Origin of the sequence: Salipiger bermudensis (assembly GCF_020171625.1) — a bacterium.
Taxonomy (GTDB): domain Bacteria; phylum Pseudomonadota; class Alphaproteobacteria; order Rhodobacterales; family Rhodobacteraceae; genus Salipiger; species Salipiger bermudensis_B.
In genome coordinates this window covers 113,341-166,700 of the sequence record NZ_JAIUZY010000005.1, presented here as the reverse complement: position 1 = coordinate 166,700, position 53,360 = coordinate 113,341, and the positions used below count along the sequence as shown (strand labels likewise).

General features: G+C 67.4%; 59 protein-coding genes and 2 tRNA genes (2 of these 61 only partly in view). 31 read left to right on the top strand and 30 right to left on the bottom strand.

All coding sequences use genetic code 11. The features are described from left to right. The 3 genes from LCM15_RS10225 to greA all read right to left on the bottom strand — a co-directional run. Positions 1 to 644, bottom strand: partial view of an AzlC family ABC transporter permease gene (locus LCM15_RS10225; RefSeq protein WP_224856036.1) — the 5' portion only. The gene continues 61 nt to the left of window position 1, outside the view; only the first 644 of its 705 coding nucleotides appear in the window; its start codon is at positions 642 to 644; its stop codon lies beyond the left edge, outside the window. Between the two features lie 168 nt (positions 645 to 812). Continuing rightward, on the bottom strand, positions 813 to 1,823 hold the full coding sequence (locus LCM15_RS10220; RefSeq protein WP_224856034.1) for a hypothetical protein: 1,011 nt from the start codon (positions 1,821 to 1,823) through the stop codon (positions 813 to 815). Between the two features lie 12 nt (positions 1,824 to 1,835). Then, complete coding sequence (greA, locus tag LCM15_RS10215; protein ID WP_224856031.1) at positions 1,836 to 2,306, bottom strand: transcription elongation factor GreA; 471 nt, start codon at positions 2,304 to 2,306, stop codon at positions 1,836 to 1,838. Positions 2,307 to 2,598: 292 nt separating this feature from the next. Here greA and LCM15_RS10210 point away from each other — a divergent pair, with 292 nt between their 5' ends. Together LCM15_RS10210 and LCM15_RS10205 are read left to right on the top strand one after the other, a co-directional pair. Continuing rightward, entirely contained in the window at positions 2,599 to 4,245 is a 1,647-nt protein-coding gene (locus LCM15_RS10210) for an electron transfer flavoprotein-ubiquinone oxidoreductase (protein WP_224856029.1), read from the top strand. 111 nt (positions 4,246 to 4,356) lie between these two features. Continuing rightward, a tRNA-Ser gene (locus tag LCM15_RS10205) sits at positions 4,357 to 4,446 on the top strand. A 193-nt stretch (positions 4,447 to 4,639) separates the two neighbouring features. Here the strand turns inward: LCM15_RS10205 and LCM15_RS10200 are convergent. Further along, a complete protein-coding gene (locus LCM15_RS10200) occupies positions 4,640 to 5,101 on the bottom strand; it encodes an Lrp/AsnC family transcriptional regulator (RefSeq protein ID WP_224856027.1) in 462 nt (153 codons plus the stop codon). Between the two features lie 143 nt (positions 5,102 to 5,244). On the opposite strand from LCM15_RS10200, the gene LCM15_RS10195 reads away from it, so the two are divergent. The 11 genes from LCM15_RS10195 to LCM15_RS10145 all read left to right on the top strand — a co-directional run bounded on the left by LCM15_RS10195 (position 5,245) and on the right by LCM15_RS10145 (position 18,322). Then, positions 5,245 to 8,706 carry an indolepyruvate ferredoxin oxidoreductase family protein gene (locus LCM15_RS10195; RefSeq protein ID WP_224856025.1) on the top strand — a complete coding sequence of 1,154 codons (3,462 nt, stop codon included), beginning with the start codon at positions 5,245 to 5,247 and terminating at the stop codon, positions 8,704 to 8,706. Between the two features lie 66 nt (positions 8,707 to 8,772). Continuing rightward, positions 8,773 to 9,669, top strand: coding sequence for a PaaX family transcriptional regulator C-terminal domain-containing protein (locus LCM15_RS10190; RefSeq protein WP_224856023.1), 897 nt, complete (start codon positions 8,773 to 8,775; stop codon positions 9,667 to 9,669). Between the two features lie 140 nt (positions 9,670 to 9,809). Then, a complete protein-coding gene (gene pcaF, locus LCM15_RS10185) occupies positions 9,810 to 11,015 on the top strand; it encodes a 3-oxoadipyl-CoA thiolase (RefSeq protein WP_224856021.1) in 1,206 nt (401 codons plus the stop codon). Positions 11,016 to 11,038: 23 nt separating this feature from the next. Continuing rightward, on the top strand, positions 11,039 to 12,037 hold the full coding sequence (gene paaA, locus LCM15_RS10180) for a 1,2-phenylacetyl-CoA epoxidase subunit PaaA (protein ID WP_224856019.1): 999 nt from the start codon (positions 11,039 to 11,041) through the stop codon (positions 12,035 to 12,037). 25 nt (positions 12,038 to 12,062) lie between these two features. Then, on the top strand, positions 12,063 to 12,350 hold the full coding sequence (paaB, locus tag LCM15_RS10175) for a 1,2-phenylacetyl-CoA epoxidase subunit PaaB (RefSeq protein ID WP_224856017.1): 288 nt from the start codon (positions 12,063 to 12,065) through the stop codon (positions 12,348 to 12,350). Further along, positions 12,350 to 13,204, top strand: a complete 855-nt coding sequence (gene paaC / locus LCM15_RS10170; RefSeq protein WP_224856015.1) for a 1,2-phenylacetyl-CoA epoxidase subunit PaaC — start codon at positions 12,350 to 12,352, stop codon at positions 13,202 to 13,204. Before paaB ends, paaC begins: the two co-directional genes overlap by 1 nt. A gap of 4 nt (positions 13,205 to 13,208) precedes the next feature. After that, on the top strand, positions 13,209 to 13,730 hold the full coding sequence (gene paaD / locus LCM15_RS10165) for a 1,2-phenylacetyl-CoA epoxidase subunit PaaD (RefSeq protein WP_224856013.1): 522 nt from the start codon (positions 13,209 to 13,211) through the stop codon (positions 13,728 to 13,730). Between the two features lie 66 nt (positions 13,731 to 13,796). Then, entirely contained in the window at positions 13,797 to 14,873 is a 1,077-nt protein-coding gene (gene paaE / locus LCM15_RS10160; protein WP_224856011.1) for a 1,2-phenylacetyl-CoA epoxidase subunit PaaE, read from the top strand. Further along, positions 14,863 to 15,615 (top strand): Phenylacetic acid catabolic protein, encoded by a 753-nt coding sequence (locus LCM15_RS10155; RefSeq protein ID WP_224856009.1) that lies wholly within the window; start codon positions 14,863 to 14,865, stop codon positions 15,613 to 15,615. The genes paaE and LCM15_RS10155 overlap by 11 nt, the downstream gene beginning before the upstream one ends. A gap of 17 nt (positions 15,616 to 15,632) precedes the next feature. Continuing rightward, positions 15,633 to 17,702 carry a phenylacetic acid degradation bifunctional protein PaaZ gene (gene paaZ, locus LCM15_RS10150; RefSeq protein WP_224856006.1) on the top strand — a complete coding sequence of 690 codons (2,070 nt, stop codon included), beginning with the start codon at positions 15,633 to 15,635 and terminating at the stop codon, positions 17,700 to 17,702. 2 nt (positions 17,703 to 17,704) lie between these two features. Beyond that, positions 17,705 to 18,322 carry a transferase hexapeptide repeat family protein gene (locus LCM15_RS10145; RefSeq protein WP_224856004.1) on the top strand — a complete coding sequence of 206 codons (618 nt, stop codon included), beginning with the start codon at positions 17,705 to 17,707 and terminating at the stop codon, positions 18,320 to 18,322. Here the strand turns inward: LCM15_RS10145 and LCM15_RS10140 are convergent. The 4 genes from LCM15_RS10140 to paaG form a co-directional block, all read right to left on the bottom strand. Continuing rightward, positions 18,306 to 18,905, bottom strand: coding sequence for a TetR/AcrR family transcriptional regulator (locus LCM15_RS10140; RefSeq protein ID WP_224856002.1), 600 nt, complete (start codon positions 18,903 to 18,905; stop codon positions 18,306 to 18,308). The two genes, LCM15_RS10145 and LCM15_RS10140, sit on opposite strands and share 17 nt — an antisense overlap. A 90-nt stretch (positions 18,906 to 18,995) precedes the next feature. Then, positions 18,996 to 20,303, bottom strand: coding sequence for a phenylacetate--CoA ligase PaaK (gene paaK, locus LCM15_RS10135; protein WP_224856000.1), 1,308 nt, complete (start codon positions 20,301 to 20,303; stop codon positions 18,996 to 18,998). Positions 20,304 to 20,324: 21 nt separating this feature from the next. Then, the gene (gene paaI / locus LCM15_RS10130) at positions 20,325 to 20,765 is read right to left on the bottom strand and encodes a hydroxyphenylacetyl-CoA thioesterase PaaI (RefSeq protein WP_224856663.1); all 441 of its coding nucleotides are present in this window, start codon (positions 20,763 to 20,765) and stop codon (positions 20,325 to 20,327) included. A 21-nt stretch (positions 20,766 to 20,786) separates the two neighbouring features. Further along, complete coding sequence (gene paaG, locus LCM15_RS10125) at positions 20,787 to 21,581, bottom strand: 2-(1,2-epoxy-1,2-dihydrophenyl)acetyl-CoA isomerase PaaG (protein ID WP_224855998.1); 795 nt, start codon at positions 21,579 to 21,581, stop codon at positions 20,787 to 20,789. Positions 21,582 to 21,858: 277 nt separating this feature from the next. Between paaG and LCM15_RS10120 the strand changes: the two genes are divergently transcribed. The 6 genes from LCM15_RS10120 to LCM15_RS10095 all read left to right on the top strand — a co-directional run bounded on the left by LCM15_RS10120 (position 21,859) and on the right by LCM15_RS10095 (position 28,309). After that, the gene (locus LCM15_RS10120; RefSeq protein WP_412103286.1) at positions 21,859 to 23,007 is read left to right on the top strand and encodes an ABC transporter substrate-binding protein; all 1,149 of its coding nucleotides are present in this window, start codon (positions 21,859 to 21,861) and stop codon (positions 23,005 to 23,007) included. 65 nt (positions 23,008 to 23,072) lie between these two features. Further along, the gene (locus tag LCM15_RS10115; protein ID WP_224855994.1) at positions 23,073 to 23,945 is read left to right on the top strand and encodes a branched-chain amino acid ABC transporter permease; all 873 of its coding nucleotides are present in this window, start codon (positions 23,073 to 23,075) and stop codon (positions 23,943 to 23,945) included. Next, a complete protein-coding gene (locus LCM15_RS10110) occupies positions 23,945 to 24,901 on the top strand; it encodes a branched-chain amino acid ABC transporter permease (protein ID WP_224855992.1) in 957 nt (318 codons plus the stop codon). Before LCM15_RS10115 ends, LCM15_RS10110 begins: the two co-directional genes overlap by 1 nt. Next, entirely contained in the window at positions 24,898 to 25,683 is a 786-nt protein-coding gene (locus tag LCM15_RS10105) for an ABC transporter ATP-binding protein (RefSeq protein ID WP_224855990.1), read from the top strand. The genes LCM15_RS10110 and LCM15_RS10105 overlap by 4 nt, the downstream gene beginning before the upstream one ends. Then, positions 25,670 to 26,371, top strand: coding sequence for an ABC transporter ATP-binding protein (locus tag LCM15_RS10100; RefSeq protein ID WP_224855988.1), 702 nt, complete (start codon positions 25,670 to 25,672; stop codon positions 26,369 to 26,371). Before LCM15_RS10105 ends, LCM15_RS10100 begins: the two co-directional genes overlap by 14 nt. Positions 26,372 to 26,374: 3 nt before the next feature. Further along, the gene (locus LCM15_RS10095) at positions 26,375 to 28,309 is read left to right on the top strand and encodes a 3-hydroxyacyl-CoA dehydrogenase NAD-binding domain-containing protein (RefSeq protein WP_224855986.1); all 1,935 of its coding nucleotides are present in this window, start codon (positions 26,375 to 26,377) and stop codon (positions 28,307 to 28,309) included. A 151-nt stretch (positions 28,310 to 28,460) separates the two neighbouring features. On the opposite strand, the gene LCM15_RS10090 is transcribed toward LCM15_RS10095, so the two are convergent. The 5 genes from LCM15_RS10090 to LCM15_RS10070 all read right to left on the bottom strand — a co-directional run bounded on the left by LCM15_RS10090 (position 28,461) and on the right by LCM15_RS10070 (position 33,607). Beyond that, entirely contained in the window at positions 28,461 to 29,261 is an 801-nt protein-coding gene (locus tag LCM15_RS10090; protein ID WP_224855984.1) for a phosphodiesterase, read from the bottom strand. A 127-nt stretch (positions 29,262 to 29,388) separates the two neighbouring features. Beyond that, entirely contained in the window at positions 29,389 to 30,666 is a 1,278-nt protein-coding gene (locus LCM15_RS10085) for an ABC transporter substrate-binding protein (RefSeq protein ID WP_224855982.1), read from the bottom strand. A 45-nt stretch (positions 30,667 to 30,711) separates the two neighbouring features. After that, positions 30,712 to 31,524, bottom strand: coding sequence for a carbohydrate ABC transporter permease (locus LCM15_RS10080; RefSeq protein WP_224855980.1), 813 nt, complete (start codon positions 31,522 to 31,524; stop codon positions 30,712 to 30,714). Continuing rightward, complete coding sequence (locus tag LCM15_RS10075; RefSeq protein ID WP_224855978.1) at positions 31,524 to 32,447, bottom strand: carbohydrate ABC transporter permease; 924 nt, start codon at positions 32,445 to 32,447, stop codon at positions 31,524 to 31,526. The genes LCM15_RS10080 and LCM15_RS10075 overlap by 1 nt, the downstream gene beginning before the upstream one ends. Next, entirely contained in the window at positions 32,444 to 33,607 is a 1,164-nt protein-coding gene (locus tag LCM15_RS10070; protein ID WP_224855976.1) for an ABC transporter ATP-binding protein, read from the bottom strand. The genes LCM15_RS10075 and LCM15_RS10070 overlap by 4 nt, the downstream gene beginning before the upstream one ends. A 302-nt stretch (positions 33,608 to 33,909) precedes the next feature. Here LCM15_RS10070 and LCM15_RS10065 point away from each other — a divergent pair, with 302 nt between their 5' ends. Then, complete coding sequence (locus tag LCM15_RS10065) at positions 33,910 to 34,677, top strand: DeoR/GlpR family DNA-binding transcription regulator (protein WP_224855974.1); 768 nt, start codon at positions 33,910 to 33,912, stop codon at positions 34,675 to 34,677. Positions 34,678 to 34,852: 175 nt separating this feature from the next. Here LCM15_RS10065 and LCM15_RS10060 read toward each other — a convergent pair. Continuing rightward, positions 34,853 to 34,939: transfer RNA gene (locus tag LCM15_RS10060), tRNA-Leu, on the bottom strand. A 152-nt stretch (positions 34,940 to 35,091) separates the two neighbouring features. Between LCM15_RS10060 and LCM15_RS10055 the strand changes: the two genes are divergently transcribed. Beyond that, positions 35,092 to 36,075 carry a complex I NDUFA9 subunit family protein gene (locus tag LCM15_RS10055; RefSeq protein ID WP_224855972.1) on the top strand — a complete coding sequence of 328 codons (984 nt, stop codon included), beginning with the start codon at positions 35,092 to 35,094 and terminating at the stop codon, positions 36,073 to 36,075. A 117-nt stretch (positions 36,076 to 36,192) separates the two neighbouring features. Here the strand turns inward: LCM15_RS10055 and LCM15_RS10050 are convergent, their stop codons facing one another. The 4 genes from LCM15_RS10050 to LCM15_RS10035 form a co-directional block, all read right to left on the bottom strand. Next, positions 36,193 to 36,456, bottom strand: a complete 264-nt coding sequence (locus LCM15_RS10050) for a DUF6455 family protein (protein WP_224855970.1) — start codon at positions 36,454 to 36,456, stop codon at positions 36,193 to 36,195. 4 nt (positions 36,457 to 36,460) lie between these two features. Continuing rightward, positions 36,461 to 36,745, bottom strand: a complete 285-nt coding sequence (locus LCM15_RS10045; RefSeq protein ID WP_224855968.1) for a DUF6455 family protein — start codon at positions 36,743 to 36,745, stop codon at positions 36,461 to 36,463. Positions 36,746 to 36,767: 22 nt separating this feature from the next. Continuing rightward, positions 36,768 to 37,025 (bottom strand): DUF6455 family protein, encoded by a 258-nt coding sequence (locus LCM15_RS10040; RefSeq protein ID WP_224855966.1) that lies wholly within the window; start codon positions 37,023 to 37,025, stop codon positions 36,768 to 36,770. A gap of 95 nt (positions 37,026 to 37,120) precedes the next feature. Beyond that, the gene (locus LCM15_RS10035) at positions 37,121 to 37,822 is read right to left on the bottom strand and encodes a M48 family metallopeptidase (RefSeq protein ID WP_224855964.1); all 702 of its coding nucleotides are present in this window, start codon (positions 37,820 to 37,822) and stop codon (positions 37,121 to 37,123) included. Between the two features lie 136 nt (positions 37,823 to 37,958). Between LCM15_RS10035 and LCM15_RS10030 the strand changes: the two genes are divergently transcribed. Next, positions 37,959 to 38,225 carry a hypothetical protein gene (locus LCM15_RS10030; RefSeq protein WP_224855962.1) on the top strand — a complete coding sequence of 89 codons (267 nt, stop codon included), beginning with the start codon at positions 37,959 to 37,961 and terminating at the stop codon, positions 38,223 to 38,225. A 231-nt stretch (positions 38,226 to 38,456) separates the two neighbouring features. Here LCM15_RS10030 and LCM15_RS10025 read toward each other — a convergent pair whose 3' ends face one another. The 7 genes from LCM15_RS10025 to LCM15_RS09995 are packed head-to-tail and all read right to left on the bottom strand — an operon-like array spanning position 38,457 to position 43,515. Continuing rightward, positions 38,457 to 39,104, bottom strand: a complete 648-nt coding sequence (locus LCM15_RS10025; protein WP_224855960.1) for a transporter substrate-binding domain-containing protein — start codon at positions 39,102 to 39,104, stop codon at positions 38,457 to 38,459. Beyond that, on the bottom strand, positions 39,095 to 39,856 hold the full coding sequence (locus LCM15_RS10020) for an HpcH/HpaI aldolase family protein (protein ID WP_224855958.1): 762 nt from the start codon (positions 39,854 to 39,856) through the stop codon (positions 39,095 to 39,097). Before LCM15_RS10020 ends, LCM15_RS10025 begins: the two co-directional genes overlap by 10 nt. A 10-nt stretch (positions 39,857 to 39,866) precedes the next feature. After that, a complete protein-coding gene (gene hpaH, locus LCM15_RS10015; protein ID WP_224855956.1) occupies positions 39,867 to 40,649 on the bottom strand; it encodes a 2-oxo-hept-4-ene-1,7-dioate hydratase in 783 nt (260 codons plus the stop codon). 7 nt (positions 40,650 to 40,656) lie between these two features. Next, on the bottom strand, positions 40,657 to 41,550 hold the full coding sequence (locus LCM15_RS10010) for a dioxygenase (RefSeq protein WP_224855954.1): 894 nt from the start codon (positions 41,548 to 41,550) through the stop codon (positions 40,657 to 40,659). Further along, entirely contained in the window at positions 41,547 to 41,999 is a 453-nt protein-coding gene (aroQ, locus tag LCM15_RS10005) for a type II 3-dehydroquinate dehydratase (RefSeq protein ID WP_224855952.1), read from the bottom strand. The genes LCM15_RS10010 and aroQ overlap by 4 nt, the downstream gene beginning before the upstream one ends. Next, positions 41,996 to 42,793, bottom strand: a complete 798-nt coding sequence (locus tag LCM15_RS10000) for a sugar phosphate isomerase/epimerase family protein (RefSeq protein ID WP_224855950.1) — start codon at positions 42,791 to 42,793, stop codon at positions 41,996 to 41,998. The genes aroQ and LCM15_RS10000 overlap by 4 nt, the downstream gene beginning before the upstream one ends. Next, entirely contained in the window at positions 42,790 to 43,515 is a 726-nt protein-coding gene (locus LCM15_RS09995) for a GntR family transcriptional regulator (protein ID WP_224855948.1), read from the bottom strand. The genes LCM15_RS10000 and LCM15_RS09995 overlap by 4 nt, the downstream gene beginning before the upstream one ends. A gap of 169 nt (positions 43,516 to 43,684) precedes the next feature. On the opposite strand from LCM15_RS09995, the gene LCM15_RS09990 reads away from it, so the two are divergent. The 4 genes from LCM15_RS09990 to LCM15_RS09975 all read left to right on the top strand — a co-directional run bounded on the left by LCM15_RS09990 (position 43,685) and on the right by LCM15_RS09975 (position 47,512). Beyond that, positions 43,685 to 44,686, top strand: a complete 1,002-nt coding sequence (locus LCM15_RS09990) for a sialic acid TRAP transporter substrate-binding protein SiaP (protein ID WP_224855946.1) — start codon at positions 43,685 to 43,687, stop codon at positions 44,684 to 44,686. Between the two features lie 107 nt (positions 44,687 to 44,793). Next, complete coding sequence (locus LCM15_RS09985; RefSeq protein WP_224855944.1) at positions 44,794 to 45,360, top strand: TRAP transporter small permease; 567 nt, start codon at positions 44,794 to 44,796, stop codon at positions 45,358 to 45,360. After that, positions 45,357 to 46,652 (top strand): TRAP transporter large permease, encoded by a 1,296-nt coding sequence (locus LCM15_RS09980; RefSeq protein WP_224855942.1) that lies wholly within the window; start codon positions 45,357 to 45,359, stop codon positions 46,650 to 46,652. The genes LCM15_RS09985 and LCM15_RS09980 overlap by 4 nt, the downstream gene beginning before the upstream one ends. 26 nt (positions 46,653 to 46,678) lie before the next feature. Further along, on the top strand, positions 46,679 to 47,512 hold the full coding sequence (locus tag LCM15_RS09975; RefSeq protein ID WP_224855940.1) for a shikimate dehydrogenase family protein: 834 nt from the start codon (positions 46,679 to 46,681) through the stop codon (positions 47,510 to 47,512). Positions 47,513 to 47,707: 195 nt separating this feature from the next. On the opposite strand, the gene LCM15_RS09970 is transcribed toward LCM15_RS09975, so the two are convergent. Beyond that, positions 47,708 to 47,965 carry a DUF167 domain-containing protein gene (locus LCM15_RS09970; protein WP_224855938.1) on the bottom strand — a complete coding sequence of 86 codons (258 nt, stop codon included), beginning with the start codon at positions 47,963 to 47,965 and terminating at the stop codon, positions 47,708 to 47,710. 122 nt (positions 47,966 to 48,087) lie between these two features. Between LCM15_RS09970 and LCM15_RS09965 the strand changes: the two genes are divergently transcribed. Together LCM15_RS09965 and LCM15_RS09960 are read left to right on the top strand one after the other, a co-directional pair. After that, positions 48,088 to 48,666, top strand: coding sequence for a nitroreductase (locus LCM15_RS09965; RefSeq protein ID WP_224855937.1), 579 nt, complete (start codon positions 48,088 to 48,090; stop codon positions 48,664 to 48,666). Then, positions 48,663 to 49,367 (top strand): EI24 domain-containing protein, encoded by a 705-nt coding sequence (locus tag LCM15_RS09960; protein WP_224855936.1) that lies wholly within the window; start codon positions 48,663 to 48,665, stop codon positions 49,365 to 49,367. The genes LCM15_RS09965 and LCM15_RS09960 overlap by 4 nt, the downstream gene beginning before the upstream one ends. Positions 49,368 to 49,490: 123 nt before the next feature. Here the strand turns inward: LCM15_RS09960 and LCM15_RS09955 are convergent, their stop codons facing one another. Together LCM15_RS09955 and mce are read right to left on the bottom strand one after the other, a co-directional pair. After that, a complete protein-coding gene (locus LCM15_RS09955; RefSeq protein ID WP_224855935.1) occupies positions 49,491 to 49,778 on the bottom strand; it encodes a DUF1467 family protein in 288 nt (95 codons plus the stop codon). Positions 49,779 to 49,811: 33 nt separating this feature from the next. Beyond that, a complete protein-coding gene (mce, locus tag LCM15_RS09950) occupies positions 49,812 to 50,216 on the bottom strand; it encodes a methylmalonyl-CoA epimerase (RefSeq protein ID WP_224855934.1) in 405 nt (134 codons plus the stop codon). 130 nt (positions 50,217 to 50,346) lie between these two features. Between mce and LCM15_RS09945 the strand changes: the two genes are divergently transcribed. After that, positions 50,347 to 51,063 (top strand): response regulator, encoded by a 717-nt coding sequence (locus tag LCM15_RS09945; protein WP_224855933.1) that lies wholly within the window; start codon positions 50,347 to 50,349, stop codon positions 51,061 to 51,063. Between the two features lie 3 nt (positions 51,064 to 51,066). Here the strand turns inward: LCM15_RS09945 and cbiB are convergent, their stop codons facing one another. Together cbiB and LCM15_RS09935 are read right to left on the bottom strand one after the other, a co-directional pair. Beyond that, on the bottom strand, positions 51,067 to 52,002 hold the full coding sequence (gene cbiB / locus LCM15_RS09940; protein WP_224855932.1) for an adenosylcobinamide-phosphate synthase CbiB: 936 nt from the start codon (positions 52,000 to 52,002) through the stop codon (positions 51,067 to 51,069). Further along, a complete protein-coding gene (locus LCM15_RS09935; protein ID WP_224855930.1) occupies positions 51,999 to 52,589 on the bottom strand; it encodes a histidine phosphatase family protein in 591 nt (196 codons plus the stop codon). The genes cbiB and LCM15_RS09935 overlap by 4 nt, the downstream gene beginning before the upstream one ends. 43 nt (positions 52,590 to 52,632) lie before the next feature. Here LCM15_RS09935 and cobU point away from each other — a divergent pair, with 43 nt between their 5' ends. Both cobU and cobT read left to right on the top strand, forming a co-directional pair. Further along, on the top strand, positions 52,633 to 53,139 hold the full coding sequence (cobU, locus tag LCM15_RS09930) for a bifunctional adenosylcobinamide kinase/adenosylcobinamide-phosphate guanylyltransferase (RefSeq protein ID WP_224855928.1): 507 nt from the start codon (positions 52,633 to 52,635) through the stop codon (positions 53,137 to 53,139). Positions 53,140 to 53,141: 2 nt separating this feature from the next. Then, on the top strand, positions 53,142 to 53,360 hold the start of the coding sequence (cobT, locus tag LCM15_RS09925) for a nicotinate-nucleotide--dimethylbenzimidazole phosphoribosyltransferase (RefSeq protein WP_224856661.1). It continues 792 nt past the right edge of the window; only the first 219 of its 1,011 coding nucleotides appear in the window; its start codon is at positions 53,142 to 53,144; its stop codon lies off the right edge, out of view.

Here is a 53,360-nt window from a genome sequence, read left to right as displayed (position 1 = left end):
ACCAGCAGGCCGAGATTGTAGGGAAGGAAGGCGAAGAGCAGCGCCGAGACCGAGGCCACCAGCGCCGCCGCGCCATGGGCGCCGGTGCGCAGCGCCGGGCCGATCAGCGCGAAGAAGGCGATTGGCATGGCGAAGTCGAGCCCGGTCTCGAGCGAGATCTGCGCCCCCACCACGGCCCCGATCACGGTGAAGCCATACCAAAGCGGACAGATCGGCGTGACCGTCCCCATGAAATAGGCGAAGCGCTCGGCATTGGTCATGTCGGGCTCGCGCTCGTATTTCACGATCCCCAGCGCATAGGCCTGATCGACGAGGAAATACGCCACCACGCCGCGCTTCCACAACGGCAGGTGTCCAAGATAGGGCGTCAGCGAGGCCGAGTACATCGCCATGCGCAGGTTCACCGCCAGCGCCGAGGCCAGCACCACCAGCGTGGGCGCCTGATCCTGCATCAGCTGAAGCGCGGTGAACTGCGCCGCGCCGGCGATCACCGCCACCGAGAAGGCAAGCGCCTCGATCACGTTGAGCCCGGCGCTCTTCGCGAGCACGCCGAACACCATGGCAAAGGGCGCGATGACGAGGATGAACGGCGCCCCGTCGCGCAGACCTTTGAGATAGCTTGACCGAAGGTCGCCCGTGTTCATCGCGGGACTCCGTTTTAGGGGAACACGTCTGACCTAACGAACGGCACGTTGATATGCAATCGCGCTGCCCCGGAGGGCGCGCAGACTCGCTTGTGCACGAATGCAGGATCCGGGTGGTCCGACAGCGGCGCGGCGGGGGCACGCGCGCCCCGCCGCAGCGCCATTGCGTCAGTCGAAGGTGCCCGCGACCCGTCCGAGCAGCATGAAGGCGCGCGAGGAGCGGGTATTGGCCAGCTCGGTGATCTCGGCATCGCTGGCCTCGGGCGCGAAACGGGCCACCCCCTTGTCGAACAGCCGCAGGAAGTGATGCGCCGCGTCGCGGAAGATCGGGTCCTGCTTCATGCGCGCCGTGGTCAGGGTCAGGGAGGACCGGTCGCGCACGCCGCCGATGGCCGCGATCTCGCGGCCGCGGGTGCCCTCGGCAAAGGCGCGCCAGAGCTCGGGGCGGGCAAGGTCGGGGCGCAGGTCGTCCATGTAAATGCCGTCCTGGCTCAGGAGCGTCAGCACGTCCTGCGCCGCCTGGATCAGCTGCGCGGCCTGCCGGTCCTTGAGGGCGCGGCGCAGTGCGGCGAAGCCCTCATCGTCCTCGGCGGTCTCGGGGAAGTTCAGCGCGCGGATGAAATCGGCATTGGCCAGCGGCGGCTGCAGCGCCTCGGCGGGCGTGCCGAGCGACAGCCGGGGCTGGTCGTCGCCAGCCTGCGGCTCGGGCTGCGGCGCCGGGGCCAGCGTCGGCTGGCCGGACCCGCCCTGCGCCACGGCAAAGCGCGCCAGCGTGGTCTCGGTCTTGCGCTGCGCGGCGGCGAGCTCATCGAGCTTCTTGGCGAGCGAGGCGGTCCCGGCGTCTTTCCGTCCGGCCTGCGCCTGCGAGATATAGGCATTGCGGATCGCGTCGATCGCCGACTGCAGCCGGGCGCTTTCCTCGCGCATGATGCGGCTGGCCCGGGCCGCGGTGGCCGCGACCCAGATCATCGCCACCGGCATGAACATCACCATCATCGACAGGAGGAAGCGCAGACCCTCCGTGCCCTCGCCGCCGAACGAGAGGAAGAACACGCCCGACAGCACCAGCCATCCCAGGCTGAGCGCAATCGCCGTGATCTCGATGCCGGTGATGCCGGGGGCTCGGGGCCGGTCGTAGATCCCCAGAGGGGTTGAGCGGCTGTCTTTGCTGTCGGCCATCTGGCGCGGACCTTACTTGTAGTCGATGCTGAGGATCTCGTAGCTTTTCTCGCCACCAGGCGTGCGCACTTCGACGCTGTCGCCCTCCTCCTTGCCGATCAGGGCGCGGGCGATCGGCGATTTGACGTTGAGAAGGCCCTTGTCGATATTGGCCTCGTGCTCGCCGACGATCTGCCAGGTCTTCTCTTCGTCGGTGTCCTCGTCGACGACCTTGACGGTGGCGCCGAACTTGACCGAGCCGCTCAGCTTGGTCGGGTCGATGACCTCGGCGAGGCTCATCACCGCCTCGATCTCCTTGATCCGGCCTTCGATGAAGCCCTGCTTCTCGCGCGCCGAGTGATACTCGGCATTCTCTTTCAGATCGCCGAGTTCGCGCGCCTCCGCGATCGCCTGGATCACGGCGGGGCGCTCCTTGCTCTTGAGCGTCTTCAATTCGGTTTCGAGCGCGGTAAAGCCCGCGCGGGTGATCAGTATCTTTTCCAAGGAGGGGGCTCCTGAACGTACGGTTCGTGCATTCCAGTCTGAGTATGGCACATAACGTGTCTGAGGCCCCCCAAGTCAAGTGGTGAGGCGGCCGACCGGCGGCGCTTTGCGCCTCGTCCGGGCGGATCGGTGCCGTCAGGCGGGGCAGAACAACTGCGACAAACGCCCTGTAGAGCGGCGGCAATCGCGGTTCCGGATTGTCACGACGCGGTGTTTTTATTGACCTTTGCCGGACTGCCGCGCTACCTCGATGCGAAAGAAAATTTCAAATACAGCCAGCGGAGGGTTCGGCATGTCCGAGATCGAGCGCGAGTCTATGGAATACGATGTGGTGATTGTTGGGGCGGGGCCTGCCGGCCTCTCTGCGGCAATCCGCCTGAAGCAGCTTGATGCCGATCTCGAGGTCGTCGTGCTCGAGAAGGGCTCGGAGGTCGGCGCCCATATCCTGTCCGGCGCGGTGCTCGATCCCTGCGGTCTCGACGCGCTGATCCCCGACTGGAAGGAGAAGGGCGCGCCTGTCACCGTCCCGGTTACCGAGGACAAGTTCTACGTGCTGGGCGAGAGCGGCAAGATGGGCATTCCCCACTGGCCGATGCCGCCGTTCATGTCGAACGAGGGCAACTACATCGTCTCGATGGGCAATGTCTGCCGCTGGATGGCGGAGCAGGCCGAGGCGCTCGGGGTCGAGATCTTTCCGGGCATGTCCTGCTCGGAGCTGGTCTATGGCGACGATGGCTCGGTGAAGGGCGTGATGGCCGGCGAGTTCGGCAAGAACCCCGACGGCACCGCCGGACCGGGCTACGAGCCGGGCATGGAGCTGCACGGCAAGTACGTGTTCCTCTCCGAGGGCGTGCGCGGGTCGCTGTCGAAAGAGGTGATCGCCAAGTACAACCTCTCCGACGGCAAGGAGCCGCAGAAGTTCGGCCTCGGGATGAAGGAGATCTGGGAGATCGACCCCGCCAAGCACAAGGAAGGCCGGGTCGAGCACACCATGGGCTGGCCGCTGGGCGGCAACGCCGGCGGCGGCGCCTTCATCTACCACCTCGACAACAACCAGGTGTATGTCGGCTTCGTGGTGCACCTGAACTACAAGAACCCGTACCTGTTCCCCTACATGGAGTTCCAGCGCTTCAAGCATCACCCGCACGTGGCGGCGCTGCTCGAGGGCGGCAAGCGCGTGGCCTACGGTGCGCGGGCGATTTCGGAGGGCGGCTACCAGTCGATGCCGAAGATGGTCGCGCCGGGCGTGGCGCTGCTGGGCTGCTCGGTGGGCATGGTCAACGTCCCGCGCATCAAGGGCAACCACAACGCCATGCTCTCGGGCAAGGCGGCGGCCGAGGCGGCCTACGAGGCGCTGCAGGCGGGCCGTGCCTCGGACGAGCTGAACGACTACGAGACCGAGGTGCGCGAGGGCGCCATCGGCAAGGATCTGTGGAAGGTGCGCAACGTCAAGCCGATGTGGTCGAAGTGGGGCATGACGGCCTCGCTCGCCATGGGCGGTCTCGACATGTGGACCAACCAGTTGGGCTTCTCGCTGTTCGGCACCATGGACCACGGCAAGACCGATGCGGCGGCGACCGAACCGGCCAACCAGCACAAGCCGATCGACTATCCCAAGCCCGACGGCAAGCTGAGCTTCGACCGCCTGACCAACGTGTCGTTCTCGTTCACCAACCACGAGGAAAGCCAGCCCTGCCACCTGCGTCTCAAGGACGAGGATGTGCCGGTGGCGGTGGATTACGCCAGCTATGCCGGCCCGTCACAGCGCTACTGCCCGGCGGGGGTCTACGAGTTCGTCGAGGACGAGGGCAAGCCGCGCTTCGTGATCAACTTCCAGAACTGCGTGCACTGCAAGACCTGCGACATCAAGGACCCGGCCCAGAACATCAAGTGGACGGTCCCGCAGGGCGGCGACGGCCCGAACTATCCCAACATGTGACGGCGCCTACGCCGCGTTGCATATGGCAGAGCCCCGGACGGTGTCCGGGGCTTTGTCTTGTCTGGGTTTTGCCCTTGCAACGGGGTTGCGAGTTCCGCTAAAGGGGTCGACGGAGAGGTGGCCGAGTGGTCGAAGGCGCACGCCTGGAAAGTGTGTAGGCGGGAAACCGTCTCGAGGGTTCGAATCCCTTCCTCTCCGCCACTTACACTTGGCACATACGAAAACAGGTCCCGCGCGGGGCCTTTTTTTATGCCTGGATGAGGTGGGGGCATCCCCCCTTCCGAGGCGGCCCGGTCGATCTGCCGACGCCCACCGCCAAGCATCCCCCATGAGATGAGCCGCCCAAGGCCGATGGGCGCAAGGGCGGCGCTCCGGGAGCGGCGCGCTTCGGGACTCAGACGGGAATGCGGGTGGTGTGCTTGACGCGGCGCAGCACGAACATGGTCGAGGCGGTCGCGACGCAATCCAGCTCGTGGATGCGGGTCATCAGGATGTTCTCGAGATCGGGGATATCCTTCACCACGATATGCAGCAGGTAATCCCAGTCGCCCGAGATCGAGTAGACCTCGACGATCGCGGGCTCGAGGTCCATCGCGCGCTGGAACGCCGAGCGCGCGTCGGCGTCCTGCGCCTTCATCCGCACCTGACAGAAGGCATCCATGCCGCGACCGACCTTGGCCGGATCGACAAGGCGCACCGGCGCGCTGACCACGCCGGCCTCTTCCATCTCGCGCAGGCGGCGCCAGCAGGTGGCGCTCGAACTGTTGGTCTGCCGCGCAAGCTCGCTCATGCTGATCGAGGCGTCGGATTGCAGGATGGCGAGCATTCGCGATTCGAGGATGGATAACTGTGTCATGGCGTTCAGTTTTGTCAGAGTTATGAAATAATCATTTCAGCAATAGGGCAAAACTGATCCTATAAGAGATGCGGTTTCAGCGGCAAGCCTTACTCTTCCCACAAAGGACACGGCCATGCCGTGACGAGCTTTGGGAGGAGCCGATGACCGATCAGACACCCATCCTGCGCGACTACGAGCTGTCGGACCGCTACACCCGCACCGAGGGCAGAGTTTTCCTGACCGGCACGCAGGCCATCCTGCGCATCGCGCTTGATCAGGCCCGCCGCGACAAGGCCGCGGGCCTCGACACGCGCGGGCTCATCTCCGGCTATCGCGGCTCGCCGGTCGGCGGAATCGACCTCGAGGTGTCGCGCAATCGCGCGCTGGTGGAGGCCGAGGGGATCGGCTTCGTGCCCGCCGTCAACGAAGAGCTTGGCGCGACCCAGATCATCGGCACGCAGCAGGTCGAAACCGATTCGGACCGCACCTGCGAGGGGGTCTTCGGCCTCTGGTACGGCAAGGGGCCGGGCGTGGACCGGGCCGGGGATGCGCTCAAGCACGGCAACGCCTACGGGTCCTCGCCGCATGGCGGGGTGCTGGTGGTGGCCGGGGACGACCACGGCTGCGTCTCGTCCTCGATGCCGCACCAGTCCGATGTCGCCTTCATGAATTTCTTCATGCCGACGATCAATCCGGCCAACGTGGCCGAGTTCCTTAGCTTTGCCGAATGGGGATACGCGCTGTCGCGGTTTTCCGGCATGTGGGTCGGGTTCAAGGCGATCTCGGAGACCGTCGAATCCGGCATGTCCTTCGAGCTGCCAAAGCCCCGCGCCTTTGCGGCGCCCGACTTCGAGCCTCCGGAAAGCGGGCTGCACTATCGCTGGCCGGACCTTCCGGGTCCGCAGATCGAGGAGCGCATGGAGGCCAAGAAGGCGGCGGTGCTTGCCTTTGCGCGCGCCAATCCGATCGATCGCAGCGAATGGGGGCATGAGGCGCAGTTCGGCATCGTCACCACCGGCAAGTCGCATCTCGACGTGCTCGAGGCGCTGCGGCTGCTGGGCATCGACGAGGCGCGCGCCGCGGAGTTCGGCCTCGACATCTACAAGGTCGGCATGGTCTGGCCGCTGGAACACGAGGGCGCGCTGGCCTTTGCCAAGGACAAGCGCGAACTTCTGGTCATCGAGGAAAAGCGCGGCATCATCGAAAGCCAGCTCAAGGAGTATTTCTACGACTTCCCGGGCCAGAAGCCGGAGCGTATGGTCGGCAAGCGCGACGAGGCGGGCCAGCGTCTGATCCCCTGGACGCACGAGCTGGGCGCCGTCATGCTCGCCCGACACATCGCGGCCCGGCTGGAGCGCAATTTTCCCGAGCTCGACCTTGTGCGCAAGGCGGCGGACGTGGTGCCCGCGCCCGCGCCGATCCTCGTGGAAGGGGCGGCGCGCACGCCCTATTTCTGCTCGGGATGCCCGCACAACACCTCGACCAAGGTGCCCGAGGGCAGCCAGGCGCTGGCGGGGATCGGCTGTCACTTCATGGCAAGCTGGATGAACCGCAACACCACCTCGCTGATCCAGATGGGCGGCGAGGGGGTGAATTGGGTGGCCCGCTCGAAGTACAACGGCAACAAGCACGTGTTCCAGAACCTCGGCGACGGCACCTATTACCACTCCGGCTCGCTGGCGGTGCGGCAGGCGATCGCCGCGGGGACCAACATCACCTACAAGATCCTGTTCAACGACGCCGTGGCGATGACCGGCGGGCAGGATGTCGACGGCCCGCTGAGCGTTGCGGCGATCGCGCAGTCGATGGTGTCGGAAGGGGCCCGGAAGGTGGTTGTCGTGTCCGACGACCCCGAGGCGATGCGCCGCGAGGCGCTGCCGGCGGGCGTGCCGGTCGAGCATCGTCGCGATCTCGACCGGGTGCAGCGCGAGCTGCGCGACATCCCCGGCACCACCGTCCTGATCTATCAGCAGACCTGCGCCACCGAGAAGCGCCGCCTGCGCAAGCGCGGCAAGATGGAGGACCCGAAGAAATTCGCGGTGATCAACCCGCTGGTCTGCGAGGGCTGCGGCGATTGCTCGGTGGAATCCAACTGCCTGAGCGTCGAGCCGCTGGAGACCGAGTTCGGTCGCAAGCGGAAGATCAACCTCAACACCTGCAACAAGGATTTCACCTGCCTCAACGGCTTCTGCCCGAGCTTCGTCACCGTCGAGGGCGCGACGCTGAAGAAACCGGCGGCGGCCGGGAAGGAAGCGCTCGCCCGGCTGCAGCCGGATCTGCCGCTGCCTGAGCTGCCCGCGCTGTCCCAGCCTTGGGACATCCTCGTCACCGGCGTCGGCGGCACCGGGGTGGTCACCGTCGGCCAGCTCATCGCGATGGCGGCGAACCTCGAGGAGAAGGGGGCATCGGTGCTCGACTTCATGGGGTTTGCGCAGAAATTCGGCCCGGTGCTGAGCTACCTGCGCGTGGCGGCCTCGGAATCGGCGCTGAACCAGGTGAAGATCGAGCCCAGCTCGGCGCATGCGCTGATCGGGTGCGACCTGGTGGTCAGCTCGTCGCCAAAGGCCTCTGCCGCCTACCGGAAGGGCGAGACGCGGGCGGTGGTCAACACCGCCGTGATGCCGACCGGCGATCTGGTCCAGAACCGCGACGCCGATCTCAACGCGGGCGCCCGGCTGGAGGCCATCCGTGCCACCGTCGATGCGTCCACGCTTCAGAGCTTCGACGCCAACTCGCTTGCCGAAGCGCTGCTCGGGGACAGCGTCTTTGCCAACGTGATGATCCTCGGCGCGGCATGGCAGGCGGGGCTGGTGCCGCTAGGCCTCGAGGCGCTGATGCGGGCCATCGAGCTCAACGGCGTGAAGCCCGAGCAGAACAAGGACGCGTTCACCTGGGGGCGGCTGCTGGTGCATGACCGCGCCGCGGTCGAGCGCACGGCCGACCTGCCGGCAAGCCCGGTGCTGAGCCTCGACGAGATGATCGCGCGGCGCGCCGACTTCCTGACCGGCTACCAGAATGATCGCTGGGCGCGGGACTACCTGCGCGAGATCGGCAAGGTCCGCGAGGCCGAGACCGCCGCCACCGGCGCAGCCGGGGCCCTCACCGAGGCTGCGGCCAAGGGTCTTTTCAAGCTCATGTCCTACAAGGACGAGTACGAGGTGGCGCGGCTGCACACGCGGACCGGCTTTGACGACACGCTCGCCGCGCGCTTCGAGGGACCGTTCAAGGTGGTCCACCACCTGGCGCCGCCGGTTCTTTCCAGTGGCAAGGATTCCCGCGGTCGCCCTCTCAAGCGCGCGTTCGGGCCGTGGATCCGCCCCGCGATGGGGGTTCTCGCCAGGATGAAAGGGCTGCGCGGGACACCGCTCGATCTTTTCGGCTACAGTGAAGAGCGAAAGATGGAGCGGGCGCTCATCGGCGAGTACCGCGCCTTGCTGCACCGCCTCACCCACGATCTCACCCAAGAGAACCGCGAGGCGCGCGCGACACAGGCCGCGCTGGTGATGGAGATCCGCGGCTTCGGGCCGGTGAAGCAGGCTGCGGCAACGCGGGTTCGGGCGCAAATGGCAGAGCTGTCCGGCGATAGCGGCACGCAGATTGGCGATAGCGCGACAATCGTGTGACATATCGCCGGGGCTGGCGTAGACTGGGGCGGCGCCGCATCGGGCGCTGCCGCAGGAGGGCAAGTCATGACCGAGGCCGTTACGACAGACGCGCGTGCCCTTTCGACCGAGCCATCGGCCCTTGCCGAGCTTGCGGCGACGGAGGCCCCGCGCGCCCCGGCCTTCATCGTCACCATCTACGGCGATGTGGTCGAGCCGCGTGGCGGTATGCTCTGGATGGGCACCCTGATCGAGTGCTGCGCGCGTCACGGGCTGAACGAAAGCCTCGTGCGCACGGCGGTCTCCCGTCTCGTGGGGGCTGGGCGGCTGGAGGGGGTCCGGATCGGGCGGCGCAGCTTTTACCGCCTGTCCGAACCGGCGCGCGCCGAGTTCCGCGAGGCCGCGCGTTTGCTTTTCGCGCCTCCGCCGGAGCCGGAAGACTGGATGCTGTGCCTGTCGGACGCGCTGCGCGACGTCGATCTGCCGCTGCCCTGGGCGCGGCTGGCGCCCACGGTCGCGCTGGCGCCCAATCGCGAGGATATCGCGCCGGTAGCCGGTGTCCTGATGCGGGCGAAGCAGCTCGAGGGCCACGGGGATCTCGGGGAGCTCGCCTCGGAGCGATGGGGTCTTCCCGGGGTGGCCGAGGCCTATGCGCGGTTCCTTGCCCGGCATGGGGCGGTGCGCGATCTGCTGTCCGGGTCGGAGCCGCTGTCGCCGGAGGACGCGCTCGCCCTGCGGCTGCGGCTGGTGCACGACTATCGCAACGCGGCCCTCAGCGATCCGCGTCTGCCGCGCGCCGCCTGTCCGCAGGACTGGCCCGCCGACGATGCCCGCAGGCTGTTCGTCGAGGCCTATGTCGGGCTCTCGAAGCGCGCGGAGACGCATGTGGGCGCGAGTTTTCTCAGCCCGGACGGGCATCTCGCGGCAAGCAACGAGGAAACCGAGCGCCGGCTGTTCCAGCTTCGGCGGGAAGCGGCCGCGTAAGCGGAAAGGGTGGCGAAATCCTCCACACATCACGCCCACACTAATTTGTTTCTTAACATGTGCCGTAAGCTGTGCTATTTCGTTGACCGATCGGTCGATCTTTGATGGCCGATCCTGATTCTTGAGGGAGGAGGATACGGATGTCCGAGGCATTCATCTGCGACGCGATACGCACACCCGTCGGCCGATATGGCGGGGCGCTTTCGTCGGTCCGCGCTGACGATCTGGCCGCCGTGCCGCTGGCCGCCCTGATGGCGCGCAATGCCTCGGTGGACTGGGCCGGCGTCGACGACATCATTCTCGGCTGTGCCAACCAGGCTGGCGAAGACAACCGCAACGTCGCCCGCATGGCCGGGCTGCTGGCCGGCCTCCCGATCGAGGTGCCGGGCACGACGGTCAACCGCCTCTGCGGGTCTGGCATGGACGCGATCGGCCTTGCCGCCCGCACCATCCGCGCTGGCGACGGCGACCTCCTGCTTGCCGGTGGCGTTGAAAGCATGAGCCGCGCGCCTTTCGTGATGGCCAAGGCCACCTCGGCCTTCTCGCGCAATGCCGAGATGTACGACACCACCATCGGCTGGCGGTTCAAGAACCCCAAGCTCGACAAGGCGTTCGGCACCCATTCGATGCCCGAAACCGCCGACAACGTGGCCGAGGACTACGGCATCAGCCGCACCGATCAGGATGCATTTGCCGTCCGCTCGCAGGATCGCTGGGAGGCCGCGCAGAAGGCCGGCGTGTTTGCCGAGGAGATCGTCCCGGTGACGATCCCCCAGCGCAAGGGCGATCCGCTGGTCGTGGACACCGACGAGCATCCGCGCCCCGGCACCACGGTCGACAAGCTGGGCAAGCTGCGGGGCGTCAATGGCCCCGATCTCAGCGTCACGGCGGGCAACGCGTCCGGCGTCAATGACGGTGCGGCGGGGGTGATCGTCGCCTCCGAGACGGCGGCGTCGAAGAACGGACTGACCCCGCAGGCGCGCGTCGTGGCCATGGCGGCAGCGGGCGTCGCGCCCCGCGTCATGGGGATGGGGCCGGTTCCGGCGACCCGCCGCGTGCTCGCCCGCGCCGGGCTGACGCTCGACCAGATGGACGTCATCGAGCTCAACGAGGCCTTCGCGGCGCAGGGCCTTGCGGTGCTGCGCGAGCTGGGCCTGCCCGATGACGCGCCGCATGTGAATGCCAATGGCGGCGCCATCGCCATCGGCCATCCGCTGGGCATGTCCGGCGCGCGGCTGGTTCTGACTGCGACCCGGCAGCTGCATCGGACCGGTGGCCGCTACGCCCTGTGCACCATGTGCGTGGGCGTGGGGCAGGGGATCGCGATGATCCTCGAACGTATCTGACCCCTTCAGGAGGAGGCACGACCATGTATGCACAGATGGTGAAATCGGAAGGCATGAAGTCGCTCGAGGAGATGAGCCCCGAGGAGCGCGCCTTTCAGGAGCGGGTCGACCGCGGCGAGAAGATCGAACCCAAGGAGTGGATGCCAGAAGGCTACCGCAAGACGCTGATCCGTCAGATCGGCCAGCACGCCCACTCTGAAATCGTCGGGCAGCTGCCCGAGGGCAACTGGATCACCCGCGCGCCGACGCTCGAGCGCAAGGCGATCCTGCTGGCCAAGGTGCAGGACGAGGCCGGGCACGGGCTCTACCTCTACTCCGCCGCCGAGACGCTGGGCGTGTCGCGCGACGAGCTTTTCGAAAAGCTGCACTCTGGCGCGATGAAATACAGCTCGATCTTCAACTATCCCACGCTGACATGGGCCGACATGGGCGCGGTGGGCTGGCTGGTCGACGGCGCGGCGATCATGAACCAGGTGCCGCTGCAGCGCACCTCCTACGGGCCCTACAGCCGCGCGATGATCCGCATCTGCAAGGAAGAGAGCTTCCACCAGCGGCAGGGCTACGCGATCATGATGAAGATGGCGCAGGGCACGCCCGAGCAGAAGGAAATGGCGCAGGATGCGCTGAACCGCTTCTGGTACCCCTCGCTGATGATGTTCGGCCCGTCCGACAAGGACTCGGTGCACTCCGCGCAGTCGATGGCGTGGAAGATCAAGATGAACACCAACGACGAGCTGCGCCAGAAATTCGTCGACGAAACGGTGCCGCAGGCCGAGTACCTCGGCCTGACCGTGCCCGACGAGACCCTGACGTGGAACGAGGAGCGCGGTCACTACGATTTCGCCGAGCCCGACTGGAACGAGTTCTTCGAGGTGATCAAGGGCAATGGCCCCTGCAACGAAGAGCGTCTCGGCGCACGCCGCGAGGCCTGGGACAAAGGGGCGTGGTTCCGTGACGGGCTGACCGCCTATGCCGACAAGGCCGCTGCGCGCCGCGCGGCATCGAACGTGGCCGCCGAGTAAGCGCGCGCATTGAGGAGGATGTGACATGACCAAGAAAGAATGGCCGCTCTGGGAGATCTTCATTCGGGGCCAGCACGGGCTGAATCACCGCCACGTCGGCAGCCTACACGCGCCGGATGCCGAAATGGCGATCCGGAACGCCCGCGACGTCTACACCCGCCGCAAGGAGGGCGTGTCGATCTGGGTGGTGCCCTCATCCGAGATCACCGCCTCGACGCCGTCCGAGAAGGGCCCGCTCTTCGATCCGGCGGAGAGCAAGGTCTACCGCCATCCGACCTTCTTCGACATCCCCGATGAAGTGGGGCACATGTGATGCCCTCGCTTCCCGATGCCGCCACGCCGGACGTGGTCGCGCTCGCCGAGCGCGCCGCCGCCGAACATCATCACGATCCGCATGTCGCGGACGTGGCTCTGAAACCCGCCTTCTTCGACTGGCTGTGCCGGATGGGGGACAATTCGCTGATCCTCGGGCACCGCATCTCGGAATGGTGCGGCCATGGACCGGTGCTGGAAGAGGACATTGCGTTGGCCAACACCGCGCTCGACCTGATCGGGCAGACCCAGATGTGGCTTGGCCTTGCCGCCGAGGTCGAGGCGGACGGGCGCGATGCCGACGATCTGGCATTCCTTCGCGACGCGATGAAGTTCCGCAACCTGAAGCTGGTCGAGCTGCCGAACGGCGACATGGCGGTGACGCTCATGCGCGAGTTCCTCTTCGATGCCTTCCATTACGAGCTGCTGACGGCGCTCACCATATCCTCCAGCCCGCGCGTCGCCGAGATCGCCGCAAAGGCGCTGAAGGAGGTGTCCTATCACCTCGAGCGGTCCTCAGATCTTGTGGTCCGGCTGGGCGACGGCACTGAGGAGAGCCACACCCGGATGCAGGCGGCACTGAACAAGCTCTGGCCCTACACCGGCGAGATGTTCGCCGCCGATGCGGTGGACGAGGCCGTGGCCGAGGCCGGCATCGCGCCGGCGCTCGCGGATCTGCTGCCGCTCTGGCAGCGCACCGTGGCAGATGTGCTGGAGGAGGCGACGCTGGTGCAGCCCGAGCAGCGCTTCGATGCGCAAACCGGCGGCAAGCAGGGACGGCACACCGAGCACCTCGGCTACATCCTTGCCCAGATGCAGTTCCTGCAGCGCGCCTACCCGGGCGCCAGCTGGTAAGCCGGTGAGTGCGGTTCTGCTATCCACCAAGCAGGTCTGGGACTGGCTGGGCGAGGTCCCGGACCCCGAGATCCCCGTGGTCTCGGTCACCGAACTGGGCATCGTGCGCGAGGTCCGCTGGGAGGGCGAGACGCTGGTGGTGGCGGTGACGCCGACTTATTCCGGCTGCCCGGCGACGGGGGTCATCGACCTGATGATCGAGACCCAGCTGCGCGACAAGGGCATCACCGACCTGCGGCTCGAACGGCGCCTGTCGCCGCCCTGGACCACCGACTGGGTGACCGAGGCGGCGCGCGACAAGCTGCGCGCCTACGGCATCGCACCACCGGTGGACGGCACTGCCTCGGACGGTCTCATGACGGGACGCGCGGCGCGGCTGTCGGGCCGGTCGAACCTGGTGATCGCCTGCCCGCGCTGCGGCTCGTCGCACACCGAGCGGGTCAGCCAGTACGGCTCGACCCCCTGCAAGGCCAGCTACCGCTGCCGCGACTGCCTCGAGCCCTTCGATTACTTCAAGTGCCACTGAGCCATTCCGGTGCCCCGGCGGGGCATCGCCTGTGCATTTCCCTGTCCAGACAGGAGGAGGTCTGACATGCCCCGTTTCCATCCCCTCGAAGTGACCGATGTGCGCCGCGAGACCCGCGACGCCGTGGTCGTCACGCTCAAGCCGCGCGCCGAAGACGCCGAGAGTTTCGGCTTCACCCAGGGCCAATACCTGACCTTCCGCCGCGAGTTCGACGGCGAGGAGCTGCGGCGGTCCTACTCGATCTGCGCCGGTCTCGACGAAGGGTGCCTCAAGGTCGGGATCAAGCGCGTCGACGGCGGCGCCTTCTCGACCTGGGCCAACGAAAATCTGAAACCCGGTGACACGCTCGACGCGATGGTGCCGCAGGGGCGGTTCTTCACCGTGCTCGATCCGTCGAGCGCCAAGAGCTACCTCGGGTTCGCCGGCGGCTCGGGGATCACGCCGGTGCTGTCGATCATCAAGACCGTGCTGTCGCGTGAGCCGAACGCCACTTTCACGCTGGTCTACGCCAACCGGCAGGTCGGCTCGATCATGTTCCGCGAGGAACTGGAAGACCTCAAGAACACCTATCTCGGTCGCTTCTCGGTGATCCACATCCTCGAGAGCGAGGGGCAGGAGATCGACCTCTTCACCGGGCGCATCGACGCCGAGAAGATGGAGATGCTGTTCCGCCTCTGGATCGATGCGACCAGCGTCGACACCGCGTTCATCTGCGGGCCCGAGCCGATGATGCTGACCATCGCGGAAAGCCTGCGTCAGGCCGGGCTCTCGGACGATCAGATCAAGTTCGAGCTGTTCGCCTCGTCGCAGCCGGGCCGGGCCAAGAAACGCGCGGTGTCGCAGCAGGCCGCCGCCGCCGGCAACACCTGCGAGGTGTCTGTCACGCTCGACGGCGCGACGCGGGTGTTCCAGATGCCGAAGGATGGCACCGCGGTGCTGGATGCGGCGATCGAGAACAACATGGACGCGCCCTATTCGTGCAAGGCCGGCGTCTGTTCGACCTGCCGCGCCAAGGTGCTTGAGGGCGAGGTCGAGATGGAGATCAACCACGCGCTCGAGGATTACGAGGTGCGCGCCGGCTACGTGCTGTCGTGCCAGTGCATTCCGCTCTCCGACAAAGTGGTGCTCAGCTATGACGAATGACACCGACACCATGCCCATCGCCGACTACCTCGCGCAGGGCGGCAAGCTGACCTCGCCCGAGAACGTGCCGCCGCGCTACCGTGGCGAGCTTCTGCGGCTGATGTCCTCCTTCGTCGACAGCGAGCTGGCGGGATCGGCGGGCTTTGCCGGGGCGATCAACTGGGCGCCGGGGATCAAGGCGCGCATCGCCGCGAGCCGGATCACGCTGGAAAAGGCCGACCATGCCGAGCGGGTGCTGGACCTGATGGAGGGCTTCGGCACCGACAAGGCGCTGTATGAACGCGCCCACGACTGGGCCGCGCGCGAGACTCGCGACAGCACGCTCGAGGCGAAACGCCACGGCGGCGACATGCGGCTCTCGGTCTTCCACTACCCGCTGACCGGCTGGACCGACGCGGTGGTGATGAACGTGCTCATGGGGCTGGCCACGCACCATGCCGTGGGAGAGATGGCGCGCTGCTCCTACCAGCCTCTGGCCGAGGTGATGAGAGAGATCCTGCCGCGCGAAACGCGGCACATGGAACTTGGGGTCGAGGGGCTCGAACGGATCGGGGCGACGGAGGAGGCGAAGACCTCGGTCGCCTACTGGATGCCGCGCGTCGCCGAGACCTTCGGACCGGCGATCTCGGAGCGCTTCGAGAAGCAGAAGGCCATGGGCCTGCGCCACACCGACAACGAGACGCTGCGCACTGCGTGGCGCAGCGAGGCGGAGAGCGTGCTCTCCGACCTCGGACTGAACTGAACAGGAAGGACGAGCAAATGCTGGATACGGGACGCACCGCGCGCCGCCTCGAGAGCTACGTGCAGGGAGCCTGGCGCGCCGGAGAGGGCGAGGGCAAGCCGCTCGCCAATGCTGCGACCGGGGTTGTTCATGCCTATATCGGCTCGGAGGGGCTCGATTTTGCCGGGGCACTGGACTGGGGCCGCGAGGTTGGCGGCAAGGCGCTGCGCCAGTACACCATCCACGAGCGGGCGCTGATGCTCAAGGAGATCGGCCTCAAGCTGATGGAGATGAAGGACGCGTTCTACGCCGAGAGCCTCGCCACCGGCGCCACCGCGCGCGACGCCTGGCCGGACATCGACGGTGGCATCGGCACGATGCTCACCTTCGCGTCGAAGGCCCGGCGCGAGCTTCCCAACGCGAAGGTGATCCCCGAGGGCGCGGTCGAGCAGCTGTCGCGCGACGGCAGTTTCGTCGCCCAGCACATCCTCGTCCCGATGCAGGGCGTGGCGATCCACATCAACGCCTTTAACTTCCCGGTCTGGGGCATGCTGGAAAAGATCGCCCCCGCGCTGATCGCCGGGATGCCCTGCCTCGTAAAACCCGCCTCGGCCACCGCCTACCTGAGCGAGCTGGTGGTGCGGCGCATCCTCGAGATGGGTATCCTGCCCGACGGCGCTTTGCAGATCGTCTGCGGTGGTGTCGGCGACCTGCTGGACCACGTGACTGGGCAGGACATCGTCACCTTCACCGGCTCGGCCTCCACCGGGCGCAAGCTTAAGTCGCATCCGGCGATCGTCGAGAACTCGGTGCGCTTCACAATGGAGGCGGACAGCCTCAACGCCGCGATCCTCGGCCCCGATGCGGTGCCCGGCACGCCGGAGTTCGATCTTTTCGTCAAAGAAGTGCATCGTGAGATGACCGCCAAGGCGGGGCAGAAATGCACCGCGATCCGCCGCGTTCTGGTGCCCAGGGCGCAGGAGCAGGCGGTGATCGAGGCGCTCTCCGAGCGGCTTGCAAAGACGCCGCCGGGTCTGCCGGACGACGCCAACGCCCGGATGGGGGCGCTGGCCTCTCTGGGCGACCGCGAGGGCGTGCGCGAGAAGATCGCCGAGATCGCCCGCGAGGCGGAGATCGTCTTTGGCGATCCGGCCAAGGTCGCGCTGGTGTCGGGCGATGCCGAGGCGGGGGCGTTCCTGAACCCGGTGTTGCTCCGCTGTGCCGACCCGCTGAGTGCCTCTGCGCCGCATGACGTCGAGGCCTTCGGCCCGGTGGCGACGGTGATGGGCTACGAGGGGCTGGATCAGGCGATCACGCTGGCAATGATGGGCAAGGGCTCGCTGGTGTCGTCGGTGTTCACCAATGACCCCGACGTTGCGTCCGAGCTGGTGCTTGGCGTCGCGCCGTTCCACGGGCGGGTGATGCTGGGCAACCGCGACAGCGCCAAGAGTTCGACCGGCCATGGCGCGCCGCTGGCACCGCTGGTGCATGGCGGGCCTGGCCGCGCCGGCGGCGGCGAGGAGATGGGCGGCATGCGCGGGGTGAAGCATTTCATGATGCGCACCGCCGTGCAGGGCACGCCACGGCTGTTGTCTGCGGTGACGGGCGAATGGGTTGCGGGCGCACCGGCGGAGCAGGGCACGCACCCGTTCCGCAAGTCGCTGGCCGAGCTCGCCATCGGTGACCAGCTGGTCACCGAGCGCCGTGTCATCACCCAGGAGGACGTGGAGCATTTCGCGCAATTCACCGGTGACACCTTCTATGCCCACATGGACAGCGATGCGGCGAAGGCCAACCCGTTCTTCGATGACCGCGTGGCGCATGGCTACCTCATCGCGTCCTTCGCGGCGGGGCTGTTCGTGCAGCCCGATCCCGGCCCGGTGCTGGCCAACTACGGCGTCGACAACCTGCGCTTCCTGACGCCCGTCTATTTCGGCGACAGCCTGCAGGTTCAGTTGACCTGCAAGCAGATCAACCCGCGCGAGGGCACGGTCTATGGCGAGGTGCGCTGGGATTGCCGCGTCACCAACCAGAATGACGAGGTCGTGGCCGAGTACGACGTGCTGACCATGGTGGCCAAGAGCTGGCCGCTTCCGCAGGAGGCCTGAGCATGGCGGTCTGGTCCTGGGACGGGGTGGTGCCGGTGGTCGACCCGTCGGCCTTCGTTCACCCCGAGGCGGTGCTGATCGGCGACGTGATCGTGGGGGCCGGCTGCTATGTCGGCCCCGGCGCGGTGCTGCGCGGCGATTTCGGGCGGATCACGCTGCATCCCGGCTCGAACGTGCAGGAAACCTGCGTCGCCCATGCCTTCCCCGGCAAGGACGTGGTGGTCGAGGAGCGCGGCCATGTCGGGCACGGCGCGGTGCTGCATGGCTGCCACATCGGGCGCAACGCGCTGATCGGGATGAACGCCGTGGTGATGGACGAGGCGCGGATCGGCGAGAACAGCATCCTCGGCGCCATGGCCTTCGTGCGGGCGGGGATGGAGATCCCGGCCAATGTCATGGCCGTGGGGTCCCCTGCCAAGGTGCTGCGCGAGCTGAGTGCGCAGGAAATCGACTGGAAGTCGCGCGGCACGGATGTCTATCGCCAGCTCGCGGTGGACGCCAAGACCAAGCTCGCCCCGGCACAGCCGCTGGCAGAGGTGGAGGAGGGACGCCGCCGCGTGACGGCGCCCGAATACGATCCGCTCGTGGTCGAGCGCGCGGCGCTCAGCGGACGGCCTTGACCCCCTCGAGGATCAGGGTCGTCGCGACGCGGGCATAGTCCTCGCGGCTGATCTTTCCGCCGTCGCGGAACCACATGTAGACCCAGTTCATCATGCCGAAGAGCGACATGGTGACCGGCATCAGAAGCGGTCGCTCCGGGGTGCCGAGCTGCGGGTGTATCTCGTTCAGCGTGTTCGAGAAATGCGTGACGATGCGCCGCTCGATCTTGGTGATGCCGGCTTTCTGCTCGTCCGACAGCGCGGGGCCGGCATTGAGCTGCACCTTGTGCTGATCGTCGGCGCCCTTGTAGGCGTCGAGCACCGTCATCACCAGCGTCTCAAGCCGCTCGCGCGGGGGTAGGGCGGGATCGTCCGCCTCGTCCAGAGCGGCATCGAGCTCGTCGAGATGGCCCTTTATGATCGCGAAGATCAGCGCGTCCTTCGACGGATAGTAGTGGTAGAGCAGCGACTTGGAGACCCCGGCCTCGGCGGCGATCTGGGACATCGATGCCTTTTCCATGCCCTGCGTCGCAAAGACGTTGGCGGCGGTCAGGAGCAGCTGGTGCTGCTTTTCCTCGAAGTCGCTGGCGCGCGTTCTGGCCATATGCGCGGTGCTCCTCTTGGTCCGGCGGGCGGAGTGGCGGCGCGCCAGTCCTTACCCGCCGGACGGGATGTTTGCCACCCTGCCGGAAGGTTACTTCGGGCGGTTGTCGATGACGCGTTTCGCTTTGCCTTCGGATCGGGCAACGCTCTCGGGATCATGCACCTCGATCTTGGTCGAGACGCCGACCACCGACTTGATGTGGTGCGACAGCTCCTTCACCGAGGCGGCGCGGGCGTCGGCATCGCAGCGGGCCGGGGTGCATTCCACGTGCACGGTCATCACGTCCATCCGGTCCTTGCGGCCAAGTTCGATCTGGAAGTGCGGCGCGAGGCCTTCGCATTTCAGGATCTGCTCCTCGATCTGGGTCGGGAAGACGTTGACGCCGCGCAGGATGATCATGTCGTCGCTGCGGCCGGTGATCTTCTCGATCCGGCGCATCGAGCGGGCGGTGCCGGGCAGGATGCGGGTGAGGTCGCGGGTGCGGTAGCGCACCATCGGCAGACCTTCCTTGGTCAGCGTGGTGAACACCAGCTCGCCCATCTCGCCGTCGGGCAGCACATCGCCCGTCGCGGGGTCGATGATCTCGGGGTAGAAGTGGTCTTCCCAGACGTGCAGCCCGTCCTTGGTCTCGACGCATTCGTTGGCGACCCCGGGGCCCATGATCTCCGAGAGGCCGTAGATGTCGACCGCGTGCATGTCAAAGGCCTGCTCGATCTCTTCGCGCATGGCGTTGGTCCACGGCTCGGCGCCGAAGATGCCGACCTTGAGAGAGCTGTCGCGCGGGTCGATCCCCTGGCGGCGGAACTCGTCGAGGATCGAGAGCATGTAGGAGGGGGTGACCATGATGATCTGCGGACGGAAGTCCTGCATCAGCGTGACCTGCCGCTCGGTCATGCCGCCCGAGATCGGCACCACGGTGCAGCCGAGACGCTCGGCGCCGTAATGCGCCCCGAGGCCGCCGGTGAAGAGGCCATAGCCATAGGCCACGTGGCAGATGTCGCCCTTGCGGCCCCCCGAGGCGCGGATCGAGCGCGCCATGCAATCGGCCCAGGTGTCGATGTCCTTCTGGGTATAGCCGACCACGGTGGGCTTGCCGGTGGTGCCGGACGAGCCGTGGATGCGCACCAGTTGCTCACGTGGGACGGCGAACATGCCGAACGGGTAGGTGTCGCGCAGGTCCTGCTTCATGGTGAAGGGGAACTTGGCGAGATCGGCGAGCGTCTTGAAGTCGTCCGGGTGCGCGCCGTGCTCGTCGAAGCGTTTGCGATAGAAGGGGGAGTTCTCGTAGGCATGGCGCAGCGACCAGGCCATGCGCTTTTGCTGAAGCGCGGAAATTTCGTCGCGGCTGGCGATCTCGATCGGATCGAGGATCTCCTTCATGGGGGTCATGTCTGTCATGGTTTCTCCTCCCTTCATGGGTCAGCCCTCCGCCCGCGTTTCGGGCAGCAAAGGCCGGTTGAGCGTCCGCGAATGGCCGCGGAATTCTGCAATGACGGTCCCGTCCTCCCGGGAAACCGTCACGTCATAGATGCCGGAGCGGCCCTTGCGCGACACCTCGCGCGCGGTGGCCGTCAGCCTGTCCCCGAGCGCGCCCGGGGTGATGTAGGTGACCGAGCAATGCTGCGCGACGGTCATCTCGTTGTAGGTGTTGCAGGCGAAGGCAAAGGCGCTGTCCGCCAGCGTGAAGAGATAGCCGCCATGGGCATTGCCATGGCCGTTGGTCATCTGATCGCTCAGCTCCATCTCGAGCGTCGCATGGCCAGGGGCAATGTAGGCCAGCGTCATTCCGAGCCGCTGCGAGGCGCTGTCGGCGTTCCACATTTCCTTGGCACAGGCCTCGGCGAGATCCTGGGCGGACATGGTCTGACTGTCCTTCATGGCTCACTTCCCCTGAAAGCTGGCGGGACGTTTCTCGAGGAAGGCGGTGACGCCCTCGGCGTAGTCGTCGGAGCGGCCCGCCTCGCGCTGGCAGTCCCGCTCGCGGTCGAGATGCGTGTCGAGATCGTTGGTCGCGGCCTCTTGGATCAGCCGCTTGGTCAGCCCGAGACCCAGCGTCGGCCCGGAGGCGAGCTTTGCGGCGAGCGCCCTGGCCTCCGGCATCAGCGCATCGTCGTCGAGCGCCTTCCAGATCAGCCCCCAGTCGGCGGCGGTCTCGGCCATCAGCGGCTCGGCGGTAAGGGTCAGCGCCTTGGCGCGCGGTTCGCCGAGAATGCGCGCCAGCGACCAGCTGCCGCCCGCGTCGGGGATCAGGCCGATCTTCGAGAAGGCCTGAATGAACTTCGCGGATTTCGCCGCCAGCACGACGTCGCAGAGAAACGCGATATTGGCACCGGCCCCGGCGGCAACACCGTTGACGGCACAGATCACCGGCTTTTCGAGGGCGCGGATGAGCCGGAGAGTGGGGTTGTAGAAGGTCTCGATCGTGTGGCCGAGGTCCGGCTTCGGCCCGCCCTTGCGCGGATCGCGGTCGCCGAGATCCTGCCCGGCGCAGAAGCCGCGTCCGGCGCCGGTGAGCAACACGGCACGAATCGCATCGTCATCATGCGCACGCTGGATCTGCGCGCGCAGGGCAAGGTGCATCTCTTCGTTGAAGGAGTTCAGCTTGTCCGGGCGGTTGAGAGTCAGCGTCAGAACGCCGGACTCCAGCTCCGCCAGAACGGTGTGCGATGTCGTCATGTGATCCTCCCGGGCCCCCCTCCATGGGGTCAGTGACATTTACCGTTGCATAAACCGACCGGACGGTCAATGATACGAGTCATGCTTTGGGAGGAGCCATGACAGACCCGTTCACCCGCCATACACCGCTGCTTGAAAGCGCCCTGACGGCGCCTGAAACGCGCGCGTTCCGGACCTCGTTCGCGCAGGCCCCGGGCGGAATGAGTCGCTGGCATATGGCGGCCTGAGCGGACCCGGCACCCGATAAAAGACGGACACCAATCTGGGAGGAGTTACCATGATGTCCAAGACCACCACCGCGCTTGCCACACTGGCCGCGCTGGGCGCCCTGACCGGCGCCGCGCAGGCCGAGATCCGTCTCGGCGTCAGCGTTTCCGCCACCGGCCCGGCGGCCTTCCTCGGCGATCCCGAGGCCAAGACCCTCGAGATGCTGGTCGAGCAGCTCAACGAGGAGGGCGGCATCAACGGCGAGGAAATCGCGCTGACGCTCTATGATGACGGCGGCGACCCCAACAAGGCACGCACCTTCGCCACCCGCCTCGTCGAGGATGACGAGGTCGTCGCGATCATCGGCGGCTCGACCACCGGCACCACCATGTCGATCCTGTCGGTGGCCGAGGACGAGGGCATTCCCTTCATCTCGCTGGCCGGCGCGATCTCGATCATCGATCCGGTGCGCGAGTTCGTCTTCAAGACGCCGCACACCGACCGCATGGCCTGCGAGAAGATCTTCACCGACATGCAGGCGCAGGACATCACCCGGATCGGCATGATCTCGGGCACCGACGGCTTTGGCGCCTCGATGCAGGCGCAATGCAAGGACGTGGCGGGCGAGTACGGCATTGAGATCGTCGCCGACGAGACCTACGGCCCGCAGGATGCCGACATGACGCCGCAGCTCACCCGCATCCGCAACACCGACGGTGTGCAGGCGGTGCTCAACCCGGGCTTCGGCCAGGGTCCGGCGATCGTCACCCGCAACGTCGCACAGCTTGGCTTCGAGGTTCCGCTCTACCAGAGCCACGGGGTCGCCTCGGATGCCTTCATCGAGCTTGCCGGGGCCGAGGCCGCCGAGGGGCTGCGCCTGCCGGGCACGGCGCTGCTAATCGCCGACAAGCTGGCCGAGGATGACGCGCAATACGAGGTCGTGACCTCCTACACCGAGGCCTACAAGGCCAAGTACGATCAGGATGTCTCGACCTTCGGCGGCTATGCGCATGACGCCTTCGCGCTGATCGTCGATGCCATCAGCCGCGCCGGTGACAGCGAGGATCCGCAGGCGATCCGCGATGCGCTGGAAGAGACCAGCGGTCTCGTCGGCACGACCGGCACCTATGCCTTCTCGCCCGAGGATCACCTCGGCCTCGATCTCAGCGCCTTCCGGATGCTCGAGATCAAGGACGGCGACTGGCTGTCGGTCGAGTAACTCGCTTCGGCTCCGGGCCGCTGCCCGGAGCCGCTCCCCATTTTGCCAAAGCCTTGGGAGCCCCGATGGACGCCCTGCTGCAATTCCTGTTCTCCGGTCTGACCGTGGGCGCCGTCTACGCGCTCGTGGCGCTGGGTTTCACGATCATCTACAACGCCTCCGACGTGGTGAACTTCGCCCAGGGCGAGTTCGTCATGCTGGGCGGGATGATCACCGTCTTCACCTATCAAGCCGGGCTGCCGCTGCCGCTGGCCGCCGTGATCGCGATCCTCGTGACCTCGGCCATTGGCGTGGCGCTGAACAAGCTGGCGATCGAGCCGGCGCGCGGCGCGCCGGTGGTGTCGCTCATCATCATCACCATCGGCGCGTCGATCGTGATCCGCGGCGCGACGCAGCTGATCTTCGACAAGCAGCTGCACCGCTTCCCGTCGTTTTCGGGCGACGATCCGATCCACGTGCTGGGCGCGACGATCCTGCCGCAGAGCCTGTGGGTGATCGCCGGCGCGCTGGCGGTCTTCGTGGGGCTGTGGATCTTTTTCACCCGCACGCTGACCGGCAAGGCGGTGCTGGCCACGGCCAACAACCGCGTCGCGGCGCAGCTTGTCGGGATCAACACCGGCTGGGTGATGACCCTGTCCTTCGGTCTGTCGGCGGCCATCGGTGCCTTTGCCGGCGTGCTGGTCACGCCGATCACCCTCGTCGGCTACGACGTCGGCGTGGCACTGGCGCTCAAGGGCTTCGCCGCCGCCATGCTCGGCGGCATGGGCAACCCCAAGGGCGCTCTGGTCGGCGGGCTGCTGCTGGGCTGCTTCGAGGCGCTGACCGCGGGCTATCTCAGCTCGCAATACAAGGAGGCGGTGGCCTTCATCGTCATCCTCGGCGTGCTCTTCGTGATGCCGCAGGGCCTTTTCGGCAGCAAATCGACGGAGCGCGTGTGATGGCCGGCCGCAACAAATGGATTTCGCTCGGCGTGCTGGCGCTGCTGATCGCGCTGCTGCCGCTGTTCTTCCCCTCGGGCTACTACTACCGGGTCGGCGCGCTGATCTTCGTCAACGCGCTGTCGGTGGTCGGGCTGGTGATCCTGATCGGCTATGCCGGGCAGATCAGCCTCGGGCACGCGGGCTTTGCCGGGATCGGCGCCTATGCCTGCGCGCTGGCACCGGAGCATCTCGGGTTGCATCCGGCGCTGGCGGTGCTGCTTGGCGCGGTGGTCTCGGGTGTCATGGCGGCGCTGATCGGCAAGCCGATCCTGCGGCTCAAGGGCTACTACCTTGCGGTGGCGACGCTGGGCTTCGGCATCCTCGTGTCGATGGTGCTGACCAACGAGCGTGCGCTGACCGGGGGGCCGGACGGCATGAACGTCGCCGATCTGGGCCTGCGCGGCCTGCTGCGCGACATGGGCTGGCGGCTGTCGGGCGGCGAGTTCTGGTACATGATCTGCGGCGTGGTGCTGCTGATCGGGGCCTGGCTGGCGCTGAACCTCTTCGACAGCCCCTCTGGACGCGCCATGCGCGCGCTGCACGGATCGGAGGTCGCCGCCTCCACCGTCGGCGTCGACGTGCCGCGCCAGAAGCTGCGCGCCTTCGTGATCTCGGCGGTCTACGCCTCGGTCGCGGGCTCGCTGCTGGCGCTGCAGAACGGCTATATCACGCCCGACGTGGCGGGCTTCATGCACTCGGTCGAGATGGTCACCATGGCGGTGCTCGGCGGCGTCGGCTCGGTGCTGGGCGCGACCTTCGGCGCCGCGATCCTGACGCTGCTGCCGCAGGTGCTGACCGTCTTTGCCGAGTACGAGCAGCTGGTTCTGGGCCTCGTGATGGTGCTGGTGATGATCTTCCTGCCGCAGGGGCTGTTGCCCTCGATCGCGCGGCGTCTGAAAGGGAGGGACGAATGAGCCTTCTGGAGATACAGGGCCTCGGCATCAGCTTCGGCGGGCTGAAGGCGGTCAACGACGTGAGCTTCAAGGTCGCGCCCGGCGAAATCGTCTCGGTCATCGGACCGAACGGCGCCGGCAAGACCACGCTCTTCAACATGATTTCGGGCGTCTACCAGCCCGGGCGCGGCTCGGTCTCGCTGAATGGCCGTGCGGTGACCGGGGTGGCCCCCCACCGGCTGGCCGAGATGGGCCTGTCGCGCACCTTTCAGAACCTGCAGATCTTTCAGGAGATGACGGTGCTCGACAACGTGCTGGCGGGCTATCACCTGACCGAGCGCGGCTCGGTCTGGGCCGACCTGCTGTCGCTGCCCGGCATGAAGCGGCGGGCCGCCGAGGCGCGGTCCGGGGCGCGCAAGCTTCTGGAGCGGGTGCGGCTCGACAAGGCCGCCGAACAGGTCGCGGGCAACCTCAGCTACGGCGCGCTGAAGCGGCTCGAGATCGCCCGCGCGCTGGCGCTGAACCCGAATATCCTGCTGCTTGATGAACCCGCGGCGGGGTGCAACGCGGTCGAGACCGAGGAGATCGACCACCTGATCGCCGAGCTTGCCGCGTCGGGCATCGCCATCCTCCTGGTCGAGCATGACATGAAGCTGGTGATGCGGATTTCGAACCACATCGTGGTGCTGGACCACGGCGAGAAGATCGCCGAGGGCGACCCGGCCACCGTGTCTCGCGACCCGGCGGTGATCGCCGCCTATCTCGGCACCGAGGAAGAGGAGCCCGCCCATGCTGACGGTTGAAGGGCTGCGCTCGCGGTACGGGCGCATCGAGGTGCTGCACGGGCTCGACCTCGAAGTCAGCTCGGGTGAGATCGTCACCGTGGTGGGCGCCAATGGTGCCGGCAAGACAACCCTGCTGCGGTGCCTGTCGGGCACCCAGCCGGTGAGCGACGGAACCATCGTCTTCCGGGGCGAGAGCTTTGCCACCGTACCCGCCCACAAGCGGCTGAAGCGGGGCTTGGCGCAATCGCCCGAGGGGCGGCAGATCTTCACCAACCTCACGGTCGAGGAGAACCTGCGTCTCGGGGCCTTCCTGTTCTCCGACGACCGGGTCGAGCGCGACATGGCCGATGCCTTCGCCCTGTTCCCGATCCTGAAGGAAAAGCGCAATCTCGCGGCGGGGGGGCTGTCGGGCGGCCAGCAGCAGATGCTGGCGATTGGCCGCGCGCTGATGGGCCGGCCGCATTGCCTGCTGCTCGACGAGCCGTCGATGGGTCTGGCACCGCTCTTGGTGGCGCAGATCTTCGAGGTGGTGAAATCGCTCAAGGAGCGCGACGTGACGGTGCTGCTGGTCGAGCAGAACGCCTATGGTGCGCTCAAGATCGCCGACCGCGGCTACGTTATGGAAACCGGGCGGATCACCATGACCGGTGCCGCGCCCGACCTCATCGCCGATCCGCGCATCCGTGAAGCCTATCTGGGACTCTGAACCATGACACTTCTGACTGTCCAACGCGACGGCGACATCGCCGTCGTCACCCTCGACAACCCGCCGGTGAACGCGATCTCCGAGGCCGTCCGAAAGGAGCTCTTCGAGATGGTGGGCCAGCTCGACGCCGATCCCGACGTGCGCGCCGTGGTGCTGATCTGCGCCGGGCGGACCTTCCTCGCCGGGGCCGACGTGCGCGAGTTCGGCAAGCCGCCGGTCGAGCCGCACCTGCCCGACGTGGTGGACCGGCTCGAGGCGGCGGACACGCCATGGATCGCGGCGATTCACGGCGCGGCGCTGGGCGGTGGCTTCGAGATCGCAATGGGGTGCCGCTTCCGCATCGCCGTGGACAGCGCGCGGGTCGGTCTGCCCGAGGTCACGCTTGGCGTCATCCCCGGCGCATCGGGGACGGTGCGCACGCCGCGTCTGGCCGGGGTCGAGGTGGCGGTCGATCTGGTCACCAGCGGCAGGCCGATGCCTGCGGCAAAGGCGCTTGAGGCCGGGCTCGTCGACGCGGTGGTCTCCGGTGATCTCGAGCGCGAGGCCGTGGCCTTCGCCCGCAAGGCGCTGGCGGCGGATCTGCCGGTGCCGGTGTCGAAACGCCCGCTTGCGCCGATGCCCGAGGCGTTCTGGCAGGCGGCGCGCAAGGCGGCTGGCAAGGCCGGTCATCAGGCCCCGCTGCGCGCGCTGGATAGCATTCGTTTCGCCACGGAGCACGATTTTGCCGAGGCCATGGCGCATGAGCGCCAGACCTTCCTCGACCTGCGCGGCTCGGACGAGGCGGCGGCGCTGCGGCATGTGTTCTTCGCCGAGCGGGCCGCGCCGAAGCCAGCAGCGCTCAAGGACATCGCGCCGCGCCCCTTCGGGACCGTGGGCGTGATCGGCGGTGGCACCATGGGGGCGGGCATCGCCGGAGCCTGCCGCGAGGCCGGCATGGAGGTCATCCTCATCGAGCGCGATACCGAGGCGGTCGCACGCGGGCTGGCAAATGTCGGCAAGATCTTCGACGGCGCGGTCAAGCGCGGCAAGCTCAGCGAAGAGGAGCGCGCCGAGCGGATGGCGGGCGTGCGCGGCAGCACCGACTATGCCGAGTTAGCGCAGGCCGATCTGGTGATCGAAGCGGTGTTCGAGGAGATCGGCGTGAAGCGCGCGGTCTTCGCCGAGCTGGGCCGCGTCTGCCGCGCGGATGCGGTGCTGGCGACCAACACCTCCTATCTCGATCCCCGCGCCATCGCCGAGGGCCTGCCGCATCCCGAGCGCTTCATCGGGCTGCATTTCTTCAGCCCCGCCCACATCATGAAACTGCTCGAGATCGTGCCGACCCCGGACACCGCGCCCGACGTGCTGGCCACCGGCTTCGCGCTTGCGCGAGCGTTGAAGAAGATGCCGGTGCAGGCGGGGATCTGCGAGGGCTTCATCGGCAACCGCATCCTCAAGCGCTACCGCGCCGAGGCCGAGGCCCTGGTCTCGCAGGGGGTGGCGATCGCCGAGATCGACGGGGCGATGCGCGACTACGGCTTCCGCATGGGGCCGTTCGAGGCGCAGGATCTGGGCGGGCTGGACATCGCCTTCCTGCAACGCGAAGGCGCGCGGGCGGAGGGGCAGGACGTGGCCGAGACGCTGGGCGACATCCTCGTGCGGGCCGGGCGCAAGGGCCAGAAGACGGCCGGCGGCTGGTACGACTATGCCGAAGGGGACCGGAGACCGCAGCCCTCGGACGCGGTCACCAAGCTGCTCGCCGGGCGGGTGTCCGGGTCGCTCGACCTGCCGCGCCCCGAGATCGCCGAGCGGCTCGTCGGCGCGATGGCGGCGGAGGGTCAGGCGATCCTGCGCGAGGGCATCGCGCAGGCGCCGCAGGACATCGATCTTGTCGAGGTGCACGGATACGGCTTCCCGCGCTGGAAGGGCGGGCCGATGTTCGCGACAAGCGCGTCTTAGCACGGGCGCGGGGACGGGGCCTTCGAGGCTCGGGCCCCGTCGCGGCGTCCGGCACAACGTGCCACTAATCGCCTGACTGGCAGGTCGCGTTCGGCGGCACGCGCGTGCTGGCGCCGCTCAGGCGCCACGCCCCGCGACCCCTGCAGCGGCGTTACGGGCCTTCGCAGACCGGGGCGCGGGACAGGGGCTCCTGATCGGTCTCGACACCGTAGGCGCGGAAGCCGTGATCGTCGATCAGGATCACCCGGTAGGTCGGGTTGCCGCCGGTCCACCACGGGGCCGGCTCGTCGAGATCGGTGATGAACCGGTGCGACATGGCCTGCCCGGAGCTGTAGGCCAGTCCCTCGGGGCTGGTGCCCGACAGCGGCACATGGATGTGCCCGAACACCACGTGACGCACGCCGGGGCCATGGCCGCGCAGGACAGTGAGCAGCGCGTCGGTGTCGTGCAGGCCGATATGGTCGAAATGCGCCAGCCCGTGATGCGCCGGCGGGTGGTGGATGAACACCGTCACCGGTTGGTCGCCCGCGCCCTCGAGCGCGTCGCGCAGCCAGTCCCGACGCGCCTCGCAGAACTTGCCGCCGATGAAGCCGTGCTCGTGGCTGTCGAGGAACAGCAGGCGCCCCTGCGGCGTGTCCATGTGGCTCTGGACGTGGCCGCTCTCCGTCACCGGCTGGTCGGGGAAGGCGTCGCGGAAGGCCGGGCGCTCGTCGTGGTTGCCCAGCATCAGGCGGACGGGGCAGGGCAGCGGCGCCAGGATCTCGCGCAGCAGCGCGTAGGCGGAGGGGTCGCCGTCGTTGCACAGGTCGCCGGTGATCACGAGCAGGTCGGCATCGGCGTGATGCGCGAGGACATGGGCCACACCGCGACGCAGCATCTCGGCAGGGTCGAGCTTGTGCAGGGTCTCTCCCGGCGGGACGAGATGCGTGTCGGTGAACTGAATGATCTTCATGGGTGGGTCTTTTTCTGGAAGCCGGAGGTCCGTCGCGGGCGACGGCGTGTGCCGTCGCCCGGTGCCGTATCGGGGAGGGAGAGGGAGAGAATGCCCGGGCGGCACGGGGCCGCCCGGGCAGATCGGTTTATTCCATCAGCGCGTTGGTTTCCGACACCAGCTGCGCGAGGCCGTCCTCGGGCGTGGTCTCGCCGCGCATCACGGCGGCGATGATGTCGCGCTGGGTGCGCCAGATGCGAACGCTGTCACCGCCGGGATAGCCGGCCCAAGGCTGCGAGCGGTCGGCCTGGAACGAGGCGGTCTCGACATTGGGGTTCTCGGCGTAGAACGGGGCCAGGAACTCTTCGCCGGTGGCGCGCTTGTTGGTGGGCAGGTAGCCGGTGATGCGCACGATCATGTCCTGCGCCTCGGGGCCGGTGACCCACTTGAGGTATTCCCAGGCCGCGTCCTGCTTGGCCTCGTCCTGCGTCAGCATGACCGCCGCGTTGCCACCCGTCGGCACGCCGCCGTTTTCCTTGTCGTCCAGCGGGAAGGTGTCGGTCACCAGCTCGAAGCGGTCGCCGACCAGCTCTTCCACGGTCTGCACATGCGCCGGGGTCGAGAAGATGAGGCCGGTCTTGCCGGCGCCGAACTGCTGGCGCGACTGGTCCCAGTCGAGCACCGGCTGGCCGGCCTCGGTGACGAAGGAGCGGAAGTAGTTGAGCGCGTTGAGGCCGACCTCGTTGTCGAAGGCGACCTTGCCGGTCTCTGCGTCGATGAGTTCGCCGCCCTGCTGGTAGACCATCGCCTGCCACAGCCAGTCGTCGGGCCAGCCGCCGATGTCATAGGCCATGCCGGCGATGTCGTCGCCAAGCGCGTTGATCTCGACCGCCAGATCGAGCAGCTCGGGCCAGGTGTCGGGCATGTTTTCGGGATCGCCGCCCGCCTCGCGCACGAGGTCGGCGTTTACGTACATGATCGGCGAGGAGGCGTTGACCGGCAGGCCCCACTGGGTGTCGCCGATCTTGCCGAGCGCGTACATCTTGGGCGAGTAGTTCTCGTCGACCCAGCCGCTGTCTTCCTGCTCGACGAACTGGGCGATCGGGGTGATCTGGCCGCGCGGCTCGAGGGTTTCGACCAGCTCCTGCAGCAGGTGGTAGCCCGAGAAGAACACGTCGGGCATGTCGCCGGTCACGGCCGAGCGCAGCACCTGCTGGTGGCCCTCGTTATAGGCCACGGCGGGGGCGCGGAACTCGATCTTGATGTCCGGGTGCTGCTCCATGAACGCCTCGGCGATCGGCTGGTGGAAGCGGGTGAAGCCCGGCAGGTTGTAGAGCACGTCGAGGGTGACCTGCTCTGCCATCGCGGAGGCGGGCAGGAGGACAAGCGCCGCGGCGCCGGGCAGGAGGGAAGAGAGTTTAGACATGCGGAAGCTCCGTTTTGTCTTGGGGAGAGGAAAGGGGGACGGGGATCACTTGACCCCGGTCATGGTGATGCCGGCGATGAACTGACGTCGGGCCAGCAGGAAGCAGAGAACCATCGGTGCGGTGACCAGCGTGGCCCCTGCCATGAGGGCGCCGTAATCGGCCCCGGATTCCGCGTCGGAGAAGTACAGCATCCCCAGCGGCGGCGGCGCGAGCGCCGTGTCCCGGACCACGATCATCGGCCAGTAGAGATCGTTCCAGTGCGCCACGACCGAGAAGATCGCGAAGGCCGAGAGCGACGGCAGCGAGCCGCGCAGGACCAGGCGCCAGCAGATATCGAACTCGGAGAAGCCGTCGAGACGCGCGGCCTCGATGATCTCGTCCGGGTAGGAGCGGAACGACTGGCGGAACAGGAAGATGGCAAAGACCGACAGGAAGAACGGCGCCATCAGGGCGAAGTAGGTGTTCAGGAGCTGCGCCTTGGCCAGCCCCACGAAGAGCGGAAGGGCCAGGGCCTGCATCGGCACGCAAAGCGCCCCCACGACCAGCGCCAGGAACAGCGCCTTGCCGGGAAACTTCAGCTTGGCCAGCGCATAGGCGGCGGGCACCGCGGTCGCCACCTGCACGATCAGGATGCCGGCGCAGACGATCACGCCGTTGAGCATGAAGCGCCCCATCGGCACGCGCTCTTCGACCTTGGCGAAGTTGCGGCCTGCCGAGAAGTCCTCGGGGATCGGCCAGAGCGAGATGTCGAAGATCTCGGAGGGCGCGCGGATCGCGGTCAGCCCCATACAGTAGAACGGCAGCAGCATGACGCAGGCGCCGAGCGCCAGCACGAGATGCGGAACGAAGCGGGCCATCAGTAGTGAACCTTGCGGTCGAGTTTGAAGGTCTGGCCGACCGAGAGGATCAGCACGAGCGCGAGGAAGATCAGCGTCAGCGCGGCGGCGTAGCCGGTCTCGGCGTACTCGAACCCCTCGAGGTAGATGGCATAGAGCAAGGTTTCCGAGCCCTGCCGCCCCTTGGTCAGCACGGCCACCTGCTCGAACACCTTGAAGGCCGAGATCGAGGTGGTGACCATGACGAACATCGTGGTCGGCCCCAGCATCGGCCAGGTCACGGTCAGGAAGCGGTCGACCGGGGATTTCGCCCCGTCGAGCCGCGCCGCTTCGGTCAGGTCCTTCGGGATCGCGGTCAGACCGGCGAGGAACAGAACCATGTTGAAGCCCAGCACCTGCCAGATGCCCATCAGCGCCATCGTCGGGATCAGCAGCGCTGGATCGGCGAGGAAGGCCACCGGCTCGAACCCGAGCCAGCGGATCGCGGCATTGACCGGCCCGAGAGAGGGGTGCAGCAGGAACTGCCAAACCGTCGCCATGGCCACCAGCGTCGCGGTGACGGGCAGGAAATAGGCCACTTCCCACAGGCCGCGCGTGCGCTTGGTGCCATGCACCAGAAGCGCGATGCCGAGCGCCAGCCCGACGCCCAGCGGGATCACCAGCGCCGCGTAGATCAGCGTGTTCACCAGCGCGCGCAGGAACACCGGGTCCGAAACCGCGCGTTCGAAGTTGCCCAGCCCGATGACGCTCCAGTCGAGTGCGCCGAGCTGGTAGTCGGTGACGCTGAAGCCGGTCAGCACCAGCACGGGCAGGATGTAGATCGCCAGCATGAGCAGCGCGGCGGGGGCAACGAAGGCCAGCGCGCGCCACATCATGCGCCGCTCGCGCCGGCTGCCCTGCCGCGCGGGGATCGTGGCCAGAGGGGAGAGGTCGAGACTGGTCATGCCACCTGCTCCGCGCGCTGGGCGACCTCGCGGCGGCGCTCGTCGGCGCCGAAGAGATGCGCCCTTTCGGGGGCGAAATCGACATGCACCTGCCCGTCGCCGGGGATCACCTCCGCCCCGGCATACTGGCGCAGCACGAGGCGCCCGGCACCGGTGCCGGGAAGCTCCAGCGTCAGGTAGCGGTCGGCACCGTGCGGCTCGATGCGCAGCACCTTCGCGGGCCAGCCCGTCCGGGCGAGGCGCAGGTCCTCGGGGCGCAGGCCAAGCGTGGCGGGGCCGGGAGCGGAGCGGACCGCGAGCGCGGTCGGCCGGCCGAACAGCATGACGGTGCCGCCGGGGGCGATCTCGACCGGCAGCACGTTCATCTGGGGCGTGCCGATGAAGCGCGCCACGGTGAGGTTGGCGGGCCGCTCGTACAGCTCGGACGGGGTGCCGAGCTGCGCAATCTCGCCGGCGTCCATCAGCGCGATGCGGTTGGACATGGTCATCGCCTCGACCTGATCGTGGGTGACGTAGACGAAGGTGGTGCCGAGGCGGGCGTGCAGGTCGGCCAGTTCCTCGCGCATGTGGGCGCGCAGCTTGGCGTCGAGGTTGGACAGCGGCTCGTCCATCAGGAACGCGGCGGGATCGCGCACCAGCGCGCGGGCCAGCGCGACCCGCTGGCGCTGCCCGCCCGAAAGCTGGGCCGGGCGACGGTCCAGCAGCGGCGTGATCTGCAGGACCTCGGCGGCCTCGCGCACGGCGGCGTCGATCCCGGCGCGGGTGTCGGACTGGTTGGGCACCAGCCGTCCGATCAGCGGCAGACGGGCCGCGCCGGGCAGGCGGCGCATCCGCAGCGGCGTGGCGATGTTCTCGCGCACCGTCATGTGGGGGTAGAGCGCATAGCTCTGGAACACCATGGCGAGGTTGCGATCCGACGGGTCCACGTCGGTCACGTCGCGTCCGGCGATCTCCAGCGTGCCGCGGTCCTGCGTTTCCAGCCCGGCGATGATGCGCAGCAGGGTGGACTTGCCGCAGCCCGAGCTGCCGACGAGGCTGAGGAACTCGCCCTCTCGGATATCGAGATCGATCCCCCTGAGCACCGGCGTGCCGCCGAAGGCCTTGGCGACGCCGTGCAACGCCAGCGCGGGCGTGGCGGTCAGGGTCCGGGTGAGGTCCATCTGCGTTTCCTTTCTCGTCATCCGCAAGACTCGTGACCGTGCCAGCCGGTGGTGTCAGGTCCGCCCCACAGGGCGCGCGACACCAGTGCCGCGACCGGGAGGATCGCGGGCTGAGACAAAGCCACAGTCCTTCGCTGTTTTCGTTCGAAAGCCGATCCGGGGATTCGGCGCTGTTGCTGCGCACTTAGAGGGTGCAGGTAACAGGCAAGTGACGCTTGGGAATTTCTGGGTTTCGTCTTTCCATCTGCCTCAAGCTACCTCAAGTTGCACGAGGGAGCGCACTGGGAGGAGTTCGAACGAAAATGGAGATGATCGAATCCGAGCGGCGGCGGAACGCGATCGTCGCGCTGCTGACGCGGCATGGCGAATTGCCGGTGGCGGCGCTGGTCGAAGAGATGCGCGTTAGTGCGCAGACGATCCGCTCCGACCTGCGCGCGCTCGACGAGGCGCGCGTCGTGCGCAGGCGTCACGGTGCGGTGAGGCTGAACAACCATCACGAGAATCTGGGCTATCAGCCGCGTCAGAAAATCGCATCGGACGAGAAGGCGCAGATTGCCGCGGTGGTCGCAGCGCAGATCCCCGACGGCGCGACCGTCGCGCTGGGCACCGGCACCACGGTCGAAGCGGTGGCGCACGCGCTGGCGGGGCACAAACGGCTGACCGTGGCGACCAACAGCCTGCACGTGGCGCTCGCCCTGCGCGGCAGCGCGGAGGTGACGGTGCTGATCGCTGGCGGGCAGCTGCGCCCGGGGGATCTCGATGTGATCGGGCCGGACAGCCTCGCGTTCTTCGGCGGGCTGAATTTCGATCACGCGGTGTTCTCGGTCGGAGGGCTGTCCGAGGCCGGTGCGCTTCTGGACTTCACGCCCGACGAGATTCAGGCGCGAAAGGCGATCATGTCCTGCGCCCGCCACCGCACCCTGGTGCTCGATCATACCAAGATCGGCCGTGCGGCGCCGTTCAGCTGGGGCGACGTGTCCGCGCTCGAGCGGATCGTTAGCGGGGGCGACCTCCCCGCCGATGTCGCACGCATGGCGCTGGAGGCGGGCTGCGAGGTCGTGGGGCTTTAGATCTCAGGGCCTTCTGCGCGCGATCGGCTGAGAGGCAAGGCGCATTTCCCGACCTGCATCACCGTCGGCGCGACTCAGGGCGCTGTGGTTCGGTGGTAGGCATGGGCAAAAGCGGGGGTCTGAAAACAAGAAAACCCCGGAACATCATGTCGCCATGACCTTCCGGGGTTTTCCATGGTGCCCAGGAGAGGACTCGAACCTCCACGACCGTTAGGTCACTGGTACCTGAAACCAGCGCGTCTACCAATTCCGCCACCTGGGCACAGGTGGTGTGAGGAGGGCGTTTAAGGGTCGTTACACTCGCCGTCAAGCAGGTTTTTTCGGTTTGTTTTCCATCCCGCTGCCACGCACCTTGCCGGGCCTCGCCCGGGCCGGTATTCAGGGCTGGAAACCCTGGCAGCAGGAGCATGGGCAATGAGCAAACTCGTCACCATTTACGGCGGATCCGGGTTCGTGGGGCGCTACATCGCGCGGCGTATGGCCAAGCTCGGCTGGCGGGTCCGCGTGGCCGTGCGCCGGCCCAACGAGGCGCATTTCGTGCGCCCCTATGGCGTGGTCGGTCAGGTCGAGCCGGTGCTGTGCAACATCCGCAACGACGAGTCGGTGCGCATGGTCATGCAGGGCGCCGATGCGGTGGTGAACTGCGTCGGAACCTTCGATGCCCGCGGCAAGAACAACTTCGATGCCATTCAGTCCGAGGGGGCGGAGCGCGTGGCGCGTATCGCCGCCGAGCAGGGCGTCGCCCGCATGGTGCAGATCTCGGCCATCGGCGCCGATGCCGACAGCAAGAGCGATTACGCCCGCACCAAGGCCGAAGGCGAGGCCGCGGTACTGCGCCACATGCCCGACGCGGTGATCCTGCGCCCGTCGGTGATTTTCGGGGCCGAGGACCAGTTCTTCAACCGCTTCGCCGGGATGTCGCGCATGGGGCCGGTGCTGCCGCTGGTCGGCGCCGACACCTGCTTCCAGCCGGTCTATGTCGATGACGTGGCGCAGGCCGCGGTGATGGGCGTGACCGGCGCGGCGGCGCCGGGCGTCTACGAGCTTGGCGGCCCGGACCGCGAGAGCTTCCGCGACCTGATCGGAGAGATGCTGAGCGTGATCCGCCGCCGCCGCTTCATCGTGAACATTCCCTTCGGCATCGCCTCGGTGATGGGCTGGGTGTTCGAAGGCATCCAGCGCCTGACCGGCGGACTGTTTTCGGCGCAGATCACCCGCGATCAGGTGAAATCGCTGCGGCGCGACAACGTCGTCTCGGACGATGCGAAGGGCTTCGCGGAGCTGGGCATCACGCCGACCTCGCTCGAGGCGGTGCTGCCCGACTACCTCTGGCGCTTCCGCCCCTCGGGCCAGTACGACGCGATCAAGGAATCGGCCCGCGGCCTGCGCTCGGAGTAAGATCCCGGGCGCCGTTCTGACCATTTGTGGGCGTGAAGAGCTGTCGCACGCGCCAGCCTGCCGGGCCGCACAGATAGGATCGCCTAGGCGCGTCCTGATCCGGCGCGCCGAGCCCGTTCAATGCAGCGTCTTCAGCCGGCGGAACGTCGCGTCGTTGCAGCAGCCCGGTGGGGGCGCGCTCGACGGGCCGGTCAGGTGGCCCAGCCAGTGTTCGCAGCTCTCGACCAGCGCGCAGCCGCGGCAGCTGGTCACCATCCTGGCATACTGATCCGGCTTCAGGTGCCCGGCCAGCATCGCCTCCGAGAGGTTGAGGTCCATGACACGGGCCACGCTGCGGGTCAGCCAGAAGTGGCGGGCGGGATCTCCCAGCCTCTGGGGCATCGGCTTAGTCCTTCATGTCGTCCTGGAGTGCAGCGAAGTGGCGGCGGTTCGCGCAGCCTTCGGGGGTGGCCCGAGGCCCTGTCGCGGGGTCTGACAGCCAGCGTCGGCAGCCGTCGGTCCATTTGCAGGCGCGGCAGCGATGCGCCATCGCGGCCCAGTCCTCCTGGCTCAGCGCGCCATGTTCGGCGGCGCCCACCAGATCGGTACCGTTGGCCCGCGCCATGCGTTGCACGCGCCAGTAATGAAGCTTGGTCGCACCGAGCGGTCGGTTGGGCCGGGGATCGAGCATCGTTCCGTCCTCCCTCATCGGTTCAGGTGTCGCGCAGCGCGTCGAACAGGGTTGTGTTGCGGCAATAGCCGGGGGCCTCTGGCGCTGCGCCCTTCTGAGCTGAGAGCCAGGTCTCGCAGTCGCAAGGCCGGGTGCAGCCGGTGCAGCCGAGCACGGCATCGTCGATCTGCGAGGCGGTGACCCTGCCACGCATCATCTGTTCGTCGAGATCGATCCCGAGCGTGCCGGCCATGCGGTCGACAAGCCGGGCATGGCGGGTGTAATCGGTGCGGCCGGGCATCGTCATATCTCCTGCAGGTTGCAGCGTTGAACGGCTACAATCCTAGCAGGGCAGGGCGGGCCTGCCCTTGATGCAGGTCAACCGACGGGACGCGCTTAGTTGGTGGCGTAGGCCGCGGCGGTGCGCCTGACGATCGCGATGCGGGCGCCGTTGGGCGGGTGGCTGCCGAGGAACTTCTCGCCGGGATCTGGGATGCGCATGAAGAACTCCGCCCCGAGCACCGGATCGTAGCCCGCGCGCATGGTCAGGATGGTGCCGAGCTGGTCAGCCTCGAGCTCGTATTCCTTGGAGAAGCTGCGCGCGCCGACGCTGGCGCCGAACTCCTCGGCGGAGCGCACCGTCGCGGCATCGGCGCCAGACATCTCGGCCAGACCCGAGAAGATGATGGCCCCTATGACGGCGTCCTCTTCGACGCGGGCCAGATGGCCGAGAATGTGGTGCGAGGCTTCATGCCCCATGACAAAGGCCAGCTCATCGGCATTCTCGACCGAGGCGATGAGCGCGAGGTTGAAGGCGATGATCGGGCGGCCCTGCCGGTCGAGCGTCTGGAAGGCGTTGGCCTCCTGCCCGGGCCGGTCGTCGACCACGATCAGGTAATCGCAGTTGAACTGCGGCGACGAGCGGCGGCATTCGGCCTCGGCGATGGGCTCGATCCGGCTTGCCACATCGACGAACTGGCGAATGGCACGGTCTGCTTCGGCGCGCGTGGCGGATTGCTCCGGTCTCACGGAGACGGGCGTGACCTCGCAGGCGGCGAGCAGCAGCAGGAGGGCTGGAAGCAGGAGGCGGAGGATCAAGAGCAGGCTCCCATCGCAAGGGGTTTCGACCAGCATAGGTGCCGCGTGCCCGCAGCGCCAGTGGGTCGCTGTCGCGGGATCGGGGGTGTGGCGTTTCGGGATAGGCAGCGTATTCCGGCTGGGCTAGGCTGATCTCATGTTTAGCATCGAGCACGAATTCGACGCCACGGTCGTCACCCTCGTCGACGAGGGCAGCAGCTATCTCCAGGAAGACGTGATCGTCATGGGGTTCGAGGACTGCATCACCGTCGAGCAATACGATCCGCGCACCGACAAGGTGCACAAGATCACCCTTTCCATGACCCAGATGCGCGACCTCGCGGCCGCGATCAGCCTGCCCGAAGGCGTCTATGTGCGCGACGAGACTGACGGGGACGGAGAGGATGGCGACGCCGAGGCGTGAGCTTTCGGGCGTCGGTCTCGGTCAAGGCTGTCCCGCGCGCCGACCGCGCTCGCAGCCCGTCGCGCATCCTGTGGCCAAAGGTCGTCAAAGCGCCCTTCGGGGCCTCGCAGAGCCGTTCCAGCGCGACCGCGACCGCAAGCCTGTCGATGAGCTGAGGGTCGTCGGGCCGCAGTACCAAAGCGGCCCGCACGGTCGTCGCGGAGGAAAAGCCTGAGGGCAGCGGCCTCAGGATCACGCCTCGTCGCGAAACGCCGACACGATCTCGTTCACGAACCCCAACTGCGCGCGATTATGAAGCGGCAGCGCCACCGCCTGTTCGATCCTCGCGAAGCAGTCGGGAACGACACCGAACCCCGCGTCTTCCTGCGCGGCGAGGGTGTTGCGGATGCCCGCCAGTGCGGACCCTTCGCCCGACCGGAACCGCTCGAGCGCCTCTGCGGGAGACGCCGCGACGATGAGAGCTTCGGGCTTTGCGAGGGGTTCGAGCTGCGCGTGATAGGCGGCCCCGCGCGCGCTCAGGATTGGATCGCCGGAGGCCAGAACGTCCGAACACCGCAGGTTCGGCGCGCGGTCGCGCACAAGGAAGGTCGCCTCGACGGACCGGTAGGGATCGCTGAAGGCGATCCGGTCCGCCCGCGCGGGATCGATGGCGAGAAAGGCGATGTCCCACTCGCTGCCGACCGCATCGACGACCGAACGTGCGTTCGGATACTCGACCGGCTCGAGCCGCAGCCCGGCCGCTTCGGCAAGCCTCTGGGCCAGCGCGTAGGCGACCCCGGCATAGGCCGCGCCGTCCTTCCGGATCAGCGCGGCGTTGTTCATGTTCAGCCCGACGCGCAGCGTGCCGTCCTGCCCGAGCGCGTCGCCTGTCAGTCCCATTCGGCCCGCCGCGCGAGAGCTGCCTTGCGAAGAAGGCCACTGTCCACGTCGACCGCGATGAAGCGCGCGCCGGCGTCTTTCGCCTCGCGCAGGAAGTCCTGATCCAGCGACAGGATGCCCGCCGGAACGCCCAGCCGCTCCAGCTTGGCGAGGGCTTCGAGGATCGCCGCCTTAACCTCGGGATGCGACGGCTCGCCGGGATAGCCGAAACTGGCGGCCAGATCGGCAGGCCCGATGAAGACACCGTCGACGCCCTCGACGGCGGCGATCTCTTCGATCCTGTCGAGCGCCTCGCGGGTTTCCACCTGCAACAGCAGGCAGATCTCTTCGTTGGCCCGCTGGGCATAGCCCGAGACCGCGCCGTAGCGGGTGGCCCGGGTGATTCCGGACACGCCGCGGATGCCCTTCGGCGGATAGGTCACGGCGGCGACGGCCGCGCGCGCCTCGTCCGCGGTCTGGACATAGGGGATCAGCAGGGTCTGGGCGCCGGCATCGAGCAGCTTCTTGATCTCGACCGGATCGTTCCAGCCGGGGCGCACCACGGGGCTCGTGGGATAGGGAGCGACCGCGCGCAGGAAGGAGATCGCTTCCGCCGGGCCGACCGGGGAGTGCTCGGTGTCCAGCATGACCCAGTCGTAGCCGCAGCCGGCCAGCAATTCGGCGACCGTGGGGTCGCACAGGGAATGCCAGATGCCGATCTGGCGACGGCCCTCGCGGAGGGCGGCTTTGAAGGTATTGGGAGGAAGTTTCATGATACTGATCCTATTCGAAGCCGACGCCGATCGAGCCAAGCTCGCCGTAATCCGCCGCGATGACATCGCCGGACTTGATATCCACGGGGCGCGTGAAGGCACCGCCGAGGACGATGTCGCCCTTCTTCAGGCCATCGCCCAGCGGTGCCAGTTTGTTGACGAGCCAGGCCAGGCCCGCGGCGGGGTGTCCCATGACGGCCGCGGCGAGGCCAGTTTCCTCGATCACGCCGTTCTGCGACAGGGTCGCGCCGACCCGGCGCAGATCGACGTCGAAGGGCCGGATCGGACGACCGCCCAGCACGATGGCGCCGAAGGCGGCGTTGTCTGCGATGGTGTCGACGATCTGGCGGGGGACCTCGGTGCGGTAGTCGATGATCTCGAGTGCGGGTTGCACGAATTCCGTAGCGCGCAGCACGTCGTGGATCTGGCACCCCGCTCCGGACAGGTCCTCGCCCATGATGAAGGCCAGCTCGACCTCCAGCCGGGGCTTGATGAAGGTGCCGGCGGTGATCCGGGCGCCATCCTGAAACAGCGCATCGTCGAGGATCACGCCATAGTCGGGCTCGGTCATCTTTGAGGCCTGCTGCATGGCGCGGCTGGTCAGGCCGATCTTGCGCCCGACGATCCGCGCGCCGGCCGCGATGCGTGCCTCGGCCCAGCGGCGCTGCACGTCGTAGGCATCCTCGAGGGTCATGTCCGGCCATGTGGCGGAGGGCTGCGGGCAAACCTCACGGGACCGTTCGGCGGTCAGGATCGCATCCGCCGCCGCCTGGCGGTTCTGGTCGCTCAACATGTCAGTCTCACTTGATTGGTGGAATGGGGAGGCGGGATTCGCCGGGTTCCATGAAGAGGGTATGCTCGAGGGTGTACCACTCGCCGATGTCGCCCTCCTCGGGGTGCGGCCCGTCATGGCGCTCGAGCTTGCCGATCAGCGCTTCGGTCACGCCGAACTGCACGTCCGATGTCAGGTAGTCGGTTTCGTCCACGTAGGTCTGGTTGATCAGCGTCTTGAAGCCCTGCTTGTGGGCAAGCACATGCACATGCGCCGGGCGATAGGGGTGGCGGTCCTGCGCCTTGAGCAACTGGCCGACGGTGGTGTCGGTCGGGATCGGGTAGCCGATCGGCTTGACCGACTTGAAGCGCACGATCCCCTCTGCATCGGTAATGAACTTGCCGCGCAGGTTGTAGTCCGCCTGGCTTTCATCCTGGTTCTCGTAGAGCCCCACGGGCGAGGCGTGCCAGATATCGACCTCCAGCCCCTCGACCGGGCGCCCGTCCTGATCGTGAAACCGGAACAGACCGTAGAGTCGCGGCCCGGGCGTGTCCGAGCGCAGGATCGAGCCGCCGTTTTCGGTCAGCGGCTGGTTCATCCGCCAGAACGGGCCGAGCAGCGACTGCGTCGTCTCGGTGGCGCCGCCATCGCCGTTGTTCAGCAGGCACACCAGCGAGGACACCCCGAGCGAGCCTGCCATCAGCACGAACTCGTTGTGCTTGTCGTTCGACTGCTGCCCCATCGTGTTGAGGATCTTGGTGGCGGCCTGGAACTCCGACTCGCTCAGCCGCACATCGCGCACGAAGCCGTGCAGGTGGGTGATGAGGGAGGTCATGATCTCGCGCAGGCGCGGATCGTCGGTTTGCGCCATGACGGCCTGTACGGCCGGCGTCACGTCGCGTTCGCTCTTGATGATCGTCATATCGCAGCCTCCGTCGATCGTTCCACAAGCTGGCAGATGCGCCGCACGCCGGCGGCATAGCCTTCGATCCCGAGGCCCGCGATGACGCCGTCGGCGCGATGCGACACGTAGGAATGGTGGCGGAATGCCTCGCGCTTGTGGACCTGGCTGATATGGACCTCGATGACCGGCGGCTCATAGGTGTTGAGCGCGTCCAGAATGGCGACCGAGGTATGCGTGAAGGCAGCGGGGTTGATCACCATCCCGCAGGTCGTCTCGCGGGCCTCGTGGATCCAGTCGATGATCTGGCCTTCATGGTTCGATTGCAGCAGCCGGATATCGAAATCCTCGGGGCAGGCGGCCTCACAAAGTCGGGTGACATCCTCGAGCGTCTCATGGCCGTAGATCTGCGGCTGGCGCTTGCCGAGCAGATTCAGGTTCGGCCCGTTCAGGACCACGATGGTCTTCATGTCGGCTGTCCTTCCAGAAGGGCGGTGGTGGCGGAGTGAATGGCGCGGGCGCGCTCCGCCGGAGGGCGGGGGTCGTCCGCCGAGGGCAGTTCGACCGAGACGATGGTCTCGGCAGGCAGCGCGGCCACGATCTCGCGCAGGGGCAGGCCGCCCTCACCGGGCAGGAGACGCCCGCCGCGGGCCTCGGCGATCAGGTCGTCGGTGGTGCTTGGGCGCTTGGCCGGCGCGTCACAGAGCTGGGCCGAGACCACGCGGCCTTCGGGCATCGCCGCGATGCCTTGCGGCGTGCCGCCGCAGCGCAGGTGATGCAGCGCGTCGACGAGGTAGGCGGCGTTGGACGCGCCGGATTGGTCGATCAGCTCCAGGCAGGCCTGGGGGCTGTCGATGCCACGCCATGCCATGCATTCGAGATCGACGCCGAGACCGCGTTCCTGTGCCAGCGCGCAGACCTGCGCGAAGCGATCGGGCAGGCCGTCGAACAGGTCGGCGCAGGTGTTCACGCGCCTGCCGCCAAGCTCCGCCGCCGCATCCATCGCCGGGATCAGTGACCGGGGGTCGAGGGTGCGGTCGATGACCACCGTCTCGATGTCGTAGAGCGCGACTCCCTCGCCCTCCATCACGCGGCGCAGCTCCGAAACGTCCTGCGTGGCGGGAAGGTAGTGGAGCCCTCCCGGCGCGACGGGGTGAAACCGAAGGCCCACGAAGTCGAACCCGGACTGCCGTGCCAGCCTGACGAGCTCGGTGGGGGAGAGGTCGAGAAAGGTGAAATGGCCGAGGCCGAGCTTACGGGTCATTCGGAGACCTTGGGCAGCTCTGCGGCGATCAGGCGGCGCAGGTTGTTGGTGGATCTCTCGATATGTTTGCACAGCAAGTCTGCCGCGTCGTCGGCGCGCCGCTCGACTGCCGCCTGCGCGATGGCCGTATGTTCGTCGATGACCTCGCGCTGAATGCCGACCGCCTGCAGGTAGATGTGACGATACCGGTCATTCAGGTTGACCAGTGAGTTGTACATCTTCAACAGCAGCGGCATGTCGCAGCGCTCGATCAGGGCAAGGTGAAACGCGTTGTTGGCGGCTTCCCATTCGGCCAGGCTGGCTTCGTCTCCGGCGATGCGGTCGGTCTTGTTGAGGCGGTAGAGCGCCGCCATCACCGACGTCTCCCAGTCGAGGCCGCCATTCGCGATCGACCGGCGCAGCGCGTAGGGCTCGAGCTCGATGCGCAGCGCGCTGACCTCGTCGAGATTGGCGACCGAGGTCGGGGTGACCGTGTAGCCGCGCTGCGTGGCGACCTCGATCAGCCCATCGGCGACCAGGCGGGTCACCGCCTCGCGCAGCGGCGAGAGGCCGACCCCCATCGTCGTGCGCAGCTGGTCGAGGTTCAGGCGCGCGCCCGGCTTCAGGATCCCATGCAGGATGTCGTGCCGCATCCGCGCCTCGACCTGGCCCGCAATCGTCGGCTTGCCGACGGATTTCGGGGCGGTGTCCGGTGTTCTGGCTGTGGCATCCAACGTGGTCATGGGGCGCGTCCGAAGTTTCTATGACTGGAAGATTTCATGGCTTAGTATCGATGTAAAGATTTAAAATCGATTTCTCTAGACTGGGTGGATTTCTTTCTCTACTCCTCGAATCATTGGATTCGGCGCGGCCGGTGACGGTCGCCCGAATTGAAAATCAGGGAGGAGACACATGTCATTTTCGGTTACTCGGCGGGCTGTACTGGCCGCCACCGCGGCGCTCGCCGTCACGTCCGGCAGCGCGTTCGCTCAGGACAAGGTTCAACTTCGGCTGTCGGCGGTGAATTCCGAAACCGATCAGCGCGCCGTCGCGATGACCGAGGTTTTCGGGCCGGCGGTTGCCGACTTCGCGGACTTCGAGCCGCACTGGAACGGCACGCTCTTCGCGCAGGGCAGCGAGCTTGAGGCGATTGCCTCGGGCGATCTGGAGATGTCGATCACCGCGGCGCAGGAGCTGGCGACCTTCTTCCCCGACTGGTCGATCTTTGCCGCGGGATACGTGATGCAGGATGCCGACCATCAGGTCGCCGTGTTCAACGATCCGGTGATGGACCCCTTCAAGCAGGAAGTCCGCGAGCAGCTCGGCGTGCATCTGCTGGCGCCGATGTATCTTGGCCGGCGTCATGTGAACCTGCGTCAGACCCGCGAGGAAATCGACGTGCAGACGCCCGCCGACCTGAACGGCGTCAACCTGCGTATGCCGGGCACCGATGCGTGGCAGTTCCTTGGCCGGGCGCTCGGGGCGAACCCGACCCCGATGGCCTTCTCCGAGGTCTACACCGCGCTTCAGACCGGCGCCGTGGATGGGCAGGACAACCCCCTCCCGACCGTCGTGGACTCGAAATTCTACGAGGTGACGAACCAGATCGCGCTGACCTCGCATCTCGTCGACTGGAACTTCATCGCGGTCTCTGCCGAGCTGTTCGACAGCCTGCCGGCGGAGCAGCAGGAGGCGCTGACCTCTGCCGCGGTCGAAGCCGCCAAGTCGGGTCGCGAGGCGCAGCTCGCCCTCGAAGAAGAACAGGTCTCGTTCCTCAAGGAGCAGGGGATGGAGATCTACGAGCCCGACGTCGCGGCGTTCCGCGAGGCCGTGCAGTCCGCCTATCTCGAGAGCGACTACTCCTCGGCCTGGCCCGAGGGCGTGCTCGAAGCGGTCAACGCGCTCGGCAACTAAGACCGGGCACGCCGCCGTTCGCCTTTGGTCCCGCGCCGCCTTGCGTGGCGCGGACCCCCGGGGCGCGGCGGCGGACCGCGCAGCGAGTGAGACAGGGAGACGTGGCAATGCCGATCATAACGAGAGCTTTCCGCTGGTTCACCGAAGGGGTTGCCGCGGCGATGATGGCGGCGATCTTCTGCACCTTCGTTCTGCAGATCTTCGTCCGTTACGCCGTCGGTTCGGAATGGTTCACTGCCCTGACAGGCAACGCCATCGACGCCGCCACCTTCGGGTGGACCTTCGAGCTGATCCTCGTGATGTGGCTCTGGACGATCTTCTGGGGCAACGCGTTCATCGTGCAGGACCGGGACCACGTCACGTTCGACATCTTCTACAACACCGCCAGCCCGCGCGCCCGCTCGGTCATGGGCATCATCGGGGCGGTGATCATCGTCGTCGCCCTGTGGGCGTCGATCGGGCCGACCTATGACCGGATGCAGATCCTGCGGCTGAAGTCGTCGGCGACGCTGCCGGTCAAGATGTTGCCGATCTATTCGATCTACTTCTTGTTCCTCGCGGTGGTCGGGCTTCGCTACCTGTGGCGTGCGATCGATATCGCCCGGCATGGGGCAGACAAGGACCTGCACGTGCTTCCCTACGAAAAATCGGTGCGGGACGGAGACCTGAAATGAGCGTCGAACTCCTTGCCATGATCGGCACCCTGTTCCTGCTGGCCGGGATCGGGATGCCCATCGCCTACGCCATCATCGTCGCATCGATGAGCTACATGGTGGTGTCGGGCACTTCCATCGGGCTCGTCGGCAAGACGCTCGTCGACGGCATTTACCAGAGCTTCCTGCTGCTGGCCGTGCCGCTGTTCATCGTCGCCGCGAACATCATGAACGCGGGCACGATCTCGGACCGGCTGCTTGGCTTCTGCGTCGCGACCGTGGGCCGGTTCAAGGGCGGCCTCGGCCATGTCAACGTGATGGCCTCGCTGATCTTTTCCGGCATGTCGGGCTCTGCGGTCGCGGATGCCGCGGGCATCGGCAAGATCATCATCGACATGATGCGCAAGGACGGGCGGTTCCCGGCGGGCTACGCCGCGGCGATCACCGCGGCCTCGGCCACCATCGGCCCGATCATCCCGCCGTCGATCCCGATGGTGCTCTATGCGCTGATCTCGAATGCCTCCATCGGCGCGCTGTTCCTGGGCGGGATCCTGCCCGGCCTTCTGATGGGCGCGGTGTTAATGGCGATGAACTGGTGGATCTCCCACCGGCGCGGCTTTGCCACCGAAGAGCCGGTGGCCATCCGCGACCTGCCGAGGGTCACCGGTCGGGCCTTCCCGGCGCTGCTGATGCCGGCCATCCTGCTCTATGGCATCTATGGCGGGGTCACCACACCGACCGAAGCCGCCGCGGTCGCCGCCGCCTATGCCCTGCTGCTGTCGGTGTTTTTCTACCGGACCCTGAAGGTCAGGACGCTGTATTCGATCCTCGTGGACAGTGCACGGTCGTCCGCGGCGGTCGGGGTCGTGATCGGCGGCGCGCTGATCCTCAACTACATCGTTGCGTCCGAGAACATTCCGGCGGCGCTGGCAAGCTATCTCGACGATGTCGACGTCTCGCCCATCGTCTTCCTGCTGGCCGTCAACCTGCTGCTTCTGGGCCTTGGCTGCCTTTTGGACGCAACGACGATTATCCTCGTGATCGTGCCGCTGTTCATCCCGACCTGCAAACTGCTGGGCATCGATCTGGTGCATTTCGGCGTAGTCGTCGTGGTGAACTGCATGATCGGGCTGATCACGCCGCCCTACGGGATCCTGCTCTTCGTCATCAACGCGGTGACCGGCATCCCGCTGCGCGACATCATTCGCGAAGTTGTGCCGTTCCTCATCGTGCTGGTGGGCGCATTGCTCGCGATCACCCTCTTCCCCGGCATCGTCCTCTTCCTCCCACGTCTGCTCGGCTACGACGGCTGACCGGCTCGCAACTCAAGGTGTCCCCCGTGATCTCCGGCAAAACCCAACTCATCGCCCATCTCGGCTTTCCCACCGAGTCCTTCCGGGCGCCGATGATCTACAACCCGTATTTCGAGAAGCACGGCATCGATGTCACCGTCGTACCGATGGGATGTCGGGCTGAGGATTACGCCGACTTTCTGCGCTCGGTCTTCCGGCTCTCGAACATCAGGGGCGCGCTGGTGACCATGCCGCACAAGGTCACCACCGTGGCCCTTCTGGACGAGGTGCACACGACCGCCGCCGTCGCAGGATCGTGCAATACCGTGCGCCTGAACGCGGAGGGTGGCCTGGTCGGGGACATGTTCGACGGGGAGGGGTTCGTCCGCGGCGCATTGCGCAAGGGGCAGGTGCTCGAGGGGGCGCGCGTCCTCGTGGTGGGCTCGGGCGGGGTCGGCTCGGCGATCGCGGCCTCGATGGCCAAGGCAGGGGTCGCGACACTCGCGCTCTACGACAACCATGCACCGACGATGAACGGACTGGCCGACCACCTGCGCCAGCATTACCCCGCGCTCGAGGTCAGCACGGGATCGAAGGATCCGGCGGGGTTCGACGTTGTCGTCAACGCGACGCCGCTGGGCATGAAGGAGGGCGACCCGCTTCCGATGGATGTCGACCGGATCGCGCCCTCGACCTTCGTCGGCGAGGTCGTGATGAAGCAGGAGATCACCCCGTTCCTCGCCGCCGCCCGCGAGAAGGGCTGCAGGTTTCAGGTCGGCACCGACATGCTGTTCGAACAGATCCCGGCCTATCTGGAGTTCTTCGGGCTTCGCCCCACGACGCCCGACGAGCTGCGCGAGGTCGCGCGGATCTCTTACTGAAGGGAGCGTCGCGGCGGTCGGTTAGACCGTAGACGGGGTGCTATGACGTGGCTTCTCGGGAGGGCGTCAGGCAGATCACCGCGTCTGTCGTGCCTGCGCGGAAATGCGCGGCTTTAGGGGCGGCCCCACCCGGTGGGGCGGACCGCACCGCTTTGACACGCGGCGTGCGCGCGTCACGCCGATCAGATAGGTCCCTCAGGGCTCCACCCGGAACGTCTTGTCGCGCGAGGTGGCTCCGCGCACCAGCGTTAGCTGCGACTTCGGCAGCCCCAGAGCCTTGGCGAGCAGCTTCTGCACGGCGGCGTTGGCCTTGCCGTCCTCCGGCACCGTGGTGACGTAGACCCGCAGCTGGCCGGCTTCTTCGCGGATCTCGTTGCGCGAGGCTTTCGGCGTCACGCGCAGCTCGAGCGTGGCACCGGGGATCGCCAGATGGGGGAGCGTGGCCTTGGCCATGGGAAGGTCCTTCCGGGCTGGGGAGCCTTTCGCTTAGCAGCCGGCCCGGCGCCGGGCAACGCGGGCGGTTGAAACCGGCGGGTTAAAGTCTGACATAGGGGCGGACCGTCAAGGAGATGCCGATGCCCACACCCAACCCCGCCGCGATGGACTTCCTGCTCAGCCGCCGCTCGCGCCCGGCCAAGACGCTGACCGCCCCGGCCCCGGACCGTGCGGCGCTGATGCCGATCCTCACCGCTGCGGCGCGCAGCCCCGATCACGGCAAGCTCGAGCCCTGGCGCTTCATCGTGCTGCAGGGCCCGGCCCTCCAGCGGCTGGCTGCTGCTGCCGCCGAACGGGGCGCGGCGCTCGGCTACGAGCCGGGGCAGGCCGACAAGGCCCGCGCCCAGTTCGCCGACAGCCCGCTCTGCGTGGCGGTGGTCGAATCGCCGAAGGACAGCCCCAAGGTGCCGGCGATCGAGCAGACCTATTCCGCCGGCGCGGTCTGCCTTGCACTGCTGAACGCCGCGCTGGCCAGCGGCTGGGGCGCCAACTGGCTCTCGGGCTGGATCGCCGAGGACCGTCCCTTCCTCGAGGCGACGCTGGGCCTTGCGCCGCAGGAGCGGATCGCGGGGTTCCTGCATATCGGCACCGAAAGCTCGGCCCCGCCCGAGCGCCCGCGCCCGGATCTCGACGCGATCACGGACTGGGTGTCGGAATGATCCCCGCCGCCTCCTTTCTTGCCGCGGTGGGCCAGCTTGGCGACCGCCGGTTCCAGGCGGTGCTGGCCAAGGGGCTGGGCATCACCGTGGCGATCTTCGTGGCGGTCTACGTGGTCTTCGTGCAGGTGGTGGGCTGGTTCCTCGGCGACAGCGTGTCGCTGCCATGGATCGGCACCGTGAGCTGGGTCGACGACGCGATCAGCTGGGGCGCGATCCCGCTGATGCTGCTGCTATCGGTGTTCCTGATGGTGCCGGTGGCCTCGGCGATCACCGGCATTTTCCTCGATGACGTGGCACAGGCGGTCGAAGACCGGCACTACCCGGCGCTTGGCCCCGCGAACGAGCTGTCGCTGATGGACAACATCCGCGATTCGCTGGCCTTCCTCGGGGTGCTCATCGGCGCCAACATCGTGGCGCTGGTGCTCTATATCTTCCTAGCACCGCTGGCGCCGTTCATCTTCTGGGGCCTGAACGGGTTCCTGCTGGGGCGCGAGTATTTCACCCTCGCGGCGATCCGACGGGTCGGGCGCGACGGGGCCGCGCAGCTGCGCAAGCGCTACTTCGTGACGATCTGGATCGCCGGCGTACTGATGGTGGTGCCGCTGACCATCCCTCTGATCAACCTGCTGGTGCCGATCCTCGGCGCGGCGACCTTCACGCACCTGTTCCACCGGCTCGAAGCCAGACGCCTGCGGGCCTGACCTCTTCAAAGCCGGTCGGTGTCATCTGATCTGACGCTGCAACGCGGAGCGGCGCGCCAAGGGCGCGCCGCGCAGGTCATCTCGCCGCAAGGCGGCTCGGGCCCGTGGCGGGCCTGACGCGGGTTACAGACCCGACGGCGGGCCCATGCGGTTGAACATCCAGCTGTCGAGCTCGCGCACCGTGATCCAGCCCGAGATGATGATGCCGGCGATCACCGCCCACAGCGCCAGAGCGATGAGCGTGGTGATCAGCGCCTTGCGCTTGAGGTTGTGCACCTCGGGGCTGCCGGCATGGGTGCCCTCGACGATCTCGCCGCGGTCGCCCTGCGTCTCGAGCCGGAACGGGATCACGATCAGAAACGTCATGAACCAGATCACGGCATAGAGCACGAGTGCGGATGTAAGTCCCATATAAGGCCTCCCTTTGCGACCGAGAGAGCAGGCTCAGACCTGCTCGAGTTCCACCAGCGTGCCCTGAAAGTCCTTGGGATGCAGGAACAGCACCGGTTTGCCATGAGCGCCGATCTTCGGCTCGCCGGAGCCCAGCACGCGGGCGCCGCTCTGCTTCAGGTGATCGCGCGCGGCGAGGATGTCGTCGACCTCGTAGCAGACATGGTGAATGCCGCCAGAGGGATTCTTGTCGAGAAAGCCCTTGATCGGGGAGTCCTCGCCCAGCGGGTAGAGCAGCTCGATCTTGGTGTTGGGCAGTTCGATGAAGATCACCGTGACACCGTGCTCGGGCTCGTCCTGCGGGGCGCCGACCGTGGCGCCAAGCGTGTTGCGGTATTGTGCTGCCGCGGCCTCGAGGTCGGGCACGGCAATGGCGACATGGTTCAGACGGCCGATCATGGCGGGTCTCCTCTCTCAGATCGCGACGGTTATCGCCCGCGGGCGGCAGAGTTCGCAAGATGCTGCGAGCGTTAACCGCCCGTTAGGGGCAACCGGCAATCCTGACCAGAGTGCCAGATGGAGGATCAGAATGACCGACTCGGATGTGCAGACCTACCTGCCGCGCCCCACCGCCACCCGGCCGCTGCTGGGCATGACGGTTCTCGTTGTCGAGGACAGCCGTTTCGCCAGCGACGCCATGCGCCTGCTCTGCCTGCGCAGCGGCGCACGGATCCGGCGCGCCGATTGCCTGTTCTCGGCGCGGCGTCATCTCAACGTCTACCGCCCCACCGTGGCGATCATCGATCTCGGCCTGCCGGATGGCTGCGGCGCCGAGCTGATCTCGGAGATGGTGTCGGCGGCGCCCCGTGTCGGGGTGATCCTCGGCACCAGCGGCGACAGCTTCGCCGAGGATGTGGCGCTGGCGGCCGGGGCGGACGGCTTCCTTGCCAAGCCGGTGGAGAGCGTGCTGCGCTTCCAGTCCGAGATCATCTCGCACCTGCCGCCGGACCGGCGCCCCGCCGGGGTGCGCATGGCCACCGAAGAGCCGGTCTGCCCCGATCCGATGGCCTATCGCGATGACATGGCTCTGGCGGCGGATGTGCTGGACAAGGACGGCGATGCGCAATCGCTCGACTATGTCGCCCAGTTCCTGCGCGGCGTTGCGGTCAGTGCCGGCGACATCGCCCTGCAACGCGCCGCCGAGGAGCTGGCCGAGGCCCGGAGCGAGGGGCGCGCTGCCACGGGCGACATCGCCCGCGTCATGGGCCTCGTGCAGGAAAGGCTCGAGGATCGCGTGGCGATCTGAGCGCTAGGGCAGGGCGAAGAGCAGCACAACCAGCGCCGCCAGCGCCATGGTGCGGCGGTAGAGTGCCAGCCCCCGGGCCAGCGCCTGCGCGTCGGGATCGGGCGCGGCGCCGTTGACCCAGGGCTCGTCGGCGATCAGATCGCCATAGACCCGCGGCCCCGACAGCCGCACCGGCAGCGCGCCGGCCAGCGCCGCCTCGGGCCAGCCGGCATTGGGAGAGCGATGCTGGCGCGCGTCGCGCCGCATCACGCGGATCGCCCGGGCCGGCCGGCCCGAGGCCAGCGCGAAGAGCAACCCGGTGAGCCGCGCAGGCCCCCAGTTCACAAGGTCGTCAAGCCGGGCCGCCGCCTTGCCGAAATCCTCGTAGCGGTCATTGCGGTGGCCGATCATCGAATCCATCGTGTTGATCGCCTTGTAGGCTGCGATTCCGGGCAGGCCGCCGATCACGCCCCAAAGCAGCGGGGCCACGATCCCGTCCGAGCTGTTCTCGGCAAGGCTCTCGAGGGCGGCGCGTGCCACGCCCGCCTGTCCGAGCTTCGTGGGGTCGCGTCCGACGATCATCGAGACCGCCTGCCGCGCCGCGCCCAGATCGCCGCGCGCCAGCGGCCGGGCGACTGCGACCACGTGATCGTGCATCGACCGCACCGCCAGCAGCGGCCAGGCCAGCACCCCGCCAAGGAGCAGACCGGTCAGCCCGTCCGGCAGCATTAGTTGCAGCAACAGTGCCGGGATCAGCACGGCAGTGAGCACGAGGATGACCGTCAGTCCGCCCATCGCGCGGCGCCGGGCCGGCGTCCCCGCGTTCAACCGCAGCTCAAGCGCCGAGATCAGCGCCCCGATCCACACAACCGGATGCCTCAGAGCGGCGAACACCGCCCGGGGCCAGCCGAGGACGCAATCGATTGCGAAGGCCACCGCCATCATGCCGGCAAACATCATGCGCCCGGTCCCGCCCAGTTGGTCGCGATGACCGAAAGGCCACCCTCGTGGCAGCGCAGCCGCGTGACCGACAGCGGCGCAATCTCGAAGCCGAGCCCTGCCGAGGGCAGCTCGAGCGCCAGCCCCAGCGCCGCGCGGGCGGTGCCCGCATGGGCCACCACCGCGACCGGCCCTCCGGCCCGGGCGCGCGCCGCCAGCGCCTTAAGCGCCGGCTGTGCTCGTCTCACCATGGCGGCGAAACTCTCACCCTCCGGCGGGGAATGCGCCGCCAGTGTTTCGCGGTCGAGCACGCCGAGATCTGGCAGCTCCGAGAAGCGCAGCCCGTCATGGGCGCCGAAATCCTGCTCCCAGAGCCGCTCATCGGTGGCCACGACAGTCTCCGGAAACAGCGCGCCGGCGGTCTGGAGGCAGCGCCGGGCCGGGCTGCTCACCACGCTGGAACAGCCCGACAGCCAGCCGCGCAGCGGGGCGAGGTCAGGCTCGGACGGCAGCATGGCGGGCACATCGGTGCGTCCGCAAAGCCGCCCTCCGTGATCGGCGAGGGCGTGGCGGATCAGCAGCAACTCGTTGGTTTCGGGCGGTCTCATGCGGGCTTCCCAAATCGCGCGGAACCTGCTTTGTCACGGAGCCATGGGAAAGTCGATCCTCATCACCGGCGGTGCGCGCTCGGGCAAGAGCCGGCTGGCCGAGCGCATGACGCTCGGGCTGGGCAGCCCGGCGATCTATATCGCCACCGCCGAAGCGCATGACGCCGAGATGACTGAGCGCATCGCCCGCCACCAGGCCCGCCGCGGCCCCGAATGGCACACGATCTCCGAACCGATCAGGCTGGTGCAGGCGCTGAGCGACAGCGACGGCGAGGCGCCGCGGCTGGTCGATTGCCTGACGCTGTGGCTGTCGAACCTGATGCTGGCCGAACGCGACTGGCAGGCAGAGGCCGAGGCGCTGGCGGCGATCCTGCCGGAGCAGCGCGCGCCGGTGGTGTTCGTGACCAATGAGGTCGGGGCCGGGATCGTGCCCGAGAACGCGCTCGCCCGCGCCTTCCGCGACGCGGCGGGGCTGGTGAACCAGACAATTGCCGCCGCCAGCGACGAGCTTTGGCTCAGCGTCGCGGGCTACCCGATGAAGGTGAAATGACCATGACCGACCTGCTGCCGCTCCACGCGCTCGAAGACGCTGCCACGCTTGATCTGCCGTCCTATGACGACGCCGCCGCCGAGGCCGCACGCGCCCGCCAGATGGAGCTCACCAAGCCGCCGGGCTCGCTCGGGCGGCTCGAGGATCTGGCGGAATTCCTCGCCGGCTGGCAGGGGAGGGCGCGGCCCGCGATCGAGCGGGCACAGGCGCTGGTCTTTGCC

Bases quoted from the DNA above. Each gene is read 5' to 3' on its own strand.
- LCM15_RS10220 (WP_224856034.1), bottom strand. From the start codon at position 1,823: ATGGCCGACAGCAAAGACAGCCGCTCAACCCCTCTGGGGATCTACGAC.
- LCM15_RS10210 (WP_224856029.1), top strand. From the start codon at position 2,599: ATGTCCGAGATCGAGCGCGAGTCTATGGAATACGATGTGGTGATTGTT.
- LCM15_RS10200 (WP_224856027.1), bottom strand. From the start codon at position 5,101: ATGACACAGTTATCCATCCTCGAATCGCGAATGCTCGCCATCCTGCAA.
- LCM15_RS10195 (WP_224856025.1), top strand. From the start codon at position 5,245: ATGACCGATCAGACACCCATCCTGCGCGACTACGAGCTGTCGGACCGC.
- LCM15_RS10190 (WP_224856023.1), top strand. From the start codon at position 8,773: ATGACCGAGGCCGTTACGACAGACGCGCGTGCCCTTTCGACCGAGCCA.
- pcaF (WP_224856021.1), top strand. From the start codon at position 9,810: ATGTCCGAGGCATTCATCTGCGACGCGATACGCACACCCGTCGGCCGA.
- paaA (WP_224856019.1), top strand. From the start codon at position 11,039: ATGTATGCACAGATGGTGAAATCGGAAGGCATGAAGTCGCTCGAGGAG.
- paaB (WP_224856017.1), top strand. From the start codon at position 12,063: ATGACCAAGAAAGAATGGCCGCTCTGGGAGATCTTCATTCGGGGCCAG.
- paaC (WP_224856015.1), top strand. From the start codon at position 12,350: ATGCCCTCGCTTCCCGATGCCGCCACGCCGGACGTGGTCGCGCTCGCC.
- paaE (WP_224856011.1), top strand. From the start codon at position 13,797: ATGCCCCGTTTCCATCCCCTCGAAGTGACCGATGTGCGCCGCGAGACC.
- LCM15_RS10155 (WP_224856009.1), top strand. From the start codon at position 14,863: ATGACGAATGACACCGACACCATGCCCATCGCCGACTACCTCGCGCAG.
- paaZ (WP_224856006.1), top strand. From the start codon at position 15,633: ATGCTGGATACGGGACGCACCGCGCGCCGCCTCGAGAGCTACGTGCAG.
- LCM15_RS10145 (WP_224856004.1), top strand. From the start codon at position 17,705: ATGGCGGTCTGGTCCTGGGACGGGGTGGTGCCGGTGGTCGACCCGTCG.
- LCM15_RS10140 (WP_224856002.1), bottom strand. From the start codon at position 18,905: ATGGCCAGAACGCGCGCCAGCGACTTCGAGGAAAAGCAGCACCAGCTG.
- paaK (WP_224856000.1), bottom strand. From the start codon at position 20,303: ATGACAGACATGACCCCCATGAAGGAGATCCTCGATCCGATCGAGATC.
- paaI (WP_224856663.1), bottom strand. From the start codon at position 20,765: ATGTCCGCCCAGGATCTCGCCGAGGCCTGTGCCAAGGAAATGTGGAAC.
- paaG (WP_224855998.1), bottom strand. From the start codon at position 21,581: ATGACGACATCGCACACCGTTCTGGCGGAGCTGGAGTCCGGCGTTCTG.
- LCM15_RS10120 (WP_412103286.1), top strand. From the start codon at position 21,859: ATGATGTCCAAGACCACCACCGCGCTTGCCACACTGGCCGCGCTGGGC.
- LCM15_RS10115 (WP_224855994.1), top strand. From the start codon at position 23,073: ATGGACGCCCTGCTGCAATTCCTGTTCTCCGGTCTGACCGTGGGCGCC.
- LCM15_RS10110 (WP_224855992.1), top strand. From the start codon at position 23,945: ATGGCCGGCCGCAACAAATGGATTTCGCTCGGCGTGCTGGCGCTGCTG.
- LCM15_RS10105 (WP_224855990.1), top strand. From the start codon at position 24,898: ATGAGCCTTCTGGAGATACAGGGCCTCGGCATCAGCTTCGGCGGGCTG.
- LCM15_RS10100 (WP_224855988.1), top strand. From the start codon at position 25,670: ATGCTGACGGTTGAAGGGCTGCGCTCGCGGTACGGGCGCATCGAGGTG.
- LCM15_RS10095 (WP_224855986.1), top strand. From the start codon at position 26,375: ATGACACTTCTGACTGTCCAACGCGACGGCGACATCGCCGTCGTCACC.
- LCM15_RS10090 (WP_224855984.1), bottom strand. From the start codon at position 29,261: ATGAAGATCATTCAGTTCACCGACACGCATCTCGTCCCGCCGGGAGAG.
- LCM15_RS10085 (WP_224855982.1), bottom strand. From the start codon at position 30,666: ATGTCTAAACTCTCTTCCCTCCTGCCCGGCGCCGCGGCGCTTGTCCTC.
- LCM15_RS10080 (WP_224855980.1), bottom strand. From the start codon at position 31,524: ATGGCCCGCTTCGTTCCGCATCTCGTGCTGGCGCTCGGCGCCTGCGTC.
- LCM15_RS10075 (WP_224855978.1), bottom strand. From the start codon at position 32,447: ATGACCAGTCTCGACCTCTCCCCTCTGGCCACGATCCCCGCGCGGCAG.
- LCM15_RS10070 (WP_224855976.1), bottom strand. From the start codon at position 33,607: ATGGACCTCACCCGGACCCTGACCGCCACGCCCGCGCTGGCGTTGCAC.
- LCM15_RS10065 (WP_224855974.1), top strand. From the start codon at position 33,910: ATGGAGATGATCGAATCCGAGCGGCGGCGGAACGCGATCGTCGCGCTG.
- LCM15_RS10055 (WP_224855972.1), top strand. From the start codon at position 35,092: ATGAGCAAACTCGTCACCATTTACGGCGGATCCGGGTTCGTGGGGCGC.
- LCM15_RS10050 (WP_224855970.1), bottom strand. From the start codon at position 36,456: ATGCCCCAGAGGCTGGGAGATCCCGCCCGCCACTTCTGGCTGACCCGC.
- LCM15_RS10045 (WP_224855968.1), bottom strand. From the start codon at position 36,745: ATGCTCGATCCCCGGCCCAACCGACCGCTCGGTGCGACCAAGCTTCAT.
- LCM15_RS10040 (WP_224855966.1), bottom strand. From the start codon at position 37,025: ATGCCCGGCCGCACCGATTACACCCGCCATGCCCGGCTTGTCGACCGC.
- LCM15_RS10030 (WP_224855962.1), top strand. From the start codon at position 37,959: ATGTTTAGCATCGAGCACGAATTCGACGCCACGGTCGTCACCCTCGTC.
- LCM15_RS10025 (WP_224855960.1), bottom strand. From the start codon at position 39,104: ATGGGACTGACAGGCGACGCGCTCGGGCAGGACGGCACGCTGCGCGTC.
- LCM15_RS10020 (WP_224855958.1), bottom strand. From the start codon at position 39,856: ATGAAACTTCCTCCCAATACCTTCAAAGCCGCCCTCCGCGAGGGCCGT.
- hpaH (WP_224855956.1), bottom strand. From the start codon at position 40,649: ATGTTGAGCGACCAGAACCGCCAGGCGGCGGCGGATGCGATCCTGACC.
- LCM15_RS10010 (WP_224855954.1), bottom strand. From the start codon at position 41,550: ATGACGATCATCAAGAGCGAACGCGACGTGACGCCGGCCGTACAGGCC.
- aroQ (WP_224855952.1), bottom strand. From the start codon at position 41,999: ATGAAGACCATCGTGGTCCTGAACGGGCCGAACCTGAATCTGCTCGGC.
- LCM15_RS10000 (WP_224855950.1), bottom strand. From the start codon at position 42,793: ATGACCCGTAAGCTCGGCCTCGGCCATTTCACCTTTCTCGACCTCTCC.
- LCM15_RS09995 (WP_224855948.1), bottom strand. From the start codon at position 43,515: ATGACCACGTTGGATGCCACAGCCAGAACACCGGACACCGCCCCGAAA.
- LCM15_RS09990 (WP_224855946.1), top strand. From the start codon at position 43,685: ATGTCATTTTCGGTTACTCGGCGGGCTGTACTGGCCGCCACCGCGGCG.
- LCM15_RS09985 (WP_224855944.1), top strand. From the start codon at position 44,794: ATGCCGATCATAACGAGAGCTTTCCGCTGGTTCACCGAAGGGGTTGCC.
- LCM15_RS09980 (WP_224855942.1), top strand. From the start codon at position 45,357: ATGAGCGTCGAACTCCTTGCCATGATCGGCACCCTGTTCCTGCTGGCC.
- LCM15_RS09970 (WP_224855938.1), bottom strand. From the start codon at position 47,965: ATGGCCAAGGCCACGCTCCCCCATCTGGCGATCCCCGGTGCCACGCTC.
- LCM15_RS09965 (WP_224855937.1), top strand. From the start codon at position 48,088: ATGCCCACACCCAACCCCGCCGCGATGGACTTCCTGCTCAGCCGCCGC.
- LCM15_RS09960 (WP_224855936.1), top strand. From the start codon at position 48,663: ATGATCCCCGCCGCCTCCTTTCTTGCCGCGGTGGGCCAGCTTGGCGAC.
- LCM15_RS09955 (WP_224855935.1), bottom strand. From the start codon at position 49,778: ATGGGACTTACATCCGCACTCGTGCTCTATGCCGTGATCTGGTTCATG.
- mce (WP_224855934.1), bottom strand. From the start codon at position 50,216: ATGATCGGCCGTCTGAACCATGTCGCCATTGCCGTGCCCGACCTCGAG.
- LCM15_RS09945 (WP_224855933.1), top strand. From the start codon at position 50,347: ATGACCGACTCGGATGTGCAGACCTACCTGCCGCGCCCCACCGCCACC.
- cbiB (WP_224855932.1), bottom strand. From the start codon at position 52,002: ATGATGTTTGCCGGCATGATGGCGGTGGCCTTCGCAATCGATTGCGTC.
- LCM15_RS09935 (WP_224855930.1), bottom strand. From the start codon at position 52,589: ATGAGACCGCCCGAAACCAACGAGTTGCTGCTGATCCGCCACGCCCTC.
- cobU (WP_224855928.1), top strand. From the start codon at position 52,633: ATGGGAAAGTCGATCCTCATCACCGGCGGTGCGCGCTCGGGCAAGAGC.